The sequence below is a fragment of the Paenibacillus segetis genome (assembly GCF_014639155.1).
Taxonomy (GTDB): Bacteria; Bacillota; Bacilli; order Paenibacillales; family Paenibacillaceae; genus Fontibacillus; species Fontibacillus segetis.
The window spans coordinates 173,014-230,684 of sequence record NZ_BMFT01000003.1 but is presented as its reverse complement, the minus strand read 5'-3'; the positions used below and the strand labels follow the sequence as shown (position 1 = coordinate 230,684).

General features: G+C 43.2%; 54 protein-coding genes and 2 riboswitches (2 of these 56 only partly in view). Of the genes, 36 read left to right on the top strand and 18 right to left on the bottom strand.

Going from position 1 to position 57,671, the window contains the following annotated elements:
* Both cyoE and IEW05_RS20310 read left to right on the top strand, forming a co-directional pair.
* Positions 1-738, top strand: the 3' portion of a protein-coding gene (cyoE, locus tag IEW05_RS20315) for a heme o synthase (protein WP_188541700.1). 201 nt of this gene lie to the left of the window's left edge; only the last 738 of its 939 coding nucleotides appear in the window; its start codon lies beyond the left edge, outside the window; it ends in the stop codon at positions 736-738.
* Between the two features lie 46 nt (positions 739-784).
* Positions 785-1,384 (top strand): SCO family protein, encoded by a 600-nt coding sequence (locus tag IEW05_RS20310; protein WP_188541699.1) that lies wholly within the window; start codon positions 785-787, stop codon positions 1,382-1,384.
* A gap of 18 nt (positions 1,385-1,402) precedes the next feature.
* On the opposite strand, the gene IEW05_RS20305 is transcribed toward IEW05_RS20310, so the two are convergent.
* From IEW05_RS20305 to IEW05_RS20295, 3 genes are all read right to left on the bottom strand, one after another.
* Positions 1,403-1,753, bottom strand: a complete 351-nt coding sequence (locus IEW05_RS20305) for a toprim domain-containing protein (RefSeq protein WP_188541698.1) — start codon at positions 1,751-1,753, stop codon at positions 1,403-1,405.
* A 447-nt stretch (positions 1,754-2,200) separates the two neighbouring features.
* The gene (locus IEW05_RS20300; RefSeq protein WP_188541803.1) at positions 2,201-2,314 is read right to left on the bottom strand and encodes a sporulation protein YjcZ; all 114 of its coding nucleotides are present in this window, start codon (positions 2,312-2,314) and stop codon (positions 2,201-2,203) included.
* Positions 2,315-2,467: 153 nt separating this feature from the next.
* Positions 2,468-3,643: an MFS transporter gene (locus IEW05_RS20295; protein WP_188541697.1), complete on the bottom strand. Its 1,176-nt coding sequence runs from the start codon at positions 3,641-3,643 to the stop codon at positions 2,468-2,470.
* A gap of 241 nt (positions 3,644-3,884) precedes the next feature.
* Here IEW05_RS20295 and IEW05_RS20290 point away from each other — a divergent pair, with 241 nt between their 5' ends.
* The 7 genes from IEW05_RS20290 to IEW05_RS20260 all read left to right on the top strand — a co-directional run bounded on the left by IEW05_RS20290 (position 3,885) and on the right by IEW05_RS20260 (position 13,382).
* Complete coding sequence (locus IEW05_RS20290; protein ID WP_188541802.1) at positions 3,885-4,325, top strand: hypothetical protein; 441 nt, start codon at positions 3,885-3,887, stop codon at positions 4,323-4,325.
* A 48-nt stretch (positions 4,326-4,373) separates the two neighbouring features.
* On the top strand, positions 4,374-5,528 hold the full coding sequence (locus IEW05_RS20285; RefSeq protein ID WP_188541696.1) for a transglutaminase domain-containing protein: 1,155 nt from the start codon (positions 4,374-4,376) through the stop codon (positions 5,526-5,528).
* An 89-nt stretch (positions 5,529-5,617) separates the two neighbouring features.
* Positions 5,618-7,681, top strand: coding sequence for a peptidoglycan D,D-transpeptidase FtsI family protein (locus IEW05_RS20280; RefSeq protein WP_188541695.1), 2,064 nt, complete (start codon positions 5,618-5,620; stop codon positions 7,679-7,681).
* Between the two features lie 198 nt (positions 7,682-7,879).
* Complete coding sequence (locus IEW05_RS20275; RefSeq protein ID WP_188541694.1) at positions 7,880-9,940, top strand: peptidoglycan D,D-transpeptidase FtsI family protein; 2,061 nt, start codon at positions 7,880-7,882, stop codon at positions 9,938-9,940.
* 481 nt (positions 9,941-10,421) lie between these two features.
* Entirely contained in the window at positions 10,422-11,183 is a 762-nt protein-coding gene (locus tag IEW05_RS20270; RefSeq protein WP_188541693.1) for a Cof-type HAD-IIB family hydrolase, read from the top strand.
* 7 nt (positions 11,184-11,190) lie between these two features.
* Positions 11,191-11,676, top strand: coding sequence for a DUF456 domain-containing protein (locus IEW05_RS20265; RefSeq protein WP_188541692.1), 486 nt, complete (start codon positions 11,191-11,193; stop codon positions 11,674-11,676).
* A 74-nt stretch (positions 11,677-11,750) separates the two neighbouring features.
* Positions 11,751-13,382 carry a putative polysaccharide biosynthesis protein gene (locus IEW05_RS20260; RefSeq protein ID WP_188541691.1) on the top strand — a complete coding sequence of 544 codons (1,632 nt, stop codon included), beginning with the start codon at positions 11,751-11,753 and terminating at the stop codon, positions 13,380-13,382.
* A gap of 25 nt (positions 13,383-13,407) precedes the next feature.
* Here the strand turns inward: IEW05_RS20260 and IEW05_RS20255 are convergent, their stop codons facing one another.
* The gene (locus IEW05_RS20255; protein ID WP_188541690.1) at positions 13,408-14,763 is read right to left on the bottom strand and encodes a DUF2515 family protein; all 1,356 of its coding nucleotides are present in this window, start codon (positions 14,761-14,763) and stop codon (positions 13,408-13,410) included.
* A 150-nt stretch (positions 14,764-14,913) separates the two neighbouring features.
* On the opposite strand from IEW05_RS20255, the gene IEW05_RS20250 reads away from it, so the two are divergent.
* The 8 genes from IEW05_RS20250 to IEW05_RS20215 all read left to right on the top strand — a co-directional run bounded on the left by IEW05_RS20250 (position 14,914) and on the right by IEW05_RS20215 (position 23,112).
* Complete coding sequence (locus tag IEW05_RS20250; protein ID WP_188541689.1) at positions 14,914-15,279, top strand: thioredoxin family protein; 366 nt, start codon at positions 14,914-14,916, stop codon at positions 15,277-15,279.
* 169 nt (positions 15,280-15,448) lie between these two features.
* Positions 15,449-16,405, top strand: a complete 957-nt coding sequence (locus IEW05_RS20245; RefSeq protein ID WP_188541688.1) for a COX15/CtaA family protein — start codon at positions 15,449-15,451, stop codon at positions 16,403-16,405.
* Positions 16,406-16,545: 140 nt separating this feature from the next.
* A complete protein-coding gene (locus IEW05_RS20240; protein WP_188541687.1) occupies positions 16,546-18,312 on the top strand; it encodes a UbiD family decarboxylase in 1,767 nt (588 codons plus the stop codon).
* Positions 18,313-18,397: 85 nt separating this feature from the next.
* Complete coding sequence (locus IEW05_RS20235; RefSeq protein ID WP_188541686.1) at positions 18,398-19,102, top strand: Cthe_2314 family HEPN domain-containing protein; 705 nt, start codon at positions 18,398-18,400, stop codon at positions 19,100-19,102.
* Between the two features lie 109 nt (positions 19,103-19,211).
* Positions 19,212-19,365: riboswitch (SAM riboswitch) on the top strand.
* Between the two features lie 127 nt (positions 19,366-19,492).
* On the top strand, positions 19,493-20,509 hold the full coding sequence (locus tag IEW05_RS20230; RefSeq protein WP_188541685.1) for a methionine ABC transporter ATP-binding protein: 1,017 nt from the start codon (positions 19,493-19,495) through the stop codon (positions 20,507-20,509).
* Positions 20,509-21,177, top strand: coding sequence for a methionine ABC transporter permease (locus IEW05_RS20225; RefSeq protein WP_188541684.1), 669 nt, complete (start codon positions 20,509-20,511; stop codon positions 21,175-21,177). Before IEW05_RS20230 ends, IEW05_RS20225 begins: the two co-directional genes overlap by 1 nt.
* 61 nt (positions 21,178-21,238) lie before the next feature.
* The gene (locus IEW05_RS20220; RefSeq protein WP_188541683.1) at positions 21,239-22,102 is read left to right on the top strand and encodes a MetQ/NlpA family ABC transporter substrate-binding protein; all 864 of its coding nucleotides are present in this window, start codon (positions 21,239-21,241) and stop codon (positions 22,100-22,102) included.
* Positions 22,103-22,338: 236 nt separating this feature from the next.
* Complete coding sequence (locus IEW05_RS20215) at positions 22,339-23,112, top strand: SDR family oxidoreductase (RefSeq protein WP_188541682.1); 774 nt, start codon at positions 22,339-22,341, stop codon at positions 23,110-23,112.
* A gap of 104 nt (positions 23,113-23,216) precedes the next feature.
* On the opposite strand, the gene IEW05_RS20210 is transcribed toward IEW05_RS20215, so the two are convergent.
* A complete protein-coding gene (locus IEW05_RS20210; RefSeq protein ID WP_188541681.1) occupies positions 23,217-23,462 on the bottom strand; it encodes a NifU family protein in 246 nt (81 codons plus the stop codon).
* Between the two features lie 86 nt (positions 23,463-23,548).
* Here IEW05_RS20210 and IEW05_RS20205 point away from each other — a divergent pair, with 86 nt between their 5' ends.
* Positions 23,549-23,779 carry a YuzB family protein gene (locus tag IEW05_RS20205; RefSeq protein WP_188541680.1) on the top strand — a complete coding sequence of 77 codons (231 nt, stop codon included), beginning with the start codon at positions 23,549-23,551 and terminating at the stop codon, positions 23,777-23,779.
* Here IEW05_RS20205 and IEW05_RS20200 read toward each other — a convergent pair.
* Together IEW05_RS20200 and mqnE are read right to left on the bottom strand one after the other, a co-directional pair.
* Positions 23,776-24,837 (bottom strand): NAD(P)/FAD-dependent oxidoreductase, encoded by a 1,062-nt coding sequence (locus tag IEW05_RS20200; protein ID WP_188541801.1) that lies wholly within the window; start codon positions 24,835-24,837, stop codon positions 23,776-23,778. The genes IEW05_RS20205 and IEW05_RS20200 overlap by 4 nt on opposite strands.
* Before the next feature lie 57 nt (positions 24,838-24,894).
* Entirely contained in the window at positions 24,895-26,001 is a 1,107-nt protein-coding gene (mqnE, locus tag IEW05_RS20195) for an aminofutalosine synthase MqnE (protein WP_188541679.1), read from the bottom strand.
* Positions 26,002-26,228: 227 nt separating this feature from the next.
* On the opposite strand from mqnE, the gene IEW05_RS20190 reads away from it, so the two are divergent.
* Positions 26,229-26,585 (top strand): HesB/IscA family protein, encoded by a 357-nt coding sequence (locus IEW05_RS20190; RefSeq protein ID WP_188541678.1) that lies wholly within the window; start codon positions 26,229-26,231, stop codon positions 26,583-26,585.
* A gap of 82 nt (positions 26,586-26,667) precedes the next feature.
* On the opposite strand, the gene IEW05_RS20185 is transcribed toward IEW05_RS20190, so the two are convergent.
* Both IEW05_RS20185 and IEW05_RS20180 read right to left on the bottom strand, forming a co-directional pair.
* On the bottom strand, positions 26,668-27,870 hold the full coding sequence (locus IEW05_RS20185; RefSeq protein ID WP_188541677.1) for an AI-2E family transporter: 1,203 nt from the start codon (positions 27,868-27,870) through the stop codon (positions 26,668-26,670).
* A 73-nt stretch (positions 27,871-27,943) separates the two neighbouring features.
* Positions 27,944-28,165, bottom strand: a complete 222-nt coding sequence (locus IEW05_RS20180) for a hypothetical protein (protein ID WP_188541815.1) — start codon at positions 28,163-28,165, stop codon at positions 27,944-27,946.
* A 178-nt stretch (positions 28,166-28,343) separates the two neighbouring features.
* Here IEW05_RS20180 and IEW05_RS20175 point away from each other — a divergent pair, with 178 nt between their 5' ends.
* Entirely contained in the window at positions 28,344-29,009 is a 666-nt protein-coding gene (locus tag IEW05_RS20175; RefSeq protein ID WP_188541676.1) for a YheC/YheD family protein, read from the top strand.
* A 226-nt stretch (positions 29,010-29,235) separates the two neighbouring features.
* Positions 29,236-29,379: a sporulation histidine kinase inhibitor Sda gene (locus IEW05_RS20170; protein WP_188541675.1), complete on the top strand. Its 144-nt coding sequence runs from the start codon at positions 29,236-29,238 to the stop codon at positions 29,377-29,379.
* 71 nt (positions 29,380-29,450) lie between these two features.
* Here IEW05_RS20170 and IEW05_RS20165 read toward each other — a convergent pair whose 3' ends face one another.
* Both IEW05_RS20165 and IEW05_RS20160 read right to left on the bottom strand, forming a co-directional pair.
* Positions 29,451-29,699 (bottom strand): hypothetical protein, encoded by a 249-nt coding sequence (locus IEW05_RS20165; RefSeq protein ID WP_188541674.1) that lies wholly within the window; start codon positions 29,697-29,699, stop codon positions 29,451-29,453.
* Positions 29,700-29,771: 72 nt separating this feature from the next.
* Complete coding sequence (locus IEW05_RS20160) at positions 29,772-30,773, bottom strand: NAD(P)/FAD-dependent oxidoreductase (RefSeq protein WP_188541673.1); 1,002 nt, start codon at positions 30,771-30,773, stop codon at positions 29,772-29,774.
* Positions 30,774-31,188: 415 nt separating this feature from the next.
* Here IEW05_RS20160 and IEW05_RS20155 point away from each other — a divergent pair, with 415 nt between their 5' ends.
* Positions 31,189-32,382: an NAD(P)/FAD-dependent oxidoreductase gene (locus IEW05_RS20155; RefSeq protein WP_188541672.1), complete on the top strand. Its 1,194-nt coding sequence runs from the start codon at positions 31,189-31,191 to the stop codon at positions 32,380-32,382.
* Position 32,383: 1 nt separating this feature from the next.
* On the top strand, positions 32,384-32,632 hold the full coding sequence (locus tag IEW05_RS20150) for a hypothetical protein (RefSeq protein ID WP_188541671.1): 249 nt from the start codon (positions 32,384-32,386) through the stop codon (positions 32,630-32,632).
* A 92-nt stretch (positions 32,633-32,724) separates the two neighbouring features.
* Here the strand turns inward: IEW05_RS20150 and hemQ are convergent, their stop codons facing one another.
* On the bottom strand, positions 32,725-33,471 hold the full coding sequence (gene hemQ, locus IEW05_RS20145) for a hydrogen peroxide-dependent heme synthase (protein WP_188541670.1): 747 nt from the start codon (positions 33,469-33,471) through the stop codon (positions 32,725-32,727).
* Positions 33,472-33,712: 241 nt separating this feature from the next.
* Here hemQ and IEW05_RS20140 point away from each other — a divergent pair, with 241 nt between their 5' ends.
* On the top strand, positions 33,713-34,006 hold the full coding sequence (locus IEW05_RS20140; protein WP_188541669.1) for a YuiB family protein: 294 nt from the start codon (positions 33,713-33,715) through the stop codon (positions 34,004-34,006).
* Positions 34,007-34,116: 110 nt separating this feature from the next.
* Here IEW05_RS20140 and IEW05_RS20135 read toward each other — a convergent pair whose 3' ends face one another.
* Positions 34,117-35,430: an MFS transporter gene (locus IEW05_RS20135; protein ID WP_188541668.1), complete on the bottom strand. Its 1,314-nt coding sequence runs from the start codon at positions 35,428-35,430 to the stop codon at positions 34,117-34,119.
* 171 nt (positions 35,431-35,601) lie between these two features.
* Between IEW05_RS20135 and IEW05_RS20130 the strand changes: the two genes are divergently transcribed.
* From IEW05_RS20130 to dnaI, 3 genes are all read left to right on the top strand, one after another.
* Complete coding sequence (locus IEW05_RS20130; protein WP_188541667.1) at positions 35,602-36,804, top strand: helix-turn-helix domain-containing protein; 1,203 nt, start codon at positions 35,602-35,604, stop codon at positions 36,802-36,804.
* A 91-nt stretch (positions 36,805-36,895) separates the two neighbouring features.
* Positions 36,896-38,428, top strand: coding sequence for a replication initiation and membrane attachment family protein (locus IEW05_RS20125; RefSeq protein WP_188541666.1), 1,533 nt, complete (start codon positions 36,896-36,898; stop codon positions 38,426-38,428).
* Between the two features lie 51 nt (positions 38,429-38,479).
* Complete coding sequence (dnaI, locus tag IEW05_RS20120; protein ID WP_188541665.1) at positions 38,480-39,430, top strand: primosomal protein DnaI; 951 nt, start codon at positions 38,480-38,482, stop codon at positions 39,428-39,430.
* A gap of 57 nt (positions 39,431-39,487) precedes the next feature.
* On the opposite strand, the gene IEW05_RS20115 is transcribed toward dnaI, so the two are convergent.
* Positions 39,488-39,643, bottom strand: a complete 156-nt coding sequence (locus tag IEW05_RS20115; RefSeq protein WP_188541664.1) for a YqzM family protein — start codon at positions 39,641-39,643, stop codon at positions 39,488-39,490.
* Between the two features lie 270 nt (positions 39,644-39,913).
* On the opposite strand from IEW05_RS20115, the gene trxA reads away from it, so the two are divergent.
* Together trxA and uvrC are read left to right on the top strand one after the other, a co-directional pair.
* On the top strand, positions 39,914-40,231 hold the full coding sequence (gene trxA / locus IEW05_RS20110; protein WP_188541663.1) for a thioredoxin: 318 nt from the start codon (positions 39,914-39,916) through the stop codon (positions 40,229-40,231).
* A gap of 120 nt (positions 40,232-40,351) precedes the next feature.
* A complete protein-coding gene (gene uvrC, locus IEW05_RS20105) occupies positions 40,352-42,295 on the top strand; it encodes an excinuclease ABC subunit UvrC (protein ID WP_188541662.1) in 1,944 nt (647 codons plus the stop codon).
* Here uvrC and IEW05_RS20100 read toward each other — a convergent pair.
* On the bottom strand, positions 42,264-43,991 hold the full coding sequence (locus IEW05_RS20100; protein ID WP_188541661.1) for a CPBP family intramembrane glutamic endopeptidase: 1,728 nt from the start codon (positions 43,989-43,991) through the stop codon (positions 42,264-42,266). The two genes, uvrC and IEW05_RS20100, sit on opposite strands and share 32 nt — an antisense overlap.
* 284 nt (positions 43,992-44,275) lie before the next feature.
* Positions 44,276-44,436: riboswitch (cyclic di-AMP (ydaO/yuaA leader) on the top strand.
* Positions 44,437-44,511: 75 nt separating this feature from the next.
* On the opposite strand from IEW05_RS20100, the gene IEW05_RS20095 reads away from it, so the two are divergent.
* From IEW05_RS20095 to IEW05_RS20085, 3 genes are read left to right on the top strand one after another with little or no spacing between them, the layout of a single operon-like run.
* Positions 44,512-45,846 (top strand): TrkH family potassium uptake protein, encoded by a 1,335-nt coding sequence (locus IEW05_RS20095; protein WP_188541660.1) that lies wholly within the window; start codon positions 44,512-44,514, stop codon positions 45,844-45,846.
* Between the two features lie 17 nt (positions 45,847-45,863).
* Positions 45,864-46,529, top strand: a complete 666-nt coding sequence (locus tag IEW05_RS20090) for a potassium channel family protein (RefSeq protein WP_188541659.1) — start codon at positions 45,864-45,866, stop codon at positions 46,527-46,529.
* A 29-nt stretch (positions 46,530-46,558) separates the two neighbouring features.
* Positions 46,559-47,797 (top strand): cation:proton antiporter, encoded by a 1,239-nt coding sequence (locus IEW05_RS20085; RefSeq protein ID WP_188541658.1) that lies wholly within the window; start codon positions 46,559-46,561, stop codon positions 47,795-47,797.
* 426 nt (positions 47,798-48,223) lie between these two features.
* On the opposite strand, the gene IEW05_RS20080 is transcribed toward IEW05_RS20085, so the two are convergent.
* Complete coding sequence (locus tag IEW05_RS20080) at positions 48,224-49,120, bottom strand: LysR family transcriptional regulator (RefSeq protein ID WP_188541657.1); 897 nt, start codon at positions 49,118-49,120, stop codon at positions 48,224-48,226.
* A gap of 268 nt (positions 49,121-49,388) precedes the next feature.
* Between IEW05_RS20080 and IEW05_RS20075 the strand changes: the two genes are divergently transcribed.
* The 3 genes from IEW05_RS20075 to sdhB all read left to right on the top strand — a co-directional run bounded on the left by IEW05_RS20075 (position 49,389) and on the right by sdhB (position 52,682).
* On the top strand, positions 49,389-50,060 hold the full coding sequence (locus IEW05_RS20075) for a succinate dehydrogenase cytochrome b558 subunit (protein ID WP_188541656.1): 672 nt from the start codon (positions 49,389-49,391) through the stop codon (positions 50,058-50,060).
* Positions 50,061-50,152: 92 nt separating this feature from the next.
* Entirely contained in the window at positions 50,153-51,895 is a 1,743-nt protein-coding gene (sdhA, locus tag IEW05_RS20070) for a succinate dehydrogenase flavoprotein subunit (RefSeq protein WP_188541655.1), read from the top strand.
* 16 nt (positions 51,896-51,911) lie between these two features.
* Positions 51,912-52,682, top strand: coding sequence for a succinate dehydrogenase iron-sulfur subunit (sdhB, locus tag IEW05_RS20065; protein ID WP_188541654.1), 771 nt, complete (start codon positions 51,912-51,914; stop codon positions 52,680-52,682).
* 149 nt (positions 52,683-52,831) lie between these two features.
* On the opposite strand, the gene IEW05_RS20060 is transcribed toward sdhB, so the two are convergent.
* A complete protein-coding gene (locus tag IEW05_RS20060) occupies positions 52,832-54,514 on the bottom strand; it encodes an S-layer homology domain-containing protein (RefSeq protein WP_194434145.1) in 1,683 nt (560 codons plus the stop codon).
* Positions 54,515-54,538: 24 nt separating this feature from the next.
* The gene (locus IEW05_RS20055; protein ID WP_188541652.1) at positions 54,539-57,016 is read right to left on the bottom strand and encodes a S8 family serine peptidase; all 2,478 of its coding nucleotides are present in this window, start codon (positions 57,014-57,016) and stop codon (positions 54,539-54,541) included.
* 374 nt (positions 57,017-57,390) lie between these two features.
* Here IEW05_RS20055 and IEW05_RS20050 point away from each other — a divergent pair, with 374 nt between their 5' ends.
* On the top strand, positions 57,391-57,671 hold the 5' portion of the coding sequence (locus IEW05_RS20050; RefSeq protein WP_188541651.1) for a hypothetical protein. Its footprint extends 205 nt past the window's final position; 281 of the gene's 486 nt are visible here — the first part of the coding sequence; its start codon is at positions 57,391-57,393; its stop codon lies beyond the right edge, outside the window.

Here is a 57,671-nt window from a genome sequence, read left to right as displayed (position 1 = left end):
ACATTGATCGGGACGATGCTAATTATGGCCTCTTCCTGCGTGTTTAATAATTATTTCGATCGGGAACTGGATACAAAAATGGCCCGTACCAAGAATCGAGCACTGCCTACAGGCAAAATGTCACCTAAAACCGTGATGTGGTATGCCGTTATTTTGGGGATTGTTGGTTTGGGAGTTTTATTTGGATTCTCTGGTCTATTAGCTGGAATCCTTGGAATTGTTGGGATATTTGTATACGTTGTTGTATACACGCTATGGCTCAAACGTTCATCAACTTGGAGCACTTCTGTTGGCGCGATATCCGGGGCTGTACCTCCGATTATTGGCTATGTAGCAGTAACAGGAACTGTTGATTTAGGTGCCATCTTGTTGTTCGCCATGTTGTTTCTGTGGCAACCGCCTCACTTCTGGGCATTAGGTATTCGGCGTGTAGAAGAATATCGTGAAGCTGGTTTTCCGCTTCTCCCCGTTGTTAAGGGGATTCCAAGAACGAAACTACAAATGCTGCCGTATTTGATATTGTTGATCCCCATTCCTATCTTAATGTATGTGTACAATTACACAGGGATGTGGTTCTTAGTTATTGGTGAAATCATGTCTGTGGCTTGGCTCTTTATGGCTCTGAAAGGATTTCGCTCTCAAGATAATGATGCTTGGGCAAAAAGAGTATTCTTGTTCTCTATTAACTATTTGACAATTAACTTGATCGTGATCATTCTGGACACGATTCGTATTTAGTTTTCGTACCCATTGTGGTGACGTTGAGATTATCGGGGGACTCGGTATGACTTTGCTTAGAAAATACAAATGGACATGGATTCTACTAGCGATATGTATTATACTGGCAGGATATTTGTTCTGGGGAACATTCTCTAAGCCGAAGCTACCGGTGATCCGGCCGGTTGAGAATTTTTCATTAGAGAATGTGGATGGTAAAACCATCTCACTGGAGAATACGAACGGAAAAGTAAGGTTATTTTATTTCTTCTTCTCAAGTTGTAATGATGTATGCCCTCTAACTACGTTTAGGCTGGGTCAGGTACAAGATGAGCTCAAGAAAAAAGGATTGTTTGGTGAAGATGCGGAGATCGTCTCCATTTCATTTGATCCAGATCGTGACACTCGGGAGCAAATTAAGTCGTTTGCGGACAAATTTGGAGCCGACTATTCAGGGTGGTATTTCCTGCGGGGTGATCAGCAGAAAGTTATGGATCTGGCCATGAATTCTTTTAAAATACTAATCAATAAAGATGATAGTGGAAATTTTGTGCATATGGATTTGATCGGGTTAGTTGACCGTGAAGGTCAACTACGGGAAATATACCGACCTGAAGTTACAGCTTCCGAAATTGCTCAAGGCGTTATAGATTTAGCACGGGAGTAATCATAATATAGGTACTGACTACATTAAGTCGGGTGGAGGATACAGAATATGTGCCTCCAGACCGGCTTTTTCTAATTGAGCGATAATGTATTCATCAGGGGTTCCTTCTACGCCGGCATAGCCTTTTCGAGTATACATATGAACTGCTTCGGGGAAGACGTCTCTCAAGACACCTCGAATTTTTTTGCCTGAGGAATCGTTATCTAGAAACAGATAAACCTCATCTTCCCCTACTCGTCTTTGGAGAGATTCAAGCTTGCTTGAATTCAGTGTTCCAAACGTACATAGAATGTTTATTTCCTCCCCATGAATCAGGCGACGGAGTTTGCTGCGATCATTTTTTCCTTCAACGATAATATAGATGGACAACTTTAAGTTCACCTCGGATAGGGAGTTAATGTATTTACTAGAGGTTGTTCAAAAATTCATCTCTTGATCACGAAGAATCTCCAGGGGCTTATTCGACATCGAATCTTGAATTCAGCCGGGACAAGCATACGCTTTCGACGTATGTTTCCTACGGAAACATTTGAGGTGCTCACGTAGGTTTTGCCAGCGTATGCTTCCGTAGTCGTTTCTCCGAAAACGTGTAGCTCCGCTCCTCATTCCCTAGCTTTATTCAACCTTCTGGGAGCGTTTTGAAAAAACGCAACTTCGAAAGCATAGACTCTGGTGCTGAAAAGCTGACTTTTTGAACACGTACATATAGTGTATACTCCTTACCGATACTCATGCAAAACATTCATATAACAATTGAGCAAACGGCCTGTCTATCAAGGACAGGCCGTATTTGATGCGCGAATCGCACAGGGGAAATTAGAGCAATAGAGGAGCACGAAGAACGATGACCAGTAAAATATACAATACAAGAATCGTACCTGTTGTTGTCCAGAAACCACAAGCACAACTCGGTTGTACAACCGGTGCAATTACAGGTCCGCAATTTTCTAAATGGCCCATTTGTGTTCACCCCTCTTTCTTATTGGGTCGGTGATTACAAATTATTTTATGTAGGTCATTCGTTGGTGCCCTGTGCCACTGCCTAAAATCTTGAAATAACAATTTATTTCATCGTCAGAGAAATTACATCGTATTTGTAGGGGCGCCGATTGGTGGGATCGGAATGGAAGATTTTCTTCCCGAAGGTACAACAAGTAGAATAATCATAAGCAGCAGAAATCCGAGGAAAAAGGGAGAATAGCTATCCCGAATAGCCCCTGCAGCGATTGGACCAATGAAGGAACCTAGCGACATCGCAATCGATTGTAGAGAAAATACCGTACCAAGCCGTTGCCCTCCGCTGAGGTCAATAAACATAGAAGCAATAGCAGGGAAAACCACTCCCTTCGCCATACCGAGGGCAAATAATGAAACTTCAATCGGAATAGATGGTAATGCGGCTAACGAAAAAAAGGATAAAGCAATTCCAATAACACCGTAATTCGCCCGTTTGTAGGGTGAAAGTCGGCTTAGGAATAACATGGAGAGCGTGACGAGAGCCCCAATACTTATGATGGAGAAATAGAGACCCGTGTGCATAATGCCTGCGGCTCCACCCGCTCGTAGAGGCAATTCAAAGAATAACATACCTTGAGAGCAAGCTACGGCAAAGGGCAATAAATAATAACGGATCGGAATGACATTAAGCTTCACGGGGATAGGAACACGCTGCGTCATTGTGGTATCTGCTGCAGGAAGCGCTGGCTTAGGCTTTCGAGATTCCTTGATGGTAAAGATAGCGATCACGCCGGTTGTGATTAACAGCCAACCAAGCGATTGGAATGTCAGTGTGAAACCAACTTGGGCGACAAGGAACGCACCGGCAGCAGGAGATAGTACGGAAGCTAAGGTATGTGTGACTCCATGTCCTGCCATCAATTTGCCCTGTTTCGTTGGATTTTTGGATAAGGAGGCTAGAAGTGCCAAACAGGCTGGTGATAGAAAAGCTAGCACGAAGCCACTGATTGAACGTAATACGAGTAATTGCCACGGCTCTGTTACATGGGCTTGTAACAACAGAATGCATCCTGCGGTAATCATACTAAAGATCATAAACCAACGGCTACCATATCGGTCTACACCTTGACCAGCGATCAGATTTCCCGGAAGGTGTGTTAAAGCATAGATACCCATCATCCAGCCAATAAAAGTTGGTGCAGCGCCCAGTGATAGAGCGAATGGTGTCAGAATTGGATATTGGGCATGAAGGTCAAAAAAAGCCAGAAACATAAAGAAGTACAGCCAAAATGCCATTTTCATATCTTTCCCTCCTCACGTAAGTCACTATGATTTACTTGTACGTTCTTTGGGACGGACTTATACCCCTAAAATTTACAGAGGTTGTCCTTATTGTGGGGCTTTCTTCAAGAAATAGGGGTTAAGCTGACACTTCTTCGGGCCATCATGTATAATAAGAGAGGTTATTCCATAAGACTGCTTTCGGACACGAAACATAATGAATTGACCTGATAAAAATTGGAGCTTAGGAGTGATGTGGATGATGGACGTTCAAGTGTGGATTGAGTTTCTAAAAGAGAACTGGTTGGTTATTGTTGTTGCGTTGGTTGTTCTATTCTTGATTTTGAATTTCGTGAAGACCGTAGTGAAATGGGCACTTGTCCTTGTCATAGCGGCGTTTATTATCATCTACAGCGGAATTTCGGTGAAGGACCTTAGTGAAGCTGTCTCGACTGTAACAGATCAAGCGGCAAGTATCGGTAAGAATGAAGTGTTGAACGTGATGAAGAACGAAGCGAAGGATGCCAAGTTGACTCAGAATAGCGATGGCACATTTACGATTACGACACCGAACTTGGAAGTTACCGGCAGTAAAGACAGCGATAAAGTGAAGGTGACATCCCATGGAATTTCACTGGGCGAATGGAAAGTGAATGATACGGTAGAAACATTTATTCAAGAAGCGAAGAAAAATTCTAAATAGGATCAATGGCAGTGAGTTGAACCGATTGATCTATGACAGGAGGCAGAAATGACGGAAGCTTGGATTGCAAGTATACGCGAATTTAACCTGATTTCTATAGTGCTTGTAGTCATCTTGCTGGGCTCTGCCCTTCAGGGTATGGTGCGCGGAGCTTCCCGTTCTGCTGGAAGACTGGTCTCACTCTTAAGTACAGGGGTTCTGACCCTGCTCGGAATTGTAGCTTCGATTCCGTTCACCTTGTGGGTTTCTCCCATAGTGCAGCGGTCGCTTGCAGACAGATTCACGCTACCTGAGCGTGATTTAACCAAATGGGAACAGGTATACTATACGATTGGCACTGCGGTAAGGGACTTTCCACTGATGCGGTTTGCAGTATTGTTTATTTTCAGTTATTTACTATTCAGATTTTTACTTCGATTAGTTATGGCCTTTATATTTGGCGGAGGTTGGTTGTTTGGAGGACGATCTTCCGGCGGGGAACACTCTGCTTCCCTGTTCGGTAGATTGATTGGAGTGTGTATTGGTGGGGTCATTGGGGCTGCAAGAAGTCTGGTGGTCATCGCAGTTTTATTTATTGCAGTGACGCTTTTTCCAACTAGTGATTTTAGCCGATATGTGGAGGCATCACCTGTATATCAGCAAGGGGCGCGCAATGTCATTGAGCCACTATCGGGCAATTTAATAAAGAGTAAGCTTCCGGTCTTTACACGTAGTGTGGAAGCGGAACTCAATGGAATATTACAACGAAAATACGAAGTTATCGATGCGAATATCCCTCAAGATATAGAATTGACTGCAGCAAAAATTACCGAAGGAGTAGCAAGTGAAGAGGAGAAGGCTCGTCTATTGTATGATTGGGTTGGATCGCGCATTGTATACGATGATGATAAAGTAACGGATTATGAAGAAAAAGGAATATGGCATGAACAAACCCCGCAAATGACCTTTGATACGAAGAAGGGAGTATGTATCGATTATTCTCGTCTGTATGCAATCATGGCTAGGTCTCAAGGTTTACAGGTCAAAGTGGTAACTGGACTTGGATATGACGGTCAGGGTGGTTATGGTCCGCATGCTTGGAATGAGGTATATATTCCGGAAAAAGAAGAATGGATCCCACTTGATTCCACTTGGGCGCGCAGCGGTGATTGGTTTAATTCTCCGGGATTCAGTGAGACACATATTGCGGACAAGATTGTATAAATTCCCAGAGGGTGTAACTTCGCAGGGTGTTCATACGTTGTGCTAAAATAGAGAGATGATTTAGTAGGATTGAGGTGGAGGACCGAGAAATGAAAAATGTCTATTCTGACGATAAGCGCGAGCAGGAGATTGCGATGCAGCGTCATTTTAATATTCGACTGAATATGTTCTTTTTTAGTGCATTTGCTATATTTACTGTTATTATTGTGCGGCTTGCTATCCTGCAATTTGTAGAAGGTCCAAGCCTTTCACAGCAGGAAACAAGCATGAGAGTAAAAGATGTACCCCTTCCTCCAACAAGAGGATCGATTATCGCTGCTGGGGGCGAGAAACTCGCGTATTCCACACCAGTACAATCGCTATATATCACATTGCAGAAGGACTACAGCAAGGAAGCAAACCGTCCAGAGGCTACAGCGCTAGCTGAGAAATTGAAGAAGGTCTTTGATGAGTATGGGGATCCGAATGTAACACCTTTGACTTTGGATGAGATCCTTAAAGCGATGGATATTGATTATAGACAGAGCGGTGGATTCTCTCCTCGTAGGATCAAGCTTGATCTATCGGAAAAAGAAGTGGCATATTTCTTGGAACGGAAAGATCAATATCCAGGGATAGAGGTCGTGGAAGAAAGCATACGTCATTATGATAAAGATACGGTGGCGGTTCAGGCCGTTGGTTATATAAGAAAATACAAAAACGCTTCGACCAACCTAGAGTATTACAAAAAGATCCGGGCTCAAGAACAAACCGACCCAGCTTTACAGTATACAGAAACGGAAGATGTTGGGTACGATGGACTGGAGTTATATTATCAGGATGTACTTCGTGGTAAAAATGGATATAAGAGTGTCTCGATCGATCCGCGAAATATGGCAACTGGTATTCCAGAAGTCACGCCACCTGAAAAGGGGTACGATATACACACCACACTGAACAAAACGGTTCAGCTTGCTGCAGAAGAAGCAATTATGGATCAATTGGATTGGGTGCATAAGAACCCTGTGTCTGGGAAAACCCACCCTAATGCCAAAACGGGATATGCGGTAGCGATGGAAGTGGATACCGGGAACGTAATTGCTATGGCAAGTATGCCAGATTATGATACCAATGTATGGCAGACAGGGAGTGTTTCAGCCGAGGAGTATAAGAAAATTGAAACCAACTACCAGAACGGGACGATAACACCGTTCAGTTCGGGGCGTTCTGGCCACAATTTCGAATCAACCATCTTGCTCGGCTCGACAATTAAACCGTTATCGGTTCTGATTGGCTTAAATGAAGGGTTGTTCACGACCACTACGGTCTACAGTGACAGAGGAATTGCTTACTTTGGTAAAAATGACTCCGCTAGTGTCCGTAACTCAGGAAGTCACGCTTATGGTGCTCTAGACCCGGCAGGGGCCATTCTTCATTCCTCCAATACCTTTATGGTGGATATGGTTGGCGAGAAACTGTATAACAAATATGGTTCTGAGGGTATTGGGGTATGGGATAGATACATGAAGGCATTTGGATTAGGTGTCTCCACTGGCATTGATCTCCCTTCAGAATATTTAGGTAAATTGGAATACATGAATGAATCGGAGACTGCACTTTCCAGGCTAGCCTATGCATCGTTTGGTCAACAAGGTAAGTATACAGCGATGCAGCTTGCTCAATATACAGCGACCTTAGCAAGTCACGGTAAGCGAATGCAACCTCAATTAGTTAAGAAGATTACCGATGCGGATGGGAATATCATAAAGGAAATTCAGCCGAATGTGATGGATGAAATTAAATTTAATGATTCCTATTGGAAGGAAGTCATCAGTGGAATGTCAACGAGCGTCAACAATGCGTTTGCTGGTTTCCCGTATGACTTTGCTCGTAAAACAGGGACCTCAGAGCAATGGGGAGCTGGTGCAAACCGCGATAATGGTGTATTTATCGCATTTGCTCCACGTGAGAATCCTAAGCTCGCTGTTGCCGTTGTTATTCCCGAAGGTGGATTTGGTGCGTGGAGCGCCGCGCCGGTGGCGCGTAAAATTTTCGACACTTACGATCAGGAGTATGGTCTTGACGGCGTACCAAAGAAAAGTCTACAGAAGAAGAATGACAGTACTACAAATACAGAAAATAAAAACGAGTCCGAGACTGGGACGACGGAGTAATCGGCTTCGTGGTAACTGAATAAGAAGTCATTCAGGCAAGAGGATCATACCTCTTGCCTTTTTTGTATGTAATATCTATGAATAGTATAAATATTACAAGGATAAGATTGTGTGTATTTCCAGAATAGTGTAACTTTAAAAAAGGTTTATACGTTGTGCTTTATATCGCTGCGATTCGTTAGGATTGGGGGAAGAGGTATGAAAAATATCTTTACTGACGATAACCGTGAACAAGAAATAAGGATGAAACATCATTTTCATATTCGACTGAATGTGTTCTTTTTTAGTACGTTTGCTATATTTACCGTCATTATCATTCGACTTGCTATTCTGCAATTTGTTGAGGGGCCAAGCCTTTCACAACAGGAAACCAGCATGAGAGTAAAAGACGTCCCCCTTTCCCCAATTAGAGGCTCGATACTTGCTGCTGGGGGCGAGAAACTTGCTTATTCCACACCGGTACAATCGTTGTATCTTACTTTACAGAAGGATTACAGCAAGGAGACGAATCGTCCCGAGGCTATTGCGCTAGCCAAGAGCTTAATGAAGGTTTTTGATACCTATGGAAAACCTGATGGACCACCTTTGACCTTAGATAAAATCATTGAAGCGATGGATATTGATTATAAACAAGGGGTTGGATTCTCTCCTCGCCGGATCAAGATTGATTTGTCAGATAAAGAAGTAGCTTATTTCTTGGAACGGAGGGATCAATTTCCGGGGATCGAAGTCATGGAAGAGAGCGTACGCCATTATGCTAAAAATACGGTTGCCGTACAAACCGTTGGATATATTAGAAAATACAAAAACGCTTCAACCAGTTTGCCCTACTATAAGGAAATCCGAGCGCAAGAAGAAAGAGCTGCTTCTTTACAATACACGGAGGCAGAAGATGTTGGGTACGATGGACTGGAGTTATATTATCAGGATATACTTCGCGGGAAGAATGGGTACAAGAGTGTCTCCATCGATCCGCGAAATATGATAACCGGAATTCCTGAAATCACACCACCTGTAAAAGGATATGATATCCACACAACCCTTAACGTTACGGTACAACTTGCTGCGGAGGCAGCAATTACAAATCAAATTGACTGGGTCCATAACAATGCAGTGTCCGGGGAGACACATCCTCATGCGAAAACAGGATATGCGGTAGCCATGGAAGTGGACACGGGGAACGTCATCGCTATGGCGAGTATGCCGGATTACGATACCAATGTATGGAAGACGGGAAGTATTTCAAACGAGGATTACAAAAAAATTGAAACCAACTATCAAAATGGGACGGTTACTCCAATTAGTTCGGGACGCTCGAATCATAACTTTGACTCGACTGTCCTGCTTGGTTCGACCATCAAGCCGTTATCGGTTCTCGTTGGATTGAATGAGGGGTTATTTACCACAAACTCAACTTATACTGATCATGGGATTGCTTATTTTGGGAAAAATGATTCCTCTAGTGTTCGAAATTCAGGTAGCCATCCATATGGACCACTTAAACCAATCGATGCGATTCGGAAGTCATCTAATACTTTCATGGTGGATATGGTTGGCAAGAGGCTCTATAAGAATTATGGTGCCAAGGGCATTGACATATGGGACGGCTATATGAAGGAATTTGGTCTGGGAGTATCTACAGGAGTCGATCTCCCCTTAGAGTACTTTGGGAAGTTGGAATACACTAATAAAGCGGAAACGCCGCTTACTCGTCTAGTTCTTGCTTCGTTTGGACAACAAGGTAGGTATACTGTATTGCAACTTGCTCAATATACAGCAACCTTGGCGAATAGAGGAAAACGAATGGAACCGCATCTCGTTAGCAAGATTACAGATGAAAAGGGAAACATCGTACAAGAGATTCAACCGAAGGTTTTGAATGAAGTCAAATTCAATGAGACCTATTGGAACACGGTTATCGGTGGAATGGAGACAAAGGTTGATGCTTTTGCTGGTTTTCCATATGACTTTGCCCGTAAGACAGGAACATCAGAGCAAAGTTATAAAGGCAAAAATATTGATAATGGCGTATTCATTGCTTTCGCACCACGCAACAATCCTAAACTAGCCGTCGCCGTTGTTATTCCAGAAGGTGGCTTTGGCGCACACAGTGCCGCACCTGTAGCTCGTAAAATTTTTGATGCATATGACCAGGAATATGGTCTCGATGGAGTACCGAAGAAAAATTTACAGCAGAAGGATACTACGGCCCAGGGGACAGAAAATAAAAGTAAGTCTCAATCCGGTACGACGGAGTGAAGACTGAGCAAGAGTTGAATAAAAATATTTAATGCAAGGGGCACTCTCCTCTTGCTTTTTTGTTGGGTTATCACTTAAAATTTGCACTAGGGAAACATTTTTCTATAAAGACAACATATGGGATGTAAAATATATCAGTAACAGGCGGGGAGGGAGTAATATGGAGCAATTACAGGTTAAGAGAAGTTCACTACAGCGGGCGAAGATGACTTTGGGTGTTCTGGCATTGATTATCGTTGCGATTTAATGAATTAGAAATCGTATAGCCTTTTTAGGCTTTTATGTAGCCCGTTTTTTTGCAGATGACTGCGAGAACTCGGGCTTTTTTTCGAGCATATCCTCAGGTGGCCTGTGAGTAAGAAGGACGTAGTTAGCTTTATCTTTGTTGGGGTCAAGGTAATATGGTAAAATGGCGTTGTGTTGTTTAGAGAGAAGCAGTAGAAAGATAGAGATAAATAAATTTGCTCAGGATGAGAATGGAATGGAGGATGACAACTTGAAATATAAATTGCTAGCACTGGATATGGATGGAACTTTGCTGAATGATAATCATGAAATTACACCCGAGACTGAGAAATGGATTCATAAAGCAAAGGCGGCAGGAGTACATGTGTGCCTTTCAACAGGTAGGGGCTTTAATGAAGCCATATCGTTTGGTGATCAACTAGGTCTTACTACACCGATGGTGACAGCAAATGGTAGTGAAGTGTGGAAAACGCCACATGAACTGTATCACCGCGAATTGTTTGATAAGACTATTATTGCGAAAATGCATGCGATTGCTAGGGAGAAGAAAGTCTGGTTCTGGGCTTATTCCGTAGAAGGCGTCTATAATGAGAATAATTGGGATGATTCCTTGCTGGACCTAAACCAATGGATTAAGTTCGGTTATCATATCGAGGATGATGAGGTTCGGCATGATGTATTGATGCAACTTCAAGATATGGGCGGGCTTGAAATTACCAACTCTTCTCCTGTCAATTTGGAGATCAACCCATTGGGTATCAATAAAGCGAGCGGTATTCGCATGGTTTGTGAAGATTTGCTTGGTATCGATATGTCAGAGGTAGTAGCAGTTGGTGACAGCTTGAACGATCTAGCTGTCATTCAAGCGGCTGGGTTAGGTGTGGCAATGGGGAATGCTCAAAGTACACTTAAGGAAAATGCGGATGTTGTAACGGCATCGAATAATGATGATGGAATTGCGTTAATCATTCGAAATTATATTTTGACTGAGGAGTGATTCATTCATGGTCATACTCGGCTGGCTGCTAGTTATCGCTTTGTTTGTCATCGGTATGGCGGGAACAGTATACCCTATCCTTCCAGGGGTGCTGGCCGTGTATTTTGCCTTTTTCGTCTATGGATGGTTCTTCTCGTTTGATTCCTTTGGCCCGTTTTTCTGGATCATTCAAACGCTGATTGTCATCGTTCTATTGGTCGCAGATTATGCGGTTGGCGCATGGGGGGTCAAAAAATTTGGCGGTAGCAAGCTATCGATCTGGCTGAGTACAATTGGAATTATTATTGGGCCATTTGTGATTCCTGCCTTCGGTTTAATATTGGGGCCGCTACTTGGGGCCATGATTGGTGAACTTATCAAAGGGCAGCCGCTAGAAAAAGCGTTTAAAGTAGGGATTGGCTCAGTTGTTGGCCTATTTACGAGCGTTGTGGTCAAAGTGGTACTGCAGCTTGCCATGATCGTGGTCTTTATGATCTGGGTTATTATGTTCTAAATCTATTCATTATGCTTATTCCATCATCTATTACTTTGCTAAGGTTGGGTAATACCAGAAAGAAGGAATTTTCTTTGTCCAAGAAAGAGTCTTTTGTAAAAGGTACGTTGATTCTTGCTGGGGCGGCGTTGCTGGCTAGGGTATTAGGATTGTTTCAGCGCGTTCCCTTAGAACATATTCTCGGAGATATCGGTAATGCGGCATACTCTCAAGCCAACGCGGCTTATTTTATGTTGCTAACGATTGCTACGGCAGGAATTCCGAGCACTTTAAGTAAAATGGTGTCTGAGCGACATGCGTTAGAACGTCCCGGCGAGGCGCGTCGGATATATCATGCTGCTTTGATCTTTTCCCTTATTGCTGGGGCGGTCATGTTCGGACTTCTTTACATTATGGCACCTGCGTATGCCAAAGCTACGGGGGTACCAGAATCTGCGGTTGCCATGCGAGCTTTGTCACCAGCTCTTCTGTTTTTTCCTGTGATTGCAATAATACGTGGTTACTTACAAGGCCGTAACATCATGATCGCTGGTGGTATGTCACAAATTATTGAGCAAATTGTGCGGGTTGGTTCAGGGATTGCCCTGGCATTTATTTTGTTTAACATGGGCTATGCTGGTGAGAAAATAGCAGCGGGAGCTACATTTGGAGCAGTTTTGGGCGGTATCGCAGCTTTAGTTGTCATGTTCTCTTATAATTATAAAGTGCGTCAAAAGGACCTGAAGGAGAACCAACTACAAGCTCCATTTGAAAAGAATACGTTGTCGATGCCGAGAATCTATGCTGAGATTTTCAAACTTTCGATTCCAATTGTTCTTACGGCTATGGCAGTTCCGGCGGTCAATTTTATCGATAACTCCATATTAAAACCGCTTCTTAGTGGACAAATTGGTTCGAAGGAAGCGACTTATATTTTGGGGATTCTCGGTAATCGTGCGCAAATGATTGCGGGTATTCCTCCGATCTTGGCCATAGCACTTAGCCAATCACTCGTACCGATTATTTCTGCTGCATTTGCACGTGGAGACAAAGAACATCTGCATCGGCAGGTTACTCTGGCGATGCGCGTGGCTGTCCTAACGGGAATGCCGATCATTCTCGCTTTGTGCGCGGCGGCGTATTCAGTTAATGGTTTGCTATTTAGTACGCGAGATGGGAGCAGCATCATTGCACTGTTGACATTCGCAACGATTTTTCAAATTACGATGATGACAAGCAACTCGATATTGCTTGGAATTAATAAGGCAAGCTTATCGATGGTTCATGTGGCAATAGGTATCGCGACTAAATTGGTTGCGAGTTATATTCTCTCGCAATTCTGGGGCATTTACGGCATTATTATCGCAACAGGACTCTGTTTCTTCGTTATTACGATTTTGAATGTTCGAGCGATGAAGAAGATTGTACCTTTCTCCATTATGGGGAATCGTTGGATCGGCTTCATTCTAACTTCAATCGTGTTATCTGGCGTTGGATATGGCCTAAACCAGGCGGGAATTCAAATGGTATCGATTCTCCCTGATCGTGTAGCCTTCTTCTTGACGTGTTGTATCGTCGGAGTGGTTGTTGTAGCTCTGTATCCTGTGATGTTGGTGTTGCTCCGTGTAGTACGCAAAGACGAGCTTGGTAGTTTCCCTGCGCCGTTGCGGAAGGTATTGTCTCCGCTTATGCGATTACAGCGTACGAAGACAGTGGGGCGCAGCTAAGGGGGACAGGTTCCTTGTCCCACTACTAGTTGTCAGCCATGGCATCGTGCATTAGCGCCGTCTTGAGAATGGCTAGCCGATGTTCTCGGCTGATATCGCAAAGGTAAGGCGCTTTGGGCGCACTGATGCCATCCAGTGCGCTACTGTCCTTGAGCCAATCTTCTCTTGTGATTGGCTCATAAGGTGTATCGCCCCAAGCATCCAGCAGCTTGGGGCTATAGAGACGCTTGCCCGCTGGCAGCGTCTCAGCTTCAAGAAGCTCTGACCCCTGACAAGGGGTGGTCAGAGCTTCTTCCCGTTTGGCCGTGAATAATTCCGGCCAATAGTCTGCGCGCGAGCCGCTATGCGGCACGGCTGCGGCGAAGTTCTGTGCGCCGCTTCGCACGGCGCGCAAGCCCATGAGCATCGCGTATAGGCTCTTGCCTAGCGCGATGCGAGCGGGGAGGCTGCCGAAGTCAGAGACACCGCGCCCGGCTAGGCGGGTGACGGCCCTTCTGCCGGCACCAATCCCCGCCTCTGCTACTCCGTCATCCTCCGGCTCCGTTTTCTGCTTTGCTTCTTCTACGGGCAGATCGTCCAGTAAGGGGAAGACGATCTGACTTATTCCCGTTAAGTTGTGAAGATGATAGCTAAATTTATCGGTTACATATTTCTGATAATAGGGATGGCGTATAACTCTTTTTTCTATGTAATGTTGTTCATTTATGATTAAGCCTACAGTGAGAAGTGCACTTCCACGGTCGATCCAGAACCGTTCCCAGAAAGGACGCATGAATTGGGACACGTGGAAATAAGGGAGTAGATGGAAATGGCTAGAGCCCAGCTCTCGACTTTTCATATAGAGAAGAAGCTGTGGATAGGCATCTTGAAAGATCAACGCATTGCCCCGTTCAAGAAACCGGTAAGTAAGTCGCTTCCCTTCTTCATCTAACGTGTCAGCGATCCGGCTTCCCCGGAGGTCGGTCATATTCCATCCTGCATTTCGTGACACCATATGGGCGAGGAAGGCCCAATGCAGCTCAGGATAGGCTTGAAAGCAGGCCAGGTATGCTGCGGTCCGAGTAATATTGCTAATCCCCGCGCGATCGGTGGCGGTAGCAATCTCTTCGACGAGTGCACAATCAGTATCGTTCAAGGGTTCCATGGGACGGGCAGCTGTGCCTCTGCGCACCAGATCTTCAATCTCAGCAGATACGGTCCTGGCAGAGACTTCATTCCATCCAAGTGAAATCCGATCTTCCCGAAGCTCGGTAGAATCGGCTAATTCAGCTGCCTTACCTTTAACCATTTCACCTAATACTGCGGGCAGGCGAAATAATAATTCCTTAATACCAGAATGCGGTACAGAATTTGAAGGATCGCCATCTGGATGCTGTTTCATGGGATTTCCTCACTTTCTGGGACAAGGAACCTGTCCCCCTGTCCCTCTCCGTCATCATAATTAATACAAGTATGGCCCAAAAATTTGACTTCCACTCTTCATTTTGGTTGACTAATAGGGAGATCGATAGAGATAGGGAGGAAGAAGACGATGAAACAAGTAGCAAATGCTGCGGAATTTAATGTAAGCATTCAATCCAGCGGTTTGGTAGTAGCTATTTTTAAAGCGGATTGGTGTGTGGACTGCAAGTTTATAGATCCATTTATGCCAGAAGTTGAACAGAAATATGGTGATCGTCTGACGTTTCTGGAAGTCGACGTTGATAAAGTAGGCGAGGTAAGTCAGGAGCAGAACATTCTTGGTATCCCTAGCTTTGTCGCTTATTCGGATGGCCGTGAGCTCGTCAGATTCGTTAATAAATTGCGGAAATCTCGGGAAGAAATCGAGGATTTTCTAAATAAGGCATTGGACGTATACCATACGCTACACGATACGCCGGAGAGAAAAGAACAATAATTTCCGTGCATAAAATCACACCATTACCCCGAATTGTGGGGTAATGGTGTTTTAATTTGAACATTTTTACAGTGACTGTCTATGATTGCGCTATCTTTATCGGTTATAATGAAATGTAATTTATGATTGATTTTAATTTATTATTATAGTTATAGGCGGTGAGAAGCCTTTGAATTCCAAGCAACTGAAATGGTTAAGTTATCTTTCTTCCTTAGTTATGCTTCTAGCGACTTTGGGTGGTACCGTTGTAACAAAAACGGAATCTGGATTAGGCTGCGGGAGACAATGGCCACTATGTAACGGAAAATTTGTTCCGGCCCATACCCTGGCCTCAATGATTGAATATTCTCATAGAGCAATTAGTGGAGCTGCAGGGTTATTAGCTTTGGCCAGCTTCATCGCTTTTTGGTTATATCGGAAAAATCGACGTGATTTGCAGCTTTTTTCTCTTCTTGCATTGATTTTTGTGATGGTGCAAGCCTTTATGGGAGCTATGGCGGTTGTTTACCCTACCTCTTCAGCTGTGATGGCTCTTCATTTTGGATTTTCTTTGATCGCCTTTGCTAGCTCAATCATGCTCGTACTTGGCGTCCGTGAAGATGAAGCGAGACTGAGAGGGAATGTGAAAGCCCAGAATACGGTAGCTGTATCCAAAAGATTTCGTAATTTAACTTGGTTTGCAACGGCTTATACTTATATTGTTGTATACATAGGAGCTTATGTCAGCCATACAGACTCGGCAGGAGGGTGTTCCGGTTGGCCACTGTGTAATGGCAGACTAGTTCCTGAACTGACTGGGGGAGTTGGAATTGCATTTGCTCACCGGGTTGCTGCAGGATTACTGCTTATTGTTATAGCTGTACTAGGACATATTGCTTATCGAAAACATCCTGACAACAGAGAAATTCGTGTCTTGGGCCTTGCGGCCACCATTCTTGTAGTTGTGCAAGTGCTCACTGGCGCTGGAGTTGTTTTTACTTTATATAATTACCAGGTATATCTATTTACATCGATTGCACATATTTTTGTTCTAGCAGCATTGTTTGGTGTATTAAGTTATATGAGCGTCAGAACATGGCAGATGAGCAGACCACCTAGTATACGAGAGGATCGTGCTGAGAAGTAGCCAGCGTGATACAATACAATATATAAGTGAAGAAAAGTCCACGATCTATCGCGGGCTTTTTTACTCTACTGTCATCGAACTCGGTGGCCTATCTGAAACATATTGCGGCTAAAGTAGCCATAATTTGGGGAGGAATAGATGTGAGTTACAAAAATTTGCGTGGGTGGTTAGATGCTCTGTTAAGAGAAAATGATCTTGCAATTATAGATGTACCTGTTGATCCGTACTTGGAACTGGCGGAGATTCATAGACGAGTTATCGATGATGAGGGACCAGCGTTGTTGTTCACGAATGTGAAAGGGTCTTCATTTCCAGTCGCAACTAATTTATTAGGTACAAGGCGCCGGGTGGAGATGGCATTTGGCTCACGTCCTGAAGAGTTAACAAATCGGTTTATAGGGGCAATGAATAACTTGTTGCCACCAACGGCTAAGGCGCTGTGGAATGAACGTGGGCTCATTCGGGATATGCTAACTGTGGGAATGAAGACGGTGCCCCATGCGGAAGCACCCATACTTCAAGCTTGTCGGACGGAGTCTCCTTTACGGGAGTTACCAAGGATAACGAATTGGCATAGGGATGCCGGTTCCTCCCTTACATTGCCATTAGTGTACACAGAAAACCCAAACAGTCCCAAACAATGCCATATGTCGATGAATCGGATTCAATTATATGATGATCACACTACCGGCGTACATTGGGAGATGCAAAAGGGGGGAGGTTATCATTACTACGAGGCAGAGAAACGAGGGGAAGCATTACCCGTCTCTATCTTCCTTGGCGGCCCTCCAGCTTTAATTGCTTCAGCCAGTGCGCCTGTACCAGAAATATTGTCGGAGCTACTGATGACATCGTTTATACTTGGAGAAAAGCTCCCCATGGTGGACAATCCGCTAGGTGGCCATCAAATTCCGGCAGAATTAGAGTTCGCGATAACAGGACTAGTTCCCCCGCATGAGCGACGTCTTGAGGGCCCCTTCGGGAACAGCCGTGGGTATTATTCTCTGAAACAGGAGTTTCCGGTACTTCACGTGAATCATATGTGGCATAGGAAAAATGCGATTTACCCTGCAACCGTTATGGGCAAGCCGTATCAGGAAGATTATTATTTAGGGCAATTTTTGCAAAAGTTACTCTCTCCTGCCTTTCCGATCTTAATGCCAAGGGTCCGTTCACTCTGGACCTATGCAGAATGTGGATTTCAAACGTTAACCTCAGCCGTTGTGCGGGAGAGTTATTCACGAGAGGCATTGATTTCCGGATTTCAAATCTTAGGACAAAGGGAACTGTCGCTAACAAAATTTCTGATGTTGACGGACAAAATGATCGTTCTATCAGACTTTAAGCTGTTGTTAGCCACAGTATTAGAGCGTTTTAATCCATGTACGGATTTGTATATATTCAGCAATATGTCGAATGATATACTGGACTACACGGGACGTGAACAGAAGCTCGGTAGTAAGGCAATTCTGGTTGGAGTAGGTGAACCCATCAGAGCACTTCCGAAGGTATACGATGAGGGAGATATTCCAGAAGTGGATCAAATAAAAGTATTCCATGATGGTTGTCTTGTTGTATCAGGTGCCTCTTATGAGAATGAGCCTATGCTTCCGCAGCGTCTGCTTACTACTTTGAAGGAGCGTGGAACCAAATGGCCACTAGTTATACTGGTTGACCATGCAGAGATCGTAGCTAATGATCAAATGGCCCTCCTCTGGACTGTATTTACGAGGTTTAATCCGACTGATGATATCTACTCCGTAGCGGAGATTAATCAGCATCATTTGGCATATAGTCTGCCGCTGATCATTGATGCCCGTATGAAGCCGGGTTACCAAGATGAATTATTCCCAAGTGAGGAAGTTGTTTCTTTAGTGGATCAACGTTGGAAAACCTATTTCGCATAAATGATTCTCAGAAGTCGTCGATTGATATTGATGTATCCCAAAAAAAGGGATATCCAGTGCTGAATTTAGGAAGTGAGGAAAAGTTATGTTGCGTAGTTTACTTGGTGAACCACCAAGACAAAATGAAGGCTTGCTTGCGGATACAATGGACATCATGGTACAGGGCGTCAAGCTATTACAGAAAGAAATGGAACGCCATCAAGATCCAAGTCATGATTACCGGAAGCTTGAAGTGTGGACGCATGGGTTGATTTCCTCGCTCGATGAACTGGAGCAGTGTCTTTTTGCAGCAACTTTTTTTCGTAAGAAGGTTGTGAAGGATTATGTTGAAGATATGGATGCTGCTGAGAAAGGTGATTATGCGCGATATGTATTTTTCTACAAAGACGGCTTTATTCGCGTTTTTTCTATTCTAGATAAACTCGGTACGATTCTCAATGAAATGTATGATCTGAATACGTCCAAAGTCAAAACTCATTATTCTTATTTCACGGTACTCCGTCAATTCCATTATCTGAAGGTGCATATCGAGCTGGGAGACAAGTTGTTTTCGATCAAAGAACAGTACAAGGAAACGCTGAATGTGCTTCGCGGACGCCGTAATACAGAAATTCATTATATGAACTCGGAGTTGAAGGATGATCTGTGGCAGCGCCATCAGGCACTATACGGCAAGATTGAGCTTGAGGATCTCGATGGGCATCTGCAGGATTTGGATCAAGGGTATCAAATGGTGTGTAAAACTTTGTATACAGCCTTCGAATATATAGTTAAAAGATGGCAACGGTGAAGGTCATATCCTTGTGGAAATGTTTTTCTTTGACAAAACAGAGGAAAGTATCTATACTCTAAAATAGTTTCTGAAATATTACATCCGATGATTTCATATAACTTCATATTTCTTATCGAGAGTGGCGGAGGGAAAGGCCCGATGAAGCCCAGCAACCGATTTGTTTAATAGTGATCTAAGTTATCGCTTATTGATCAAATGACATGGTGCTAATTCCTTCAAAATCATGTACCTGATGTGGTCATGATTTTGGCAGATGAGAAGGCATTGTCTTTACGTAAAGAGAGCCCTTGATTCTGCAAAGGGGCTCTTTTGTTTTTTTAGGAAAAGGCCTGATGGAATCTCCTTAAGAAGGAAGAAACACATTAATTTATAAAGGGGGTTATCCGCATGATTGAACTTAAACAGCTGACCAAAACATATGGAAGCAAACAAAAAGCTACAACGGCTTTGTCCGGTGTTAATCTGACTGTAGGAAAAGGTGAGATCTTTGGCGTCATCGGTCATTCCGGTGCCGGAAAAAGTACGCTAATCCGTTGTATTAATTTACTCGAACGGCCTACTACTGGTGAAGTTTGGGTGGGTGGCACCGAGCTGACAAGCCTAAGAAAACGAGAGCTTCAGCGTCAGCGTAGCAAAATTGGCATGATCTTTCAGCATTTTAACCTGCTGTCCTCTGCCACGGTATATAACAACATCGCTTTTCCACTTACGTTGATCGGAACACCGAAGGCTGAGATCGCTAAGAAGGTTAATGAGCTCCTGGCCCTAGTAGGGCTTGAAGAGCATCGGAATAAGTACCCGGCTCAATTATCTGGAGGACAAAAGCAGAGGGTTGGTATTGCTAGAGCGCTCGCTAGCGATCCGGATGTGTTACTATGCGATGAAGCGACATCAGCACTTGATCCCCAGACGACGGATTCGATCTTGAAGCTACTCCTGGATATTAACAGAAAGTTTAACTTAACGATTCTACTCATCACACATGAGATGAACGTCATTCAGACCATCTGTGATCGGGTAGCCGTTATTCATCAGGGAAATATCGTGGAACAAGGCCCAGTGAGTCAAGTATTCCTTAAGCCGAAGCACCAAGTAACGCGCGAGTTTATCAATCATGACTCGTTTGCTGAGGCTGGATTGAAATTAGCGAACTCCGTGCAGCATCCACAGTGGGCTAGGCTTGTTAGAATTACATTCCTTGGTGCTAAAACGTATGAATCAGTCCTATCTCAAGTAGTGCGTCAGACCAATGTTAACTTCGCGATTCTGCATGGAACAATCTCTACGATTAAGGAAGTACCTTATGGACAGCTTACCGTTTCTTTTGAAGGTGACGCAAGTGATGTTGACCGAACCCTTGCACTGCTTCGGGAACGCGATCTTGATGTGGAGGTGATTGGATAATGGGAGGATTAGATTTCTCTAAAGTAAATTGGTCAGAAATCGGCAGTGCTTCGGTCGATACTTTGCTCATGATGGGATACGCTACATTCTTCACGTTTCTGATCGGTTTACCGCTGGGTGTACTACTGTATACCTTATCTAGGTCCAATTCCTGGGTTTTAGGATGGGTTTACAGAATATTATCGTTAATTGTTAATATCGTACGTTCCGTTCCATTTATCATTCTGATTGTCGCATTGATTCCATTTACAAGGTTTGTAGTTGGGGTATCGATGGGAGTTCAAGGTACGATTGTTCCGCTGGTCATAGGGGCTGCCCCATTCTTTGCTCGGCTCGTTGAGACAGCACTTCGTGAAGTGGATCGTGGAGTTATTGAGGCATCTCAGGCGATGGGAGCTTCTACAATGCAAGTCATACGAAAGGTATTACTCCCAGAATCGTTACCCGGTCTCTTTGCTGCGATGACGATTACGGCCGTTACACTTGTATCTTACACAGCGATGTCGGGTATGGTTGGGGGCGGTGGCTTAGGTAGCTTAGCGATTCAATACGGTTATTACCGTTATCAATCGGAAGTTATGATTGTTGCTGTAATCTTGATGGTCGTTCTGGTGCAGGCACTACAAATGTTGGGAGATCGGTTAGTGATTTATTTTACCCGGAAATAAGGAATTACTATATATAGAGCCCCAGATCCTTATTCAAAAAAAATTAGGAGGTCATACTGTTATGAAAAAATGGACTTTATCTTTTTTAACGCTGGCATTGGTTCTGGTACTCGCAGCTTGCGGTAATAACAATGCTAAGAACAATGCAGCAAATAACTCACAAGCATCTGAAGGCAATACAGCACAAAATGAAACACCGGCAGCAGAATCAGTGAAATTGGTCGTAGGTGCAACTGTACCGCATGCTGATATTTTGAAATTCATTGCTCCAAAGTTGAAAGAAGAAGGCGTGGATTTGCAAGTTGTAGAATTCTCCGATTATGTTCAACCTAACGTTCAGTTATTTGAAAAACAACTAGACGCTAACTATTTCCAACACCAGCCTTACCTTGATGAGCAAAACAAAGAAAACAACTATGATCTAGTATCTGTTGTAGGTGTCCATGTTGAGCCATTTGGCGCTTACTCCAAAAAATACAAATCGGTTGATGAAATTAAAGACGGCGCAAAAGTAGCCATCCCGAATGATGCTACGAATGGTGGACGCGCATTGTTATTGCTTGAAAAACAAGGATTGATCAAGCTGAAAGATGGCGCTGGAATTACAGCAACTAAAGCTGACATCGTAGAAAATCCGAAAAACCTGAAAATCATTGAAAGTGAAGCGGCTATGCTGCCTCGTCAATTAGAAGAAGTTGATTTTGCATTGATCAACACAAACTATGCGATTGAAGCTAAGCTAAATCCAACAAAGGATGCACTCTTTATCGAAGATAAGGATTCCCCTTACACCAACATTTTGGTTGCTCGTCCTGATAACAAGGATTCCGATGCGATTCAAAAATTGGCAAAGGCACTAACTTCTGAAGATGTAAGAACATTCATCAATGATACGTATCAAGGTGCTCTAGTACCTGTATTCTAAGGAACGTATTTTCTTTGCTTCATTGAATCCCGTTTACCTCTTGATGGTAAACGGGATTTTTTTGTTCTCTTCATCAAGAAATTTGGGGACAAAGCGATCGGAAGAACATTTTGTTATCGTAGCCATGAATCACACACTATTAGTTAAGTTAGACTTATATATCTCCTTCTTTGTTTGTGGGAATGCATTAAATCTTCTATACTTGAAATAAAGGTACTTAGAAGGAGGAGAGGATATTGAAGGGAAAGGTTGCCCTCATTACTGGAAGCGCCAAAGGGCTTGGCAAGAAGACAGCATTGACCCTTGCTGCGCAAGGATGCCATATTGCGATCAATTATGTACATAGCGAGTCCGAGGCGCTGGCTCTCCGCTCTGAGATACAACATCTGGGCGTACAGTGCATTACGGTTCAGGCTGATATTTCTAGGTCTGAGGAGCTCGAGGCAATGGTCAAGCAGGTCACAGATGCGCTCGGAACAATAGATATCCTAGTGAACAATGCTGGGCCGTTCATCCGTGAACGCAGGTTGTTTGCTGATTATAGTCAAACACAGATTTTGGCGATGATTGAAGGGAACTTCGTGGGAACCCTACTTCTGGATCATCTTGTACTTCAGGGGATGAGGGAGAAAGGCTGGGGTAGGATTATACATTTCGGCTTTGGTCATGCTGCGGAATCGCGGGCTTGGCCCCACCGGGCAGTATATGCGGCTGCGAAGACGGGCCTAGTCTCTTTTACCAAGACATTAGCTGTAGAAGAAGCACCCTACGGAATAACAGTGAACATGGTATGTCCTGGAGACATTCGGGGTTCGAATAAAGAGATGTCTATTGCTGATGCTAGACAAATCCAGGATGGAGAGACGCCTTTAGGCCGACCTGGCAGTGGCGAGGATATCGCTCGCGTCATTGCGTTTTTATGCGAATCGAATTCTGACTTTATTACAGGGAATATTATGGATATTTCCGGTGGATTGGATCCGATTCGTCCATGGATCAAACCAACTTAGCATCATCAACCGAAATCGTATTTTCGCGCTACGACATAAAAAATAAACCCGGCTTCCGATTGAACCGGAAGGTCTGGGTTTATTTTCAATATTTCTATATTTCATTAAAATACTTGTACGACCTCTTGTACGCCTTCCACTTCTTCAAACAAAGCGCGTTCGATCCCTGCTTTGAGAGTGATAGTGGAACTAGGGCAACTGCCACAAGCACCCATCAATCTTAGCTTGACGATACCATCTTCAACATCGACGAGATCGACGTCGCCACCGTCACGCTGTAGGAATGGGCGAAGTTTATCTAGAACTTCTAGTACTTCGTCATACAATTTATCTTGTACGTTTTCGCTCACTTGAGTTCAACTCCTTTCTTTATTACTTATTCATTATAGTACAAAAAAACTAAAATTTAAATGGCTTGCAAAAACGGAGGTAGCCCGTGAGACCAATTATTGAATTTTGCGCAAACAACGCTCATTTCGGTACGGATGAAATGATGAAGAAGCTGAAAGAGCAGCATGAGTGTGATGTATATGAATATGGCTGCCTGACTGGGTGCGGGATGTGCTATTTGACTCCCTATGCAATGGTTAATGGTGAGACTGTGGAGGCGGAAACTGCTGATGACTTATATGAGGTGATTCTGAACAAAATAAAAGAGCTTAGTTAACCGAGGTGGTGCTTGGACATCCACAGCACCCCGCTCTTGAGCATACGCGGAACTCGGCCAGTTACTTGTTTTGTTCCCATGAGGCCAAAGCCGGCTTTTTTGCCTAGAGACCCTAAGGTACCTTTTAATTTGATACTTGAGAGCTTCGGTGTTTCTCCACGCCATAACGCGCATGCAACTTGAGCGATTTGGTAGCCTTGCCCCTCCGCTGCTTGAGCGCTTGGAGCAAATGGTAAACTCGCACAATCACCGCAAACGAATATTTCGGGGTAGCTAGGAATCTGATGATATTCATTCAGCAGAATACGCCCTTGTGGATCTTTACTGACGTCCATCCCCTGCACTAATGCAGCGGGGCGAATTCCTGCTGTCCACACCGTGACATCCGTGGAAATGAATCCATCCCCATAATTGATGATCCCAGGTTCAAGAGAGGTGATTGAAATATAAGATAGAGCTTTCACTTCATGCTCTTGGAACCATTTGTTTACATAACCTGATACTTTGGGTGGAAAGGCGGATAATACCCGGGAGCCACGGTCAATGATCGTAATGTTCAGATCGGGCCGGCTCTCCCTAAGTTCAGCGGCAAGTTCTACACCGCTTAGCCCTCCGCCAATAATATTGATGTTACTGTAAGGTTTGCTGTTGTTTATTTGCATATAGGTGTTTCGAACGGCTGCAAAGGATTGGATGCTGTAGGAATTTTGTTCGGCACCCTGAATATTATGGTAATTATCAGTACATCCAAGGGCGATCACAAGCTGATCATATGGAAGGGTCTCCCCTTCCACAAAGTGGACCAGACGTTGTTCCATATCAAGGGTACTGATTTCTCCATATTTGATTTGTAATTCCGGATAGTTAGGAAAGGGAACCCGTAGTTCATGATCAGAAGCTGTTCCAGCTGCCAGTGCATAGTACTCCGTCTTCAAGCTCTGAAAAGGCATGCGATCAACTAAAGTGATTTGTACATCTGACGGGATATGGCCTTTGAATAACTCATGAATGACTGATATTCCCCCATATCCTCCACCAAGAATGACGAATTGTCTCATCCAACCCACGTTCCCTTCTGCACAACTTTTTTTAAGTTCGAGCGTAAGGCAGCAGTTCTATTCGTAAACTTGAATTTCGTTATAGAAGGTATCGCGTTCAACTGGGATACGCCCAGCACCTTGAATGAGCCAGATGAGCTCTTTGCGAGTCATACCTTCAGGAGTTAAAGCACCGGCGGCATGACTGATTCTTTCCTTGAGAATGGTGCCATGTACGTCAGATGCTCCAAACGAGAGCGCAACCTGAGTGAGCTGTACTCCAATATTGATGAAATAGGCTTTGATGTGTTGGATGTTATCAAGCATCAATCTGCTAATCGCAATGGTCTTGAGATCTTCATAGGCAGAGTTCCGGCGCATAATTCCCGCATTCTTGTTGCGCGGCTGCATGGATAGTGGAATGAACACCATAAATCCACCTGTCTCATCCTGAAGCTCGCGGATTTGCATCATATGGCGGATACGATCCTCATGAGATTCGATTGAACCATATAACATCGTTGTATGAGTCTTCATCCCAAGCTGGTGAGCCGTCCGATGGACATCGAGATATTGGTCGACGTTGGCTTTGTCGACTTTCATTTTCTCGCGGTATTGATCTGATAGTATTTCGGCACCGCCTCCTGTTAACGATTGGAGACCGGCTTTGCGAAGCTCTGTAAGCACTTCTGCTGTACTTAGTCCACTAATCCGTGTGAAAAATTCGATCTCTGCTGCCGTATAGGCTTTGATAGTGACGTCTGGGAAACGTTCATTAAGTGCTTTAAGCGAGTCCACATAATATTGAAAAGGCACATGATTATTGTGGCCACCAACAATATGGAATTCCCGAATTCCGGGGTGAATATGTTGCTCGACGTAGGCAATCATCTCTTCGCCTGATAACGTATAGGAGCCCTCTTCCCCCTGATCCTTACGGAAGTTACAGAACGCACAATATGATTCACAAACATTGGTGAAATACAGGCTCATATTCTCGATAAAATATACTTTTTTCCCGTTCTTTCTAAGATTAACCTCATTGGCTAATTGTCCAATGGTCAATAAATCGTCGCTCTTATATAAATATATTCCGTCTTCTAGGGTAAGTCTTTCTCCGTTAGAGACCTTCTCAATAATTTCTGCCATTCTTTTATCTGTGCTTGGACTAACAACTGTGTTCATTTAATACCCTCCGCTTCCAAGTAGACGCCCCGCAAAGGGGAATTACTTATATTTTGAGATCCGTCCAATTTGACATTTTAAATACCTACCTATTATAAACCCCCATATCCAAGGGGGCAATAAGCTAGATTTTATGTCTGGTATATTTGCAACAATAAATATCACATTACTTGAGGGTATGGTGCTTGTGGAGTATAATTTAGTTGTACGCAAAAGGAGGATGGAGAATGATTAATATATCGGATAGTGCGATGAAAAGAATAAAAGACATGCTAGCTGAAGAGGAAACACCTAACATGTTTCTGCGTCTGGGTGTAAATCCAGGTGGATGCAGCGGTTTCTCATATGGAATGGGTCTAGACGATCAAGAAAGTGAAGAAGATGTTCACTTGGAAGTTGGTGGCCTTAAAGTTGTTGTGGATAAAGAGAGTGTCCGCTTTCTAAACGGTCTAGAGATCGACTTTCAGGAGTCTGGAATGAGCGGTGGATTTACTATAAATAATCCAAACGCTATTGCTTCTTGTGGCTGTGGACAATCGTTCCGTATGAAGGATGAAGAAGGACGACCAGAAGTTTGTGATTGATTGTGCTTTGAAATGTAAAATGAAATGCGAAATATAATAAGCCGCTTCCTTGGAGTTATCCAAGAAGGCGGCTTATTTTGTATTATGCCAGTGGTTTGCTGCTCTCGATATCAGAGATATCTTCAACCTCGACTTGATCCGGATTAGGATTATTATCATCGTACAGATGGGAACGGCCTTCGAACCACTTGAACAAGTGGCTAAAAATAACCTTCAGTACGGCATAACCTGGCACGGCAAGGATGATGCCTAATATACCAAACAGATTTCCAGCAGTTAGGATCACGAAGATAATAGTGATCGGGTGAATCCGTAATGTTTTGCCCATGATTTGCGGTGAGATGAATTTACCCTCAATTAACTGCACGATCGTCCACACAACAATCAACTTGAGTAGCATAATCGGTGAGGTGACAATGGCGATGATGAGCGCAGGAGTAATTGCGATCGTAGGTCCCAAGTAAGGGACAATACTCGTACACGCAGCGATGATAGCCAATATCAAAGAATAATCCAGCCCAATGATGAGGAAACCGATATATAAAAGTATCCCAATGCAGAAGCTGACAATAATTTGGCCACGAATGTAGGAGCTGATCTGTCCGTTCATATCGGTCATCACTCGGTGGGTTTGATCACGGAATCGTACAGGCACGTAGCGTAAGATAAATAATGGAAGTTTCTTTCCATCTTTGAGAAGATAGAATAGAATGAACGGCACAGTAACTAGTGTGAGAATAATATCTTTAACGGCTCCCAAAAATCCACCAATACCAGACCATGTGCTATCGAGAATAGAAGTAGCCTGTTCAGCTATGGTTTGCCCCAGAGTCGAAGGGTCAAACCCTGTTGATTGCTGGATCTGGGAATAGAAGTCACTACCGATCAAATTTTCAAACTGAAGCTGAACCTCGTAGCTATATTTGGGAAAGTTATCAATCAACCTTGTAACCTGTTCCTGAACGAGAGGAATAACCGTGATGACCAGGACAGTAATGATTCCCACAATCAATAGATACAGAGTCACAATCGTATAGATTCTAGGGATCTTTCTACGTTCCAACTTGTCAACTAGTGGGTTAAGTAAATAGTAGATAGCCCCCGTAAGCAGGATGGGGAACAAGATTGTTTTGAACAGTACGGTTAGTGGTTTGAAGACGAATGAGATTTTTGCGAATACAAAAATATTTAATCCTACTAGCAGTAAAATTAACAACACGAGAACGAATCGATTGTTAATGAATAACTTACGGAAACGGTCACTCCAGATATTCGTATTTCCCATTAAAACAATGAACCCCCTTGAGATCTAGTTAGTATATGTTTTATAAAGTAATACGTATAAAATGAATTTGGTTTCAGAAGAATTGCCTATTAATCATAAGTGTGACCATGGAGGCGGCAACCAAAGAAAATATAATACAGCCTAATCCGAGTCCTTTACGGGAATCCTTCATGAATTTAAAGCCAATGACGCACAGACCGACTGTAATTGCAGCAAGAACTAGCGACATGGCGATCATGGCAACCCAATATAATACTTCGAACAATCCCGGTACAAATGAACCATCTGCTTCCAAAGTGGAACCCCCTCTAATATATGAGATGTACTTTTGAAGAATACTATACGTAATAATGTAATTTTTTGCAAAGAGAACAAGTCCCCATAAAAGGGGCGTATGCCTCGGACAATCATCCAAGAACAGTAGCCCCGCTCTGAGTATGTATAGCATATAGCGCCAGAAAGGGGATGGAATCATGGCAGGAAGACAACTGGCTAATAAATGGTTAAAGACCGAAGCGTTGTTAAGTAACGCACGTGTTGCTCCCCACATACCGCAAACTAGAATGTACGATGCGGAACAATTGAAGCGAATGGTCAATCAGTTTGGAATGGTTGTAATTAAGCCAATCCGGGGCGGTGGAGGATATGGTGTAATCAAGGTATCTTATGAACACGGGATATATTCTTTTACCTATATGTCAAAACGCAGATCATTCAGTAGCTTTGAAACGATGTTTAAGGTACTGGGTCGGGCAAAAGTGGGCAGAAAATACATTATTCAACAAGGGATTCATTTGGCCCGTATCGGTGGGCGGCCGATAGACTATCGGGTTAAAGTAGCTAAACAACCCGATGGAACCTGGATCTATCGTGCGATGGTTGGAAGATTGGCTCGCCCAGGTCTTTTCGTTACAAATTTATGTAAGGGAGGTACTCAACTAAGTGCCCGTGAAGGCTTACGGCGGTCATTACGTAGTAAGGTTGTTAATACTAAGCGTAAAGAAATGCGTACATTGACGAATACATGTATCGAAATCATGGAGTCCTCATTCCCGGGGATCGGAGAACTAGGATTTGATTATGGTATAGATAATTTTGGTAGAATATGGATATTTGAAGTCAATACACGCCCACAATAATCCATAAAATGCACAATATATGAATTTTTTTTCGCGAAAAAACAGTCGGGAATATCCTGTGAATAACTTTTATCCACATTATACCACTATAATTGACAATAACTTCGACAGGTTACTAACATCTTATTCACAGGATTTCCACAGCCCTTTGTGGATAACAGGAACGCTTGTTCCACTGTTGATTTCTTGATATGATAAGGAAAATAATTGAAAGGATGTGATACCAATGGCGATGTTGACAGATGAAATGTTGCTTGAATCCTACCAGATGGCTACTAAGTTGCAGTTGGATAGGGATTTCATTGCACTACTGTTAGCAGAGATCCATAAACGTGATTTGAACACGGATACGGGCTCCATTCTCCATTAGAAAAGGACAAGCATATTTTCGATATATTAATGTCGATATAATAATGGTACAAAAACAATTTACTAATTCACTTAAGGTGCCTGTATGGCGTTGACACGATAGATGAAAGCTTCATGGCAATGGGGACATTGGACAACATGCTCACATCCGATGGAATCATGTATGGAGATGACTGAAGTGAACTGGTCAGCAGAGCCATACGGACTGTAAGGACCAGCGTAATCTTCTCTTTTCCCCATATTTTGCAGAACAGTACCGCAATCAGGACAAGATGTGCCTAAATATGTAAGTCCGTTACATAACGGGCATAAATATGACAAAGGGTATCTCTCCTTTACGAAGTATTCTTTCGTAAAGTTAAGATACCCTTTTTTGTCCGTTCTCATGTAGTACTATAGTTTGAGGTTACTACTGTGCCCTGGTGATAATTTAGCTTCTGGATCGATGTAAACTTTAGCGTTGTTGACTGCGGTAGGGGCTTCTCCAAAGCCAACAGCGATCAAGTCCAATTTACCAGGATATGTTGTGATGTCACCGGCTGCAAATATCCCTGGAATGGAGCTCTCCATACGAGAATCTACAACGATGGCATTCGATTCGATATCGAGTCCCCATTCTGATATTGGGCCAAGCGAGGATACGAACCCAAAGTTAACGATCACATCATTAACTTCAATCTCTTGGGTCTCACCTGTCTTAACATGAGCAAGTGTAACGCGTTCGATTGTATCCTCACCATGAAGTGCAGTAATCTCGGTAGGAGTGATCACTTGTACACTAGAAGCCATCAATTTTTCAACACTGTGCTCATGAGCACGGAATTTATCACGGCGGTGAATGAGTGTTACTTGCTCTGCGATCGGTTCAAGCATGAGTGCCCAGTCTACAGCGGAATCACCACCACCACTGATCAGCACTTTACGACCACGAAATTTATTAAGATCACTTACGAAGTAATGTAAGTTCGTCTTTTCAAAATGAGCGGCGTTCTCAAGTTCCAGACGACGAGGTTCAAATGCTCCGACTCCTGCTGTGATAATAAGAGCACGGGCATGATGCACATTTTGATCGGTTGTAACGACAAAATGACGCTCGTCTTTCTTCTCAATAAGAACAACTTTTTCCTCCAGGCAAATATCTGGATTGAACAATTTCAACTGTTCGTTTAAATTGTCGACTAGTTCTTGTCCTGTAATCTTAGGGAAACCAGCGATATCGTAAATATATTTCTCAGGATAGAGGGCAGCAACCTGTCCACCCAACTGAGGCATACTTTCGATTAGTTTGACGGATGCTTTTCTCATACCGCCGTAAAATGCGGCAAACATGCCTGCAGGACCGCCTCCGATGATGAGTAGGTCGGAAATTTCGGCGTTAGTACTAAGGGATGACACAGGCGAACACCTCCGGAAAATTTGTACAACTTAATAATGTCAATTCTACTTTATTATAAACGTCTTACCTTTAGTTGCAAAGAGAAGGCAAGATCGTGGGTTTAGTGTATTGAAAGGATATGGAAAACCTCGGAAAGTGGCGTGAAATAAGACTTGATCTTTTGTCTGAAAGTCGATATCATTCAATTGTATGCACAAAAAAGTGTGACGAAAAAAGTACACTTCATCAGCGTTCGCTAAAGTTTTGATAAAAATACAGTAACGGTTTAAAATAACTGTGATATATATCTCTATGGTGGCGGAAAAATTAGCGGGTTTGATTCAATATTTTTCCTAATTTAAGTGTTAATTTTCACATTGCTCTGTTTAATAATAATAAATATAGAGTGTTTAAAATTGGAAGGAGTACAAACAAATGAGTACCATACCTAAAATAGTCATCCTTGGTGCGGGATATGGCGGGATTTTAACTGCACAAAGACTGCAAAAGGAGCTAAATTACAACGAGGCCGATGTTACATTGGTGAATCGTCATGATTATCATTACTTCACGACGCATTTACATATGCCTGCGGCAGGAACGGATTCGATCGACCATACACGTGTACAAATCTCTAAATTAATCGATGAATTCAAGATTGATTTAGTTAAATCCAATGTTCAAGAGATTCGGCTTGTAGATAAAAAAGTTGTGCTTCAGGATGGTACATTATCTTATGATTATCTTATAATTGCGCTTGGTGGTGAACCGGAATCTTTTGGTATCCCGGGTCTTGGTGAATATGCTATGACGATTCGCAGTATAAACTCGGTACGACTAATTCGTCAACATATCGAATATCAATTCGCCCTATATAAGACTGATGAAAGTCGTAAGGATCGTCTTAACTTTGTCGTTGGTGGTGCTGGATTTAGTGGAATTGAGTTTGTTGCTGAACTGGCAGATCGTATTCCTCGCCTTTGCAAAGAGTACGATGTAGATCCTAGCTTAGTTAACGTTTATAACGTGGAAGCAGCTCCAACTGCGCTCCCGGGCTTTGATCCAGAATTGGTTGAATATGCAATGGACGTGTTGCGTAAGAAGAACGTTCAATTTAAAATTGGCGTGGCGATAAAAGAATGCACTCCTGATGGTGTCGTATTGGCTACAGGAGAAGAAATTAAATCCGCTACAGTTGTTTGGACTGGTGGTATTCGCGGGAATCGTCTCATCGAAGCTGCTGGTTTCGAAACCGCTCGCGGTCGTGTGAAGATTGATGATTATCTGCATGCTCCATCCCATGACAATGTCTTCATTATTGGGGACAACTCCTTGATGTTTAATGAAGAAGGACGTCCTTATCCTCCTACAGCTCAAATTGCTATGCAGCAGGGCGTTGTATGTGCTCAAAATGTAGTTGCCTCGATTCGTGGTAAAGAGCTCAAGAAGTTTGTATTTAGTAATAAAGGTACTGTAGCTTCACTTGGTAAAGGTGAAGCCGTGGCTTCTGCCTTTGGTAAGAAGTACACAGGCTGGGTTGCTGCTCAACTGAAAAAAGTTGTAGATATTCGTTATCTGTTTACGATAGGCGGTATTCCACTCGTTCTGAAAAAAGGCAGATTCCTGTAAGATGCGCCATTGTAGCGTTCAAGTTAGGGGCTTACTCACGAGAGAAGAGTTAAATCGCTATAACGCATTGATGGAAGTGGGTTCTTTTTTAGAGTCACAGCAACAATATGACTTCGCTTATACCGTTCAGAAGGAAGTGGATATTCTTATTCTTCCAGCAATTGAAAGATTGAAGGAGAAGAGCAGAGATCGCGACCGAGCTACGGCAGAGTTTCTAGAGTCGATTCGGCAATTAAACGAAGAAGAGTAAATCAAAAGGCTATCCTTTCGAGTTCATCTTGAACTTAAGGGATAGCCTTTATTGGTTTGCTTTTTGTTAACCTCTATTTATTATAGGTTAGGTTAGAGCTTCAGCATATCCTCAAACAATTGCTCGTTGAGTAAGTTGCCAACATAGAACGCGCCGAATTCACCGAATCTTGCGCTGACCTCATCAAATCGCATTTCATAGACAAGCTTCTTGAAATGGATTGCATCATCGGAGAAGAGCGTGACACCCCATTCCCAGTCATCAAGTCCAACAGAGCCAGTAATGATCTGCTTAACCTTGCCAGCATAACTACGTCCGATCATGCCGTGGCTACGCATCATAGAGCGGCGTTCATCCATGCTTAGCATATACCAGTTATCGTTCAAATCACGCTTCTTGTTCATTGGGTAGAAGCAGATATGTTTTGATTTTGGAAGGATAGGTTGAAGCCTAGCCAAAATTTCAGGATTGCTCTTTGGATCTCCATCTCCAGATGCAAGATAATTGCTCAGCTCTACGATGCTTACATAAGAGTAGGATTTAGTAGTATATTGCGCAAAAGTCGTTTTATTAAATTCGGTCTCCACAGCGTTTAATTCCTCTAGTGTTTCCCGAAGATGCATGAACACAAAGTCAGCTTTCTGTCCTACGATGGAATAAACAGCTGTACTTCCGGTTTTATCTTGTTCCATATTACTCCACTGCGCAAGGAAAGTGTGAAGCTCCTCAAGCGCACCTGCCCGCTCCTCGTCATCTGCTGCTTTCCAAGCCGTCCAGTCTATGGAGCGGAAATCATGGAGGGCGTACCATCCTTCCAAGGTTGAAGCTACGTCACTCATTTATTATCACTCCTAAATTTCTGTGGGATACAATATGTACTGTTCCTATTGTATCCTAATGGAGGCAGGAGGGGCAAATCGATTTAGGTTTTATTTGCCAAAAGTTCATTGCTTCGTAACATTTTTTCTAGTAAACTTACTACTAGTTATAGTGAATGTGATCTTGCTTATAGTGTGTGTTTAAAAAAGTCGACTTTTTGAATAACCTCTTAATAGTGTGGATGAGAAGGGTGGGGAAGCGATGGGATGGCTCATCGTATTGGTGCTGATGGTTTTATTCTTCGTGATGATGTTCGGCATCGGATTTATTCTCAATATGCTTATGAAGACAACGTGGTTTCCTGCATATATTTTTGTGCTTGTCATTATTCCGATCGTCGTCTATTCGCTTTGGAACCATGATAAGAGCTTTGGATCGTATTTGGCTTCGTTCAAATTGGTCGATTATTTGACGGCACTCGCTGGTCTCGGTGGTGCTATTTTGAGTGGTTGGACGATCCAAAAATTGCGTCAAAGTGGCTACAAAATGTTTTAATATAAACGAGCAATGATCATGAAATAAAGAGTAAGCGGTAGTATCCCAGGATTATCACTAGGATGCTACCGCTGTTTGTTATTCTTGCAAGGCTAAGACTTAGCTTCAACTTATTGGCTAGAAACCTGCTGTGATGATGCAACTGTTGCTGGAGCGGGAGCCTTTCGTAATTCATGTGCTCCGATCCAAGTTACGAGTATCAAACCAAGTCCGGAGATTATAGGTATATAGAAGCTAGGTATCCAGTCCAGGAAGAGTCCGAATAATACCATACCAAGAGGGGCTATCGCACTGGCCATCGTATCAAGAATACCGAAAACGCGCCCGCGATATTCCTCATCAATCGTCTTTTGTAATGTAACCTGAATGGGAATGTTGATATAAATAATGATAATGCCGACAATTAACATGAGCACCATATAGAACACGAACGATCCAATAGAAGCGAAGGTAATAAGTAAGGGAAGAGACATGGCGAGAAGTAGTACGGATAGGATGGTTAATCCCTGGATTAACGATTTTAAGGGGTCTCCTAATTGCTTACGGAATGAGAGAAGGGCTGACATGAGTAGCATGCCTGCTGCAAGCATTGCGTCGATCGTTCCATATTGCTTCGAGCTAAGCTTCAGAGATTCCACAATAATATAAGGGAGAAACACGTTCAGTGCACTGATGAAGAAATTAATCCAAAAGGCCAGTTTGATCATTCCCCAAATGAGATGACTTCGTTTGGCATAATTGAAGCCTTCAACAAAACTTAGTTGGAATGATTTGAGGAATCCAGTCAAGGAACCTCCTTCCGAATGCAAATTTTGATTTGAGTTTTCTTTAGATGCTGGTTTGAATTTTAATGACCACCCCATCAATGTAGATACCATAAAGGCAAGGCCATTAAATAACATAAACATGTCTAAGGGTACAAATGCGTAGAGAACTCCACCGAGTATTGGTCCTAAAATATTGCCGATAGAACTGGAAATTTGGTTCAGGGAGCTTGCCCGTTGCACATTATTCTCTTCAACAAGCATCATAATGGACGAAGAAAGTGAGACGCTATAAAAGGTAGAGCATACCGAGAGTAGAATGAGTGAAGTGTAGACGGTTATCAGTGAAAGTCCAGCGAGAGCTGTAGTGAGGAAAGCTAGGAGCATGACAAGTGCGCTGGCGGCGTCCGACCCTATGAGGAGCTTGCGACGACTCATGCGATCAGCGATCACTCCGGCAAATGGTGACAGTAGTATCCGAGGCAACATGCCACAAATAATCGTTAGCGCGAAATTTCCACCTGAGCCTGTTAATTTCAGAATATAGAGTCCAATCACAAAAGTGTACATGCTTGAGCCTAACATCGTAACGAGTTTGCCAATGAAAAAAAGCAGAATATTTCGGTTGTCATGACGTGATTTTATAGCGTCAATATTCATATTTCTCCTACCTCTCAGAGTTAAGTTTAATTTAATTAAACTTATATTAAGGTATAATTAATCAAATTACAATAAAAGTTTAATTTTATTTAACAAAATCATTTTTGAATACTTTTATGTAGCTTCAAGTTAAGTTATACTGGATAAAACGAATCTAATGAGGTTGAATATATGTCAACAATTGGAGAAAAGATCAGACAACTGCGTCTATCGAAGGGCATGACACAATCGCAGTTAGCGGGTGAACATATAACGAAGAGTATGCTCAGTCAAATTGAGAATGGCAAAGCTCAGCCTTCGATAGGGAGTCTACAATACTTAGCTCAGCAATTGGGGCTAGAAGTCAGTCAATTGTTAGAAGAGGATGGATCTGCGGAGATAGGGTCGCTGCTTAGAGAAGTAGAGGGTCACGTCAAACGAAAAGAATATGTAGAAGTGATATCAATAGTTGAACCTTTATTAGACGCGAAACTTCCTCTAATTCTGGACGTTGCACGTCTTATGGAGTTTTACTCCGAGGCTTGCTTCCATACAGTGAACGCAAACGGCGGGAAAGCAGTAGATAAGGCTGTGGAGATTTACGATCACTTTGGTTTATATGTTGAGGCAGCCAAGGCTAGATATATCATGTATGCCTTGTTGTTCACAAAATCACAATATGGGGCTTCGCTTGATTTGATCCGTGATGTTTGGCGACAATATAAGGACAAACAATCGAGTAGAGATATCTTGTTCGAGCTAAACCTTTATTATGCTGAAGCGGCTTCTTTGTCTGCCATTGGATATTATGAGGAAAGTATGAATGCCCTTTTAGCAGCTATTTCTTTGTCACAAGAGGAGAAGGTATACTTTTTGACCGACCACTTTTATAGGATGTTAGCAGGTAATAGTCAAATCGTAGACGATGAGGTGAGTTTTCAACAGTATTTGTCCAAGGCACGGCAGTTTTCCCAGTTTACGGAGGATTCTCTGTCGCTGGAATTGATAGAATTGGCCGAAGTAAGAGGTATGAATTGGAAAGAACGATATGCTGAGGCGTTGGATTCGATCCAGCGACACTCCGAATTTGAGAATGGTGAGCACAAGGGATATTGGCTTTTGCAAAAAGGAATCGCTTACTATGGCTTAGGTCATTATACGAAGGTGCTTGAAGTATTATCACAAGTGAGCATGCCTGCTTCGGCTCATCATCCGGCGGATAAATCTTCTATCCATTCTGCCGGAGCCTACATTGCTAGCATTTATGCTAAGCAAGGAGAGTATGATCGTGCACGGAGACTCATAGCTGAAGTGTATGCAATCATGAAGACTTTTCCCCCGTCACCTTATTTTTCATTTGTTGAGGAGACCTACCGTGAGCTTTGCGGCGGATAAGAAATGCCATGATTTTACGACTAAGCTTAGGTCTTTTTGTGGTAGAATGGAGAAAGTCTCACTGTAAGTGATATGAAGGAGTGTTTCATAGGTGCGCATGAATAATTTGCATCATTTTACCGAAAATCATCATTATTGCGTATACCGTGACTTCAGCCTTAGTGGTGTAGACGGGAAGATGCTTACGCTAATCTATCAGCCTATGGTCGGAGCTTTTGCCCTAGGACTCTATCAACTTCTCTCTCAGCAAGTTCCATTGGAACAGGTTGGATACTCTGCTATAGAGCAGCAACGGGGGCTTTTCCTGACACTGGGACTTGAGCCTAGTGAGAAGGGGCGGAAGTTCCTAATCGAGCAGACCTCGAAACTTGAGGCAGTTGGTCTATTGCAAACTAGTCGTCTGTACATGCCTGATAGTGATGATTATATGTATGAGTATGAACTACAATCCCCGTTATCCCCTGCAGAGTTCTTTAGAACTCAACACCTGACGTTATTGCTACGGGATAAAATTGGGAAATTTGCGGTGCTGGAACTACGAGAAAAGTTGTTTAATAAGGAACCGGATGAATGGTCCGTTCTTACCTATAATAAAGAAAATATATCTATTCCGTTTTACGATATTTTTGAACTGAACACGCACACGATTGATTATGAGCTAGAGCAAGCCATCGCCGAAACTTCCGCAACCACCGCAAGAGGTGGTCATGTGGCAATAAGTGAAGAGGATGCGTTAAATTACGCGGACATTATTCTGCGGTTTCCTCGGGAATCCGTCAATCGTTCCTTTGTGGAGGGGCTTAGATTTAATCCTGAAGGTATGGGTGTTGCAAATTACGTGGCGCGCAAATATGATTTGAGTGTGCAGGATTTGTGCCGACTTCTGGATGAAGACGGTGTGTTTGATGCAGATGGTGGGCTATTGTTGGATAAATTGCAGCATATAGCGAATTTGCAGTTCCGCCAAGGTAAACGGCGTAAGGAAGAACGTGAAGTTGCATACAAGAAAGTGGTCTCAATGCGTGAAGAGGAGAAAGAATCTGCTGATCTCCTTGAAGAAGAAATCGCAGTTCAAATGGAATTCTATGTAGAAGTACCTCCGCAATTCTTAAGTAAATGCGATATTCATCAATACAATATGATGTTGCGTAATGAGCCGTATACTAGGCTCCTAAAGACGTTTTTTCCAGGATCGGTGCCGGACAATTTACTCGATATTTTTGAGAAGATTGATTTGAATTATAAGCTGCCTGGTGAAGTTATCAACGTATTGATCCATTACTTGATGAGTTTGTTGACCTCTGGTGGTGAACAGCGAATCAATCGTAATTTTGTGGATGCTATCGCTTCGAATATGTTGTTGAAACAAGTAAACACGTATGAGAAGGCGGTTCAATATATTCGTGATCAGTCAAAAGTGAAGGATAAGAGTGCAGGGACATCTTCGGGTTCAACGACTGGCTCGGGACGCGGGCGCACATATAATACTCGCGGGGCGAAGCCGAAACCAGAGATTCCCATTGTGGAGAGAACGAGCGGAGAACAGAGTGTATCTGATGAAGATTTCGCTGAAATGCTTAAGCTGGCTGAACGGACACAAGCTAACAAGAACAAAGGCGTTTAATTCTAAACGCTATCTTTACATCTATTGAACAAAGGAGAGTGAAAATAGTCGATGGAATCACTCGGACAATTGTTATCGCAAATGAAGAATCCACAGCTCCGGCGACGCTCTGAGGAGCTTACCGCGGAACTCATGAATTCACCGCTCGTGCTTCAGCTTCGTTCAGCTCATCCAGAGCTATCCGATGAACAGTTGAGCCTTAATATGGCTAAGCTGTATCAGTATGTGAACAACAATCGCCATTGCAGCAATTGTCCAGGATTGGATAACTGCCCTAATGATTTCCCGGGACATTATACGAAGCTGACTGTCGAAACGGTCGGGGGAAAACCTCAATTGATTGATCGGCAGGTGCCTTGTGATAAGCAGATTCAGAGACAAACGGAGCTCTCGGTGAAGAAGCGAATACATAGCTTCTATGTAGATGAGCGTGCGCTTGAGGAAGGTTACAACGAAGTAGAGATCATGTTGAAGGATCGTGAACGAGCACCGGCGGTTACGCAGGTTATTAAATATATTAATGAGACAAAGGAAAGTGGACTGAAAACTCGAGGTCTGTACCTTGTGGGGCATTTCGGAACCGGGAAGACCTTTCTGATGTGTTATTTGCTACATGAGTTAGCGAAGTCAGGGTATTCCGGTGTGATTGTATACATGCCAGAATTTGTAGAAGATTTAAAGTCGATGATGCTGGATAATCAGAAATTGAAGGAAACAGTCGAAATTATGAAACAGGCTGATTTACTCATTTTTGATGACGTTGGAGCTGAAAATTTGAATCCTTGGGTACGTGATCATATTATGGGTTCTATTCTCAATTATAGAATGAATCGTAAGCCGACCTTTTACACGTCGAATCATTCGCTAGTAGCGCTGGAGAAGCATCTTGGTTTTACGAATAAGGATGGGGAAGAGCAGCATAAAGGCCAACGATTGATGGATCGAATTGCACCGTTCGTGGATGTTGTACCTGTTAATGGGAGTAACAAGCGAGGTCAATAATAACACAAAAAAGCCGGATTCTCTTTGTGGAGAAACGGCTTTTGTCGTATTGCCCGATTAACCGGCAATAAATTTGATGATGACCATTCCAAAGAAAATAACGGCCATAAGCGTAAACATACCGAAAAATCCGTTCATTAAATCAAATAAATCGTTGCGTGGCTCTTCGTTGATATGCGCTCTAGGGTCGTTGGCATGCGGATTTGCGTCCATCTTGCGTAGCCTCCTCGGTCAAATGATAACCGTCAATGAAATAAGTCATAGACAAAGCGTTTTTAGGTTATCATTAGTATAACCAATTCTCCTTTATTTTGTAAAGAAGGCGCTGTATCAGTGATTTCCCATTCACAAAATAAATGTGGTATAATTGACAAGACACCTTAATTAAGGTGATTTCATCATTTCGTATTGATACAAATTGTGTTTGTTCTGAGGATGATGTGCAAACATGACAAAACAAACATATAAGGAGGAGATTTTATTATGGCAATAGTTAACGTATCCGATCAATCCTTCAATAGTGAAGTCGAAGGGCAAGGCATGGTGCTTGTTGATTTCTGGGCGCCTTGGTGCGGTCCTTGTAAGATGATAGCTCCAATTCTTGAAGAACTGGCTTCAGACGTAGGAGATTCGGTCAAAATAGCAAAAGTGAATGTGGACGAGAATCCGGAATCGGCTTCCCGCTTTGGCGTTATGAGTATTCCAACACTGATCTTCTTCAAAGATGGTCAACCTGTTGATAAGGTTGTTGGATTGAACTCCAAAGAAGCGTTGAAAGGCATACTTGCTAAACACCAATAAGCTAAATAGCTTCTCATTGGTTGTAAGGCTATGCTGTTTTCCCACGCCTCCGGCATGTCCGGGGGCGTTTTCTATATATCGGAAGTGAATATTTCCATGCGGGGGAGGAGGTTTGCGGGCATGGATTCTATAGATCAAGATTTATATGAGCAAGAGAAAGCGATGGAAGCTATTCGCCATAAGCTGGCATTACTGCCTGATCTTCCAGGTTGTTACCTAATGAAGAACAAAGAGGGAACCATTATTTATGTCGGCAAGGCTAAGGTCCTTAAGAATCGGGTTCGCTCGTATTTCACAGGTAGTCATGATGGTAAAACACAGCGGCTTGTTACGCATATCCGTGATTTCGAATATATCGTTACGGGAAGTAACATGGAAGCACTTATCCTGGAGTGCAATCTGATCAAGACCCATCATCCACGCTATAACGTCCTGTTGAAGGATGATAAAACTTTTCCTTATATTAAAATAACGAACGAAAAACATCCTCGGCTTGAAGTCACACGGCGGTTGTTAAAGGATAAGGCTAAATATTTTGGCCCATATCCGAACAGCTATGCAGCCCAGCAAACGAAAAAGCTCTTGGACCGCATGTACCCGTTACGCAAATGTAATGTCATGCCCAAAGAGGTATGCTTATATTACCATATGGGGCAGTGTCTGGCGCCGTGCGTGAAGGAGGTGCCTCAGGCTACCTACGAAGAAATGACGCAAGAGATTAACTCTTTTCTGAGTGGTGGACATGAGGAGATCAAGAAGGAATTACAACGAAAAATGCAAGAAGCGGCAGAGGACTTATATTTTGAGCGGGCGAAGGAATTGCGAGATCAGATCATTAACATTGATGCGCTGATGGAAAAGCAGAAGATTACGATGTCAGACGCCAAGGATCGCGATGTGTTCGGCTATGCCGTCGATAAAGGCTGGATGTGCGTGCAGATTCTGTATATGCGTCAAGGTAAGATGATCGAACGCCATGCCTCCGTTTTCCCATTCTATGGGGACGCTTATAGTGATTTTCTGTCGTATGTAACGCAGTATTACAGTGATAACCCAGCACTACCCCAAGAAATTCTGTTGCCGGAGCTAAAGGGTCTCTCGGAGGATGAAGAGTCAACCGTTCCTGTAGCGGAAGTAGCGGCGGAAGACGCAGGGGGCCTGAGTAATAGGATTCCTCCTTTGGGTGAGGGTGAAAGCGAAATGCTTGATCCTGTGAGCGGAGCGGACGCTCTGCAGCAGTGGTTGGGTGTAAAAGTACATGTACCACAGCGTGGACTCAAACGACAGATGGTGAAGATGGCCAAAGATAACGCACGTGTCTCACTTGACGAGAAATTTAAGCTAATCGAACGGGATGAGGAGCGGACTTCAAAGGCAGCGGAAAATCTGGGACGCAGCATTGGTCTAGAGTCGGTATCGAGGATTGAAGCTTTTGATAACTCGAATATTCAAGGGACGAACCCAGTATCGGCCATGATTGTGTTTATTGATGGGAAGCCAGCTAAGAAGGAATACCGTAAATACAAAGTGAAGACCGTTCAAGGACCAGACGATTATGAGACCATGCGTGAGGTTATTCGTCGCAGGTATGAACGGGTGCTTAAGGACAATCTTGTAAGGCCTGATCTCATTGTTGTAGATGGAGGGAAAGGCCAAATTTCAGCAGCAATAGATGTGTTGCAGAATGAGCTAGGATTGTACATCCCTGTCTGTGGTCTTGTGAAGGATGCGAAGCATAAGACGGCGCAGTTGATGGTGGGGGATCCACCGGAGCCGGTTCATCTTCCACGTGACAGTCAGGAATTCTATCTTCTGCAGAGAATACAGGATGAGGTGCACCGTTTTGCTATCTCATTCCACCGTGAGCAGCGTGCGAAGTCGATGGTGACCTCTAGGTTGGATTCCATTCCTGGAATTGGTGAGAAGCGCCGTAAGCTCTTGCTGAAACATTTTGGCTCACTCAAAAAAATAAAAGAGGCCTCAGTCGAAGACTTTCGGCCCCTCTCAATTGGCGAGAAGCTCGCCAATCAAATTATAAACGCCCTTCGGGATGAGGAATCGTGATCAGCGGTTCCTCTCTTTTTTGTGTGAAGGGTACTTTGCGCTCTTTGCTTGGTGGGTTGAATAGATAGATCACATAAGCAACGACGGCAGGGAGGATGATGTAGAACACCCCTGCTGCCAAGTTGATGGATCCTCCCATAAACATAAGGCTCAATGCCATCAGAATGCTATCAAAGATAACATGCGAGAAGACCGCGGCGATGTAACCATAACGCAGAAAGATGAAACTGAATAACAGTCCGATAATACATAATTCAATTGGCCGTGTAATGACGGGGTAGATTGGGTATAAAGTGTGTCCTAAAGCCCAAATCATCGTCGTAATGAAACTAGCCAAGAATGTGCTGCGAACCATTTTCTTTACCATCGGGATCCCGAATAGGCGATACACAGCTTCTTCACCGATACCTGCAACCCATGCGAGTAGTGGGAACAGTAACGGATATAATAGGTTGTACGGTGATTGAGAAGCATCTGTAGTGGACCAGAAGTGGATCGTTTGATCCAGGATAATAAAGATAATCGACTGAACACCGAGTAGAATGAAAGCCCAAGCGTAACCGTTTGCCATGGAGGACAAAATGTGTCGCCCATAACCAGGCTCTTTAGCGCGAGCCCATAAATTATGGCCATTCTGCCGTAACAATCCATCACCGCCAACAAGAGAGAAATATACAGAGGCGGCCATGATCAATGATAATACTCCCTGTACCACAAAGCCGATGAGGAGGATTAATGGCTCTCCGCCCTCTTTTTGCAGGTATGGAAGCATATTGATCGCTCCGACCATGGTTAGAACAAAGTAACAGCTAGACAGAAATATTCCGCGCTTAAATGAGGAGTGCCTGCGAGCTTTGACGCTGAAAATAATAGCTAGAATACCTAACACGAAGGTTAGAAGTGCATATCCTCCAAATGTAAGCCAATAAGCAATTTGTGTCTGATCCTTCACGTAATTCAGATGAGCCTGGGGTGTATCAAAGTAAGATTCCATTGAGGATACTTGCCCGTATTCAAAACGGAAATCTAGGTAACCTTGGGATTGTCCTGATGTATAGCCCTTAAACTGATATCGGATGCCTACCTCATCTTCCTCTGAAACAAGATCTAACTTATTTCTGTCGAAACCAAATACCTTCAAGTACTTAGTAGCCAGTGCATCCTTTTCATTTAGCCCCAAATTCCCTTCACGTGCCAGTAGGGATTCGGTTGATTCAGATCCTATTAATAGCATCAAATCTTTAGTTGAATTTCCTGCCGAGCCAATCTTTTCAAAACCGACCACTTGCCCTGTTGTTAAATGAACGTCCACAGTCACTGCGGAGTGAACTGCATCTGGATTTTCAAAACGAACACGGAACATTTCAAGTGGAAATTTCTCGCCGTACGATTTCAAATACGATTCCATTAGTTTTTCTTTAGTTAAATAACCGTACATCTCAGAATGGGCCTCGTAGGTAACTAATGCTTTTTCCATATCACCAGAAATGCCTAAAGTTGATTCCATAAATTTTGCTGCGGAATTCTTGGCCTGATCTTTTGTGATGACATTCTTGGATTGCTCCACCTGAAGCGTATCTGACAAGATACTAGGAAGCACTTGCACATATACAAATATAATGAGGCCAATAGCGGCTAATATCCAAAGTGTCCTCGTTTTTAAATTGCGCCCGATTGGGTTAACAGCAGCTTTCATTGTAAAACCCCTTTGAATGAATTTTTGAAAATTTACAACATTTCGATCAATGTTCATCACAGTAAAGATAACACAGGCCGAATACAATCGCCAGAAGTGTGTACGAAATATTGAAAAACTGCAATAACATCGGTAAGGATTAGCAATGCTGGGATAAGGGATTACCCTGAACGTTGTTTCGGTACTTTTAAGCTTTTTTCAATGTTTTTCATGGAAATAAAGCTTTGTGAAGGGGGAAAATAAAGATTATAATCCATTTGGGAAAATGAAATGTAAATAAATGAAAATATGAATGGCCGAATTTCTGTGTGAAAACGGGGGAACCAGTCTTTAGGGGTGAATTTTATTTCAGCGCTTGGGTTATACATCCGGTGATGAAATAAATAGGGCAACTGTGCATGTCCGAATCCGTCAGCTAACCTCGTAGGCCTTTGCAGCAGGAGCCCAAACACCGAGAGGCATTGGATTTCCAGTGTCTTTTTTTCTTGTTCTTGTCTTACTACAGTGATGAGGTGAGCGTGTGATATCAAAATGGTTCAAGCTTTCCCCGCCGCGCGTGTTAGTGTTAGGATTTGCGGCGATTATTCTGACTGGAGCACTTTTATTGATGCTTCCTATTTCGCATACTAATGGGGGGACGTTACCTTTTGTAGATGCTCTTTTTACCTCAACCTCGGCGACCTGTGTAACTGGATTGATTGTTCGAGATACGGGGACTTATTTTTCTACATTCGGTCAAGTTGTAATTATGTTGTTGATTCAGGTCGGCGGCCTTGGTTTTATGACGATGGCAACCTTGTTCTCTTTGGCATTCAAGCGAAAAATATCGCTCAAGGACCGCTTGTTGCTTCAAGAGGCTATGAATCAAAACTCGATGGAAGGCATTGTACGTTTGATTCGTAAAGTATTGATGTATTCGTTAGTGATTGAATCATGTGCCGCGATATTGTATAGCATTCGTTGGGCTTTTGATATGCCACTGGGTCGAGCCATTTATTTTGGTATCTTTCATTCGGTCGCGATGTTTAATAATGCTGGATTTGATTTGTTTGGTGGATTTCGGAGTTTGACGATGTATGTTGGGGATCCCATCGTTAACTTCGTTACGATGTTCTTAATTGTAACGGGGGGCATCGGGTTTATCGTAATGTCAGACTTGATCGATTTCCGTAACCGCCGTAGATTATCTCTTCACTCTAAGGTGGTACTATCCATGACGTCCGCACTGATCATACTTGGAGCAATCGTAATTTTTATATTTGAATTCACGAACACGAAGACGCTGGGACCACTCAGTTGGGGTGAGAAGATATGGAGTGCTTTCTTCCAGTCCGTCACACCGCGTACAGCAGGTGCGAATACGGTGGACATTGGTGCATTAAGACAAGCGACACAGTTCTTTATGATTATCTTGATGTTCATCGGGGCATCACCTGGTTCTACAGGTGGTGGGGTTAAGACAACAACCTTTACAATTTTGATCGGCGCAGTCTTCTCGATGATTCGTGGCCGTTCCGATCTTGTAATATTCCGTTACCGTTTGGCACAGGAGCGTATTTTTAAAGCGGTGACGATTACCATGTTGTCGCTATTTCTCGTCATAGTCGTCGCCATGGTATTGTCTACGACGGAGGACGTTAGCTTCCTGAGCATTCTATTTGAGACCACATCGGCGTTTGGTACGGTAGGGCTGACGATGGGGATCACAGGGAAGTTAACCGTCATAGGGAAGATTATTATTAGTCTCACTATGTTTGCTGGACGTTTAGGGCCTTTAACATTAGCTTATGCACTTGGTCCTAAGAAGGGTAAGGAATTGTATCGCTATCCAGAAGGTAAAATGATAATAGGATAAGGAGTTTGGCAAAACACATGAAAAAACAGCAGTTTGTAGTCATCGGATTAGGGCGATTTGGTTCAAGTCTTGCATTGGAATTGATGGATCTTGGTTACGAGGTTCTCGGTATAGACCAAGACGAAGAGATCGTAAATGACTTGAGTAATCGGCTCACACATGCCGTTGTAGCGGATACTACGGAAGAAGAGGTACTTAGATCGCTAGGGGTTCGCAATTTTGATTGTGGTATTGTGGCCATGGGTAGTGACATCCAAAGGAGTATTCTAACCGCGATTCTGTTGAAGGATCTAGGGATCAAGACTGTAGTAGCTAAAGCCATTTCCGTCTTGCACGGCCGTGCGCTTGAAAGACTTGGTGTTGACCGCGTCATTTTTCCGGAACGAGACATGGGAATTCGAGTTGCTCATCAGCTCGTGACTCCGAATCTGCTGGATTTTATCGAATTATCCAAAGAATACAGTATTGTGGAAATGATTGTACCGCCTTGCCTGCATAACAAAAATGTTGGAGAACTGAATCCGCGTGCCCGTTTCGGGTGTAGCATCGTCGCGATTCATCGAGTAAACGATATGATCGTAGCCCCAACCGCCATGGATCAATTGTTTACAGGCGATATTATGGTCATTATTGGTTCTAATAAAAATGTTGAGGAATTCAAATCATTCATTAATGAAGAATAATGTGATCCTGTAGTTGGAGTGGGTTGAAGATGGAATCGGCAACAAGCCTAGCAATCTCGCATGATATTATGCTAGTAATACTTATTTTAACTATAGGGATGTTCTCAGGAAAATTAGCTTCCTGGCTGAAATTGCCGGACGTTGCGGTGTTTATTGCTATAGGTATGGTATTTGGTCCTGGTTTGAACTTGATCCATGAACCAAGCGGTTCTCTGATCAATCAAATGATTCTTACTGTCGGTTCAGTATTCATTTTGTTTGATGGAGGCCGGAATCTAAAGCTTAGTGGGTTGCGTAAAGTATGGATTACACTTTCGTTATTGAGTCTTCCGGGCGTATTGATCACTATGTTTATCGTGGGCACAGGTGTACATTATTTGTTTGGAGTTGATTGGAGCTTTTCCTTTCTGGCTGCTGCGGTCATTGCGTCTACTGATCCAGCTTCGATTATTCCCGTTTTTAAGCAGGTCAAAATTAAGGAAAGAGTACGTGAGACTGTGGAAAGTGAGTCGGCATTTAATGATGCTACAGGTTCTATTCTGACATTCTCTATGCTTGCTATAGTTATGGGAAGTGGCTCATTGAGTATTGGCTCGATGTCTTGGGACTTTGTAAAGACCGCTTTTGGTGGCATCTTAGTTGGGATTGTTGTCTCGGCCCTGTTTACTTATCTAAGTGGACATGTGCGTCGTGGAATTCTACAGGAATATGCAAGTATTGTTATGATCATATGCGGCCTTGCTGCATATTGGTTAGGAGATGTACTCCATGTTAGCGGGTTTATGGCTACATTTGTAGCTGGTATCATATGGGGTAATGCGGAGACGTTCAAATTATCGCTGAAGACCAAGGAAGTTGAAATAAACTCCTTCGCAGAGAATATAACTGTCATGATGCGCATGTTGATCTTCTTGTTACTCGGGAGCCAGGTTAACTTTGGAATTCTCGGAGATTATTTCTGGCAGAGTCTTGTGGCTGTATTGCTGTTAATGTTCGTAGCCCGCCCTATCACCGTATTGTTATGCGCCCTACCGGACAGAACGGTGAAATGGACCTGGCAGGAGCTACTCTTTATGTGCTGGGTTCGAGAGACTGGGGTTATTCCAGCTGCATTATCTGGAATGATTCTAGCTATGGGAGTTGCTCACGCGGAGATTATTTCTGCGGTGACATTCATGGCGATCGTACTTACGATCGTTATTCAGGCCAGCACAACCGGATGGGTTGCTCGTAAGCTTGGATTAGAAGTGAAGGAAACTAGTGGGTGACGGCAAAAAAGGTAATGTGCTTACATGATGTAGTCACAAGTATCGCTGGGAGAACGAGAATATGGAGTTTTATTCCTTTTTGAATGTCCGCTATTCTACGAGGTTCCCCCAGCGTAAGTTTTCAATGGTATTATTGACTCAAAACGACTCTAGCGATTGATCTTCAAGCGAATAATGATCACGAACCATTGTAACGAATCTCAGTGAGCTTATTTGCGGTTATTGAAGCCTATACAAGTTAAGTGCCCTGGGATCAATCTATTGATTTCCGAAATTTCTTCGATTGCATTTTATGGAAGTTACCTCCCCTTGAAGTGTCTCAAACACCCCCCCCTTGCCTGCTCCGTGTGAGCAAAATTCAATTAATTGTAAGTGATACAAAAAACAGTCGAAGGATAGGCTGCTAATTGTGTCGAATATATAACTTTATAGATCAAGCTCATGAAACAGACTACCTTTAACTTTTGTGATCCATTCCAATGTCTCACTAGTTAACTCAGATTTGTCGCTATAGATGAGGCATGTTTCTCTCTGGGTTTGTTCTAATTCTTTGATAGGTACGGTAACGAGGTCGTTGTCACGTAGTAACTGACTGCGTAAATATGATTTAGGTAGCAACGCCGCTGATTTACAAATCGGTAGTAGACGTACAATCGCTTCGAAAGAATCGATTTCCATCCTCACATCTGGAATGATTCCATATCGTCCGAACAAATCGTCAATCAATTTACGATACCAAGTGCCTTTGGAAAAAATAATCATGGAACGTCCATTCAAGTCTTCCATAGTGGCACCATCCGCTAGTTCATGTCCTTTAGGAACAATGAGCTCTAGGTGATCCTGAAATAAGGGGATGCAGCGTAACCCTGTTTCATTAATAGATGAAGCTACTAGACCAACGTCTACCTTTTTATCTCTTAAGTAAGAGACTATTTCATGGGTTTTACCAGTTGAGAGTTTCAGTTCGATCTCAGGGAATTGGTTCATTAATGCAGTGACAAGTAATGGTAGTGTTGTTTGGATGGTAGTAAGACTCGCCCCTAAGTTCACGATGGTTCGTTCTGCTGTTTTGAAACGAGAAACCGACTGTAGGAAATTCTGATGTCGCTGTCGTTGCTCTAATGCGTAAATGTATGCTTCATGTCCAACCCTGGTCAGTTCAAGCCGCTTACCCTTGCGGTGAAATAGAGGCACACCCCATTCCTGTTCTAGCTTAGCTATCTTTCGGGATAACGCTGGTTGTGATAGGTTAAGTAGTTTAGATGCTTTGTTTAAACTAGATTGCTCGACAACGGTGGTAAATACAAGCAGTTCTTCAATCATAGTAGTGCCTCCTGTATTTAAAAGTGATGTATACGAGTTCGTTATGTGATTTTGTTATAACATTTAATAATTATATTGCAATTCCATTATAAGATGAAAAGGAGTAACATGGGAAGTGACACAAGTTGTTCACATGTTATGTCTATAACATAGCGAAATGGGCAATTTTTTGTGGAAATTGTCATATACGTTTTCTCAGATGGTTTTATTGTTAGAGGTATAACATGTGATAGGGAAATGATGGAAATGGGAAGGGGCATATGAGCTTATGAAAGGGTTTTATTCCAGAAAACTGCACTCGTTGTTGGGTGTCATACCGCTTGGATTTTTCATTCTGGAACACGTGATTACTAATTTTTCAGCCGTAGAAGGCGGGAGTCAAGGATTCAAAGATAGTGTGGCTGCACTGAATAGCTTGCCACTAATACTGGTATTGGAGATTTTCGGGATTTGGTTACCCATTTTGTATCACGGGGTATATGGGCTATACATTGCTTTCCAGGCAAAACCCAATAATACACGGTTTCAGAATGAACGGAACTTGCGCTATTTACTGCAACGGGTAACAGGCGTGCTTGTGTTTGCTTTTATTATTTGGCATGTGTACGAGACACGTATACAGGTGGCTCTAGGCAATATTACACATGAAGAGCTTGGCGGAGTAATGCATGACATTGTTATGAATCCGTTCTTTTTCATCTTATATTTAATTGGTGTTCTATCGGCGTCCTTCCACTTTACGAATGGATTGTGGTCGTTCATGGTTAGTTGGGGGATTACAATTGGCCCGCGTGCTCAACGTGTGTCTTCTATCATCTGTATGGGACTATGTGTGATCATCTCTGTAATGCTAGTCTGGTCACTGTTTGTATTCCGCGGTGTAGAGTTTCAAGCTGAAGGTACAGCATGGTTGACTGGTTTGAAATCATTAGTAGGTTAACAAAACTAGTTTAGGCTTACGAAGTAAGTTTTGTACGAAGGTTATTTCAAGTAGAAGATGCTATACAAAACTTTTAGGAGTTGACGATAGATATGGCTAAACAAAGCGTAATTGTCGTAGGCGGCGGTCTTGCGGGACTGATGGCTACGATCAAAGCAGCGGAGGCGGGAGTACAAGTTCATCTGTTCTCGCTCGTTCCGGTAAAGAGGTCTCACTCTGTGTGTGCACAAGGTGGGATTAACGGTGCTGTAAATACTAAAGGTGAAGGTGACTCTCCTTGGGAGCATTTTGACGATACGGTGTATGGTGGAGACTTTCTCGCAAACCAACCACCGGTTAAGGCGATGTGTGAGGCAGCGCCGGGTATTATTCATTTGATGGACCGAATGGGTGTCATGTTTAACCGTACTCCGGAAGGATTGCTAGATTTCCGTCGTTTCGGGGGGACGAAACGGCACCGGACTGCGTTCGCAGGAGCGACAACAGGGCAACAGTTATTGTACGCACTGGATGAACAGGTACGCCGCTTCGAAGCGGGTGGCGTGGTAACGAAATACGAGCACTGGGAGTTCTTATCCGCCGTAATCGATGATGAAGGTATATGCCGCGGCATTTGCGCGCAAGATTTGCGTTCCATGGAAGTCGTGACATTTGCTTCGGATGCGGTTATTTTGGCAACGGGTGGTCCCGGGATTATTTTTGGCAAAACAACGAACTCGGTTATTAATACAGGGACTGCAGCAAGTGCGGTTTACCAACAGGGTGTGCACTACGCAAACGGCGAATTCATTCAAATTCACCCAACGGCGATCCCTGGGGATGACAAGCTCCGTTTGATGTCGGAGTCGGCTCGTGGGGAAGGCGGACGGATTTGGACTTACAAAGACGGTAAACCGTGGTATTTCCTTGAGGAAAAATATCCGGCTTACGGTAACTTGGTACCTCGGGATATCGCGACACGGGAAATTTTCCATGTGTGTGTAGATATGAAGCTCGGTGTTAATCAAGAGAACATGGTATATCTCGACCTATCTCATAAAGATCCTAAGGAACTGGACGTTAAACTCGGTGGCATTATTGAGATTTATGAGAAATTCATGGGTGACGATCCGCGCAAAATTCCAATGAAAATATTCCCTGCAGTCCATTACTCCATGGGCGGGATGTGGGTTGATTACAATCAGATGACGAATATCCCTGGTCTATTTGCGGCTGGAGAATGCGAATACCAATATCATGGGGCGAATCGACTAGGCGCGAATTCCCTTGTATCTGCTATTTTTGGCGGGATGGTTGCCGGTCCTAAGTCCGTGGAATATATACGCGGTCTGAAAAAATCTGCGGAGGATATTGATCCATCCGTATTTGAAAAGAATCGCAAGGCACAGGAAGACAAGTATGAAGGCTTGCTGGCAATGAACGGTACGGAGAATGCCTATGCTATTCACAAGGAACTTGGTGAATGGATGACGGACAACATGACAGTTGTACGTTACAATGCGAAGCTAGAAGCAACGATTGGTAAGATCAAAGAGCTCAAACAACGCTATAAGAACATCAATATAAATGACACGTCCCGCTGGAATAACGCTGGAGCAGCGTTTACACGTCAATTGTGGAACATGCTTGAGTTGTCCGAGGCAATGACTCTTGGAGGATTACTGCGGAATGAAAGCCGTGGAGCGCACTACAAACCTGAATTCCCGGATCGTAATGATGAGGACTTTTTGAAGACGACCAAGGCAACTTGGACACCAGATGGACCGCGAATCTCTTACGATGAAGTTGACGTTTCGTTGATCCCACCGCGTGTTCGCGATTATTCGAAGGATTAATAGGAGGGGAAGAGTAATGGCTACGGCGGAAACAAAAACGGCTGCTAAGAAAGTAAAGTTCATAATTACGCGCCAAGACGATCCAAAAGCGGCGTCCTATACAGAAGAATTCGAGTTGGACTATCGTCCGGGGATGAATGTCATCAGCGCTTTGATGGAAATTCAACGGAATCCCGTGAATCTGAAGGGGGAAAATACAGCTCCTGTTTGCTGGGAATCCAACTGTTTGGAAGAAGTGTGCGGTGCTTGCTCGATGGTGATCAATGGTAAGCCACGTCAAGCTTGCGCGGCGCTTGTTGATAATCTGGAGCAACCCGTACGTTTGGAACCAATGAGGACATTTCCGATTGTACGTGATCTGGTCATTGACCGGAGTGTGATGTTTACATCACTTAAGAAGGTTAAAGCATGGATTCCGATTGATGGAACTTACGACCTGGGGCCGGGTCCTCGGATGGCCGAGAAGAAACGTCAATGGGCTTATGAATTGTCCAAGTGTATGACTTGTGGTGTTTGTCTAGAAGCTTGTCCGAACGTTAATGAAAAGACAAATTTCATGGGGCCAGCGCCTATATCACAGGTAAGGCTATTTAACGCCCATCCAACGGGTGAAATGAATGCGGAGGAACGGATCGAAGCGCTCATGGAGGACGGCGGTATCGAGGGCTGTGGTAACTCGCAAAACTGCGTGCGAGCCTGCCCGAAAGGCATCCCATTAACGACTTCAATCGCTGAGATGAACAAAGCTACCACGAAGCACATGTTCAAGAATTGGCTTAGCTTGTAATTGATATGATCTTGAAGAAGACCGGGCATGGTGTCCGGTCTTTTTTATGCTCGGGGACAGACAGAACAACCCCCTCTGATTCATGGCTACTGCCATGAACCAGAGGGGGTTGAGCCGTTCTTATATCAGATTCATTTTAAATCTTAAATTTAATCGATGAGCTTAGCTGCACGCAATAATTGATGGAGTGACACCGCGACCGTGTCTCGCGTTGTTGCTGCAGCAGGGTTGAAGTAAGAACCACCATCTACTGTTTCACCTGTAATCAGACCTGCAGCAGATAAGGCTTTGACACTTTCCTTCGCATATCCAGCAATTTTGGCTTCATCGGTGTAAGGAGTAAAGAGTGGATTAGCTACCTTGAGTTCAACTCCAGTCAGTTGAAGCGCTCTAGCCAGAATAACAGACAATTCTTGGCGAGTAACCGCAGCATTAGGAGAAAATTTGTTGTTACCTGTTCCTTGAATTAATCCCGCATCATAAGCGGCAGCCACGTCGCTAGCGTACCAATCCGTTGATTTAATATCTGTGAACTGGGTTGTGGAGTTGCTTTGTAAGCCAAGTGATCTCACTAGCAGTGATGTGAACTCTGCCCGAGTTAGGTTGTTCTTAGGTGAGAAAGTGGTTGCCGAGGTACCATCAATTATAAATTTATTCGCTAGAGCTGTGATATCAGATGCAGCCCAAGAAGAAGCGATGTCATTGAATTGAACAGTTCGACTCGCCGCTGCATATACGGAAAAACCTGGGCGGTTTACGATGACGAGCGTAGTTCCATCTGCTTGTGGCTTGAGGAGAGAAGAAACAGGTTTGACTGTGCCATGATCTTCAAACAATACTCCGGCTGTATTAGGTCCAATATTGCCCGGAATCGTAAAGGATCGCTTAATGAAAGTGTTACTTGGTACTTCAATAGGCTTGCTATCTGAAGCAGATACCCAATGAGCTTCAAATGTTACGGGATTTCCAATAAGGGTCCCACCGTGAAGTTGACCATCAAAGTGCGATTTAAGATTGTCAGTCTGGGAAATGACAAGCTCAAGGCCATAATTTACTGGTGCTTTCGTCAATAGAGAGACGGGGAAGGCAACAGCTGAACCTGCAAAATGAATTACAATACTACTTTGTGATGGAATACTCTGTAACAGCTTGATTTGTTCAGGCGTTAAAGATAATTTGAAGCTTGGTTCACTGCTGCTGGTTGTTGCATCAACAATTATAGCCGTCTCAGAATTTCCAATAGAGGCTATGGCTGTTTTCAGATTGCTATCAGATATGGTGGCAGTAATAATGCCATTTTCTGTACTAGTCTTCGCAGCAAGATGGACTTGTTTGAAGCCTTGATCAATGATTTCGTTTGTGGCAGCACTAGGAGTTGTTACTGGTTTAGTAGATGTGGACGGACCTGAGATTCCGGAAGATCCCGATGTAGATGGTACTGATGTCGGCGATGGTGTAGGTGTCGGTGCTGATGACGGCGAAGGTGTTGGTGTAGTCGTAGGTGTAGCTGTAGGTGAAGGGGAGTTATCAATTCTAAAAGTAGTGAAGCCTTCATATTGTATTGGGTTCCCATATGCATCTTTTGCTATTCCGCCAGACTCTGTTAATTGCGCGGCAAACACATAGATACTGTAAATGCCGTCTTTGAGATGTGCAGTTGTTGAATCATTGTCATAAGAGTAATAAGTACCATTTATTCCTGGCAAAGTATATACCCCTGGTTCAAAGAGGTCATCATATGATTCTCCGGTGTTAATATCGAAGTATCCGAGGAGTTCATCGTCTAAATCGAGGGCATTAATCTCAATATAGTTGGTATCGCCTTCCGTCAATTTAAAGGAAAGATCAGTGGAATTTTATGAAGCGCGATTTGGATAAACAACGGAGTTTGTTACTTGGACCTCTTGAATACCAAAGCCATTGCTCGGTTGTTCAGTAGCTACATAGATTACAAATGGTAAATGTAAAGCTGGCAGACCAGGGCTCTCCAAATTGATCTGACCCTCGAACATGTTATCTTGTTCAGCATTTGCTACTTCGAGGTTCAAATTGAAGGATGTTGTTTGGCCAGCAGCAGCTGATATTATACTGTTATCCAGTGTAGCATTAATACCATCATGTTCTTGATGCCATTCTATGGATGCGGTATAGGTTACTTCTGTGTTGGAAGTATTTTTTAATTGTAATTCTTTTCCTTGTACTCCTGCATTAGGAGCAACAACTCCAAAGTTAGCTGAAGAGTTATAGTTGATAACATCTAGCGGATTATAGTTCGCATCAAGGATAGTAATGGGTTCAACACTTTCAAGTAACGCGGGGGTTATAATAGCATTGGCTACATTGACACGGCCAGCTCCTTGTTGATAAACATCATATAAATCTCCATCTTGATCGGTAATCACATCTGCTGTGTTGGCTAGAGCAGCGCGAATATCAAGCGGAGCCCAGTCTGGATGGAGTTGTTTGATCAGAAGAGCAAGTCCAGCAACATGTGGAGCCGCCATACTTGTTCCACTAAGTCTTTCGTAGCTGGTCTCATAGGTAGGTGAATCAAACTTCGGATAGGTCGACAAAATGTTCTCGCCAGGTGCGGTAAAGTCTGGTTTAATGCTTAAATTGTTATCTGCGTTAGGTCCCCAAGAAGAGAAACTTGCTAAATAATCTCCAGGGATCGTAGAGACTGCATAATCATCAGGGAAGGTGAATTTCAGCGTTTGATCAGGATAAGCAATTAGTGCTCTAACCAAAGCGCGACCTTCTGTACCTTTCAAATCAAAGGTAGGAATAAAGCTGAAGCTATCACCGAGGCTAACGTTAATATAATCGTCTTTTCCAACTATAGATTCACTCAGATCAGCCTCAGAACCATTTGCGCCACCATTAAAGATAACTATTGCTTTAGCGCCATTTTTTTTGGCGATAGCAATTTTATCTACGAAGGCAAGTGTCCCTCTTGAAGCCAGTACTACTTTTCCAGCAACATCTTTCTCAGTATAGTCATCGTTATCTCCAAGACCTACATAAACTACGTCTAATGGGTCTGTACCCATAATGTCTAGGAAATTAGCATTGGCTGTCTCCCAGCCCATAAGGTTGAAGTCATAAGTAGCATCTGTAGCCGTAGCTACTGGAGCCGCCTCTTCCAATGTCGATTGTAATTGACCGGAGTAGTGGTTACTCTCACTTGTCACCGCTCCAACGGCTATTGCTAATTGAGCGCCTGCTGGAGAACCCATAGTGAAATAACCAGGACCGGCATTCCCATTGGCAACAACTGTAACGACCCCGGATAGTACGGCGTTGTTTATAGCAACGGATTCAGGAGAATTAACGTCTTTCACAGAATCAGAACCGAGCGAAAGGTTAATGACATCCATGCCATCTTTGACGGCTCGTTCAATTCCGTCGATGATCTGGGCAGACGATCCAGAAGTACGGGTGGGATCTTCCTTTTCACGACCAAGCACTTTATATGCATAAAGATCTGCGTCATAGGCTACGCCTTTTTGCACAATTTCACTCTCTGTATTGACCGCTCTACCGATAATTGTCCCGGCAACGTGGGTACCATGATAAGTACCTTCATAACCTACTCCATGTCCGATCTCATCATCTTCTGGTAAAATCGGTGGTTCTTCAGAAGGATCACTATCATTATAGTATGAATCATAACCACCTTTATAAGCATCCTTAATATCTGGATGGTTGAAGTCAACCCCCGTATCGATAACGCCTATTTTTAATCCTGCTCCAGTCAGATCCTTCGCCCAAGCCTGATCCGCACCAATTTGTTTGAGAGGATTAATCTCGTAGTTATCGCCTGTAGACGATGATTCAATCGGAAGTGCATACCATGTACTGTTCTTCTGAATAGATTTGACTCCTGGAATTTCTGCTAGATTTGAGATTTCGTTAGCAGGAATAGTAACTTCGAATCCATTTAATACGGTGTTATACGTATAATTGACTTGTAGATTCAGTCCTTGATCAGAAGCTTCATTAAGAACTTCTTGTTGCTCATCTTGGACCGCGGATTCTGAAGAGAGAGAAGCCAAGGAACGCATTCCCATTTTCGCTGCATATTGTCCCACGGCTGCTGGTAACCCCTCAAGCTGAACAATGACCCTAATCTTATCCGATGTACTGGTGTCTATCTGTGGTGAAATGAAAGTTTCATTAGAATGCACAGTATTAAGCGATATGGAATTAGGTGGATTCGTTAGTTTGAATTGTGAGGATCCTGAAGCCGAAGTTACCCCAGGAATGGCTCCAACAGTCAGACCAAATGCCAGCGTGATTACTGATAATTTGCGAAATAGTAAACTAATTTTCAATAAAATACCTCCTTCTGATTGATTTAATAGTGGTAGATCTTTCTTGGTAAGTAACTCTATCTAGATGAGGGAAATCATAGTCTCCTTTCTAGTAGAACGCTTCCCAATTAATTACCTAGAATTAGTTGAAATGAAAATATTAAGAAGATATTACCATTTTTGTATTACGATATCTATATTCGAAAGGAGTTCATATTGAAAAAATTTTCCGTCAATTTTCTATTCAAAAGTCAACTTTTGGAGGATAAGCTCGTTATTTATATATGCATGATTTTTTCTTCTTAATGGTATTTACATATTTTGATAAGGAGGAGAAGAATAGCGGTTGTTGTTGAGGATCAACTATAAAAAATAGTCGAAAGAAGGCGGATGAAATGAGTAAGAAGTTTAGACTGAAATCATTATTATTGATTGGATTTTCTGTAGCCATAGGTTTAGTTAGTCCATTGTTAGGTGCCGCACCCAAAGCGAATGCCGCTGTTATGCACACATCTCCGCCACCAATTGAGATTAGTCCGTATTCGATGTTTGATCCTAATTTTGTATCTCTGGACTACGGAGCAGCATCTATTAGTGATAAAGGTGCAGGTAAGATTAGTATTTCAGGAGAAACGAATGCGAAGAAAACAGTATCAACAATTGGTGTTAAGGTAGT

What these genes read in the sequence shown, in the direction of transcription:
- IEW05_RS20310 (WP_188541699.1), top strand. Translation starts at nt 785, where the DNA reads ATGACTTTGCTTAGAAAATACAAATGGACATGGATTCTACTAGCGATA.
- IEW05_RS20295 (WP_188541697.1), bottom strand. Translation starts at nt 3,643, where the DNA reads ATGAAAATGGCATTTTGGCTGTACTTCTTTATGTTTCTGGCTTTTTTT.
- IEW05_RS20290 (WP_188541802.1), top strand. Translation starts at nt 3,885, where the DNA reads ATGGACGTTCAAGTGTGGATTGAGTTTCTAAAAGAGAACTGGTTGGTT.
- IEW05_RS20285 (WP_188541696.1), top strand. Translation starts at nt 4,374, where the DNA reads ATGACGGAAGCTTGGATTGCAAGTATACGCGAATTTAACCTGATTTCT.
- IEW05_RS20280 (WP_188541695.1), top strand. Translation starts at nt 5,618, where the DNA reads ATGAAAAATGTCTATTCTGACGATAAGCGCGAGCAGGAGATTGCGATG.
- IEW05_RS20275 (WP_188541694.1), top strand. Translation starts at nt 7,880, where the DNA reads ATGAAAAATATCTTTACTGACGATAACCGTGAACAAGAAATAAGGATG.
- IEW05_RS20270 (WP_188541693.1), top strand. Translation starts at nt 10,422, where the DNA reads ATGGAGGATGACAACTTGAAATATAAATTGCTAGCACTGGATATGGAT.
- IEW05_RS20265 (WP_188541692.1), top strand. Translation starts at nt 11,191, where the DNA reads ATGGTCATACTCGGCTGGCTGCTAGTTATCGCTTTGTTTGTCATCGGT.
- IEW05_RS20255 (WP_188541690.1), bottom strand. Translation starts at nt 14,763, where the DNA reads ATGAAACAGCATCCAGATGGCGATCCTTCAAATTCTGTACCGCATTCT.
- IEW05_RS20250 (WP_188541689.1), top strand. Translation starts at nt 14,914, where the DNA reads ATGAAACAAGTAGCAAATGCTGCGGAATTTAATGTAAGCATTCAATCC.
- IEW05_RS20235 (WP_188541686.1), top strand. Translation starts at nt 18,398, where the DNA reads ATGTTGCGTAGTTTACTTGGTGAACCACCAAGACAAAATGAAGGCTTG.
- IEW05_RS20230 (WP_188541685.1), top strand. Translation starts at nt 19,493, where the DNA reads ATGATTGAACTTAAACAGCTGACCAAAACATATGGAAGCAAACAAAAA.
- IEW05_RS20225 (WP_188541684.1), top strand. Translation starts at nt 20,509, where the DNA reads ATGGGAGGATTAGATTTCTCTAAAGTAAATTGGTCAGAAATCGGCAGT.
- IEW05_RS20220 (WP_188541683.1), top strand. Translation starts at nt 21,239, where the DNA reads ATGAAAAAATGGACTTTATCTTTTTTAACGCTGGCATTGGTTCTGGTA.
- IEW05_RS20200 (WP_188541801.1), bottom strand. Translation starts at nt 24,837, where the DNA reads ATGAGACAATTCGTCATTCTTGGTGGAGGATATGGGGGAATATCAGTC.
- mqnE (WP_188541679.1), bottom strand. Translation starts at nt 26,001, where the DNA reads ATGAACACAGTTGTTAGTCCAAGCACAGATAAAAGAATGGCAGAAATT.
- IEW05_RS20190 (WP_188541678.1), top strand. Translation starts at nt 26,229, where the DNA reads ATGATTAATATATCGGATAGTGCGATGAAAAGAATAAAAGACATGCTA.
- IEW05_RS20185 (WP_188541677.1), bottom strand. Translation starts at nt 27,870, where the DNA reads ATGGGAAATACGAATATCTGGAGTGACCGTTTCCGTAAGTTATTCATT.
- IEW05_RS20175 (WP_188541676.1), top strand. Translation starts at nt 28,344, where the DNA reads ATGGCAGGAAGACAACTGGCTAATAAATGGTTAAAGACCGAAGCGTTG.
- IEW05_RS20170 (WP_188541675.1), top strand. Translation starts at nt 29,236, where the DNA reads ATGGCGATGTTGACAGATGAAATGTTGCTTGAATCCTACCAGATGGCT.
- IEW05_RS20155 (WP_188541672.1), top strand. Translation starts at nt 31,189, where the DNA reads ATGAGTACCATACCTAAAATAGTCATCCTTGGTGCGGGATATGGCGGG.
- IEW05_RS20150 (WP_188541671.1), top strand. Translation starts at nt 32,384, where the DNA reads ATGCGCCATTGTAGCGTTCAAGTTAGGGGCTTACTCACGAGAGAAGAG.
- hemQ (WP_188541670.1), bottom strand. Translation starts at nt 33,471, where the DNA reads ATGAGTGACGTAGCTTCAACCTTGGAAGGATGGTACGCCCTCCATGAT.
- IEW05_RS20140 (WP_188541669.1), top strand. Translation starts at nt 33,713, where the DNA reads ATGGGATGGCTCATCGTATTGGTGCTGATGGTTTTATTCTTCGTGATG.
- IEW05_RS20135 (WP_188541668.1), bottom strand. Translation starts at nt 35,430, where the DNA reads ATGAATATTGACGCTATAAAATCACGTCATGACAACCGAAATATTCTG.
- IEW05_RS20130 (WP_188541667.1), top strand. Translation starts at nt 35,602, where the DNA reads ATGTCAACAATTGGAGAAAAGATCAGACAACTGCGTCTATCGAAGGGC.
- dnaI (WP_188541665.1), top strand. Translation starts at nt 38,480, where the DNA reads ATGGAATCACTCGGACAATTGTTATCGCAAATGAAGAATCCACAGCTC.
- IEW05_RS20115 (WP_188541664.1), bottom strand. Translation starts at nt 39,643, where the DNA reads ATGGACGCAAATCCGCATGCCAACGACCCTAGAGCGCATATCAACGAA.
- trxA (WP_188541663.1), top strand. Translation starts at nt 39,914, where the DNA reads ATGGCAATAGTTAACGTATCCGATCAATCCTTCAATAGTGAAGTCGAA.
- uvrC (WP_188541662.1), top strand. Translation starts at nt 40,352, where the DNA reads ATGGATTCTATAGATCAAGATTTATATGAGCAAGAGAAAGCGATGGAA.
- IEW05_RS20100 (WP_188541661.1), bottom strand. Translation starts at nt 43,991, where the DNA reads ATGAAAGCTGCTGTTAACCCAATCGGGCGCAATTTAAAAACGAGGACA.
- IEW05_RS20090 (WP_188541659.1), top strand. Translation starts at nt 45,864, where the DNA reads ATGAAAAAACAGCAGTTTGTAGTCATCGGATTAGGGCGATTTGGTTCA.
- IEW05_RS20085 (WP_188541658.1), top strand. Translation starts at nt 46,559, where the DNA reads ATGGAATCGGCAACAAGCCTAGCAATCTCGCATGATATTATGCTAGTA.
- IEW05_RS20080 (WP_188541657.1), bottom strand. Translation starts at nt 49,120, where the DNA reads ATGATTGAAGAACTGCTTGTATTTACCACCGTTGTCGAGCAATCTAGT.
- IEW05_RS20075 (WP_188541656.1), top strand. Translation starts at nt 49,389, where the DNA reads ATGAAAGGGTTTTATTCCAGAAAACTGCACTCGTTGTTGGGTGTCATA.
- sdhA (WP_188541655.1), top strand. Translation starts at nt 50,153, where the DNA reads ATGGCTAAACAAAGCGTAATTGTCGTAGGCGGCGGTCTTGCGGGACTG.
- sdhB (WP_188541654.1), top strand. Translation starts at nt 51,912, where the DNA reads ATGGCTACGGCGGAAACAAAAACGGCTGCTAAGAAAGTAAAGTTCATA.